We start from the raw sequence: 56417 nt of genomic DNA, 5'->3' as shown, positions 1-56417 counted from the left end.
CCGGGACATGACACGCGTCGTCTCATGCAACACGACCAGCATCGTCAGGGTGCTCGGTGCCCTGCAGGATGCGCGCCTGCTGGCCAAGGCCCGCGGGGTCCTCATCCGCCGCGCCACCGACCCCTGGGAATCACATCTTGGCGGGATCATGAACACCATGGTCCCGGAACCGAAAATACCGTCCCACCAGGGCCCGGACGCCCGGACCGTCCTGCCCGATCTCGACGTCGTCACCATCGCGGCCAAGGGCGCCCACACCCAGACCCACAACCATTACTGGACGCTCCAGCTCACCCGTGCCGCCAGCCGGGAGGAGGTCCTCGCAGCACTGCGGGCCGCACCGCGGATAGCCTTCATACGGATGGCGGACGGGCTCGTCGCGCTGAACTCGACCATCGAACTAATGAAGGATCTCGGCCGGCCCCGCGGGGACATGTGGGAAGTCGCAGTCTGGGAGGAACTGGTCACCGTGGACGGAGATGAGGCCTACCTGACCTACCAGGTCTACAACGAGGCCATCGTCGTTCCGGAAACCATCGACGCCATCCGCGCACTGGCCGGGTCAGCCCCGGACGCGATGACATCGATGAAGATGACCGACTCGACGCTGGGCATGAGGCAGGACTTCCTCGCCGACCACCTGCCTGCCCGTCCGGGAGACCAGCCATGAACCACGACCACCAGCATACGGGCGGCAGCCACCCAGAGCAGCAGCCTCCCGTGCCGCCCGTTCAGGACCCCAAGGACCTGTATCTGCGTGGCGGGCTGACCGTCCTGATCATCATCGCCGTGATCTACCTGCTGACCAGCCACTGGCTGCACGTGCTGGACGCACTGCCCTACGTGTTCGTGGTGGGGATGCTGGGCATGCATCTGTTCGGTCACGGCGGCCACGGCGGCCACGGCGGCCACGATGGAACTGCCGAAAGGCGTGCGGGCAATGGCAACTGACTACGGTTACAACCTGTGGTTCCTGGTGATTCTGAACTCCGCCATTTTTATTGTTTTCGCGTTCAGCTTCGTCAAGCCAAAAACGAAACTCGACTGGCGGGCCTTTGGCGGGTTCGCCGCGTTCATCGTCGCGTTGTTCACGGAGATGTACGGCTTCCCGCTGACCATTTATTTCGTCTCCGGCTGGCTGGGGAGCCAGTTCCCGAATCTCAACCTCCTGACCCACAATTCCGGGCACCTGTGGCAGGACCTGATGGGCTGGCAGGGAGATCCACATCTGAACCCCCTGCACCTGCTGAGCAACGTACTCATAGCTGCCGGTTTCATCCTGCTGTACCAGGCATGGCGCGTTTTGTATGCGGCACAGACGGAACACCGGTTGGCGGTCACCGGTATTTATGCCCGGCTCCGCCACCCGCAGTATGTGGGGTTCCTGACGATCATGTTTGGATTCCTGTTGCAGTGGCCCACCCTTCTGACCCTGATCATGTTCCCGATCCTGGTAGTTGTTTACCATGGGCTCGCCCGTCGGGAGGAAAGGGATATGGCCGCCGAATTCGGAGAGGACTACCTCGCCTATGCCCGCAACGTTCCAGGCTTCATCCCCCGGTTGGGCAAGAACAAACGCGTACCGCGCGTTCACGGCCCTGACCGCCCTCAGTAGCCATGCTTCAGTCCGCGGGGCGCCGCCGGCCAGGCACTCCATGCAGCCATCATCCATGTTGGGAGCCATCCATGCGAACGAAACCCGGCTCTGGAAGATCCGGCCAACACGAAACGAGAAATTCAGTGTCGCGGCCGCTCAGAAGAACATGCGCGGCTGTCCTGCTGTCCTGTCTGTTCCTCGCCGGAGGAGTTGTCTCAGCGCCACTGGCATCCGCCCATGAGGGAGATCCTTCGTCAGAGGGGTATCTATTGGTTCAACAGGCGCTGGGGCACCTCGTCCACGATCCGGGCAATGTTGGTCCGGCCCTGGAGAAAATCGACGCGGCCCTCGCCGCGCCGGACCAGGACGGGGTATCCGTGGCTGAACTCCAACAGGCCAGGACTGCCCTCCAGGCCGGAAATTCAGCCCAGGGACGTGCCTTGCTGCAGGAGTCCATCACGATGGCCCTCAGCACGTTGAAGCCCGCGACCGGCGGCGAGACCTGGACAACAGTCGTCCTTGACCCGCTCCCGCCCCGCGGAGGGCTAACGGGAGCGGACTGGGTGTCCTTGACAGTATCCGTGCTGGCTATTCTCACGGGACTCGTGCTGGCCTATGTGTTCCGTCCACACAAAAATCTGCGGGAGTTGCGATTGCTGCTGGCCTGGAAGCACAGAGGCCAGAATCTACCCTCGAAACATGAGCGGTCACGCCGAAAGGAACGGTGAATCTGACATGGACGATGAATCGGCAACCATCGGCAGTCAAACCTCGGCAAAGGCTCCGCACCGCGGCCGTTTCCGGCGCCTAATGGATGTGGTTGATGAGCGGTTGGGCATCGGGGCCCTGGGATACGCCGTCCCGGAACACGCAAACTCCTTGGCCTGGAGCCTGGGGGGTGTCACGGCAGTCGCCTTCGGAATTCTGGTGGTGAGCGGCATTCTGCTGGTCCAGTTCTACAGCCCCACCCCGGAAACGGCGAACCAGTCGGTCCGCGGCATCGTCACGGACGTTTGGGGCGGAAGCGTTCTGCGTGGCGTGCACTTTTGGGCCTCGCAGGCTATGTATGTAACCGCCGCCCTGCATCTGATCAGGGTTTTCGTTACCGGCTCATTCAAACGCCCGCGTGAAGGAAACTGGCTTATCGGCGTGGCACTGTTCGCTCTGATCACCCTCGCCCTGTTCACAGGAACAGTCCTGAAGTGGGATCAGGAAGGCTTTGAGGCGCTGGGGCACAATGTGGAGATCGGGGATCTGCTCGGCGGAGCCGGGTTCTGGTTTTCCGCCGAGTTCGCGACTCAAGTGTCAATTCTCGTGCGAATCTACGGCGCGCATGTGGTGATCCTTCCCGGAACCATCCTCGTACTCATGACTCTGCACGGGCTCCTGGTAAAACGCCACAGAATCTCTCCCCATCCATCGCTGCCGGCCGATGTCTCAGGGGAACAGGGTGCGGCTGCGGAACCAACCGAACCCTTCACCCATCACCTGCGCCGCATCGGCGCGTTCGGTCTGGTGCTTGCCGGCGTGCTTGGCATCCTGGCGGTGGTCCTTCCACCCCCGGTCGGTGCGACGCCGGTGGCCAGCATCGAAGTGACCCGGCCCCCATGGAATTTTTGGTGGCTATACACCTTGGAAGACTGGTTTGGTCTGCCTGCCATCCTTTTTGCTGAGGTCGCGTTTTTCATCATCCTGGCCGCTGTTCCTTTTGCGGACCGAAGCCGGAACCGGCTGTGGCGACGGCGCCCCGTTTCGATCGCCGCCGGCCTTGTGCTGTTGCTGAGCATCGTGACGCTCACACTTCTGATTTTTGTCCTGCCGGTCAAAGAACATCTGGGGACGTGACTATGCGCACGACATCAACATTTCCTCCCCGGGCACGACGGGCATTTTGGATGCTCCTCGCGGCCGCAGTGGTGGCTGCCGGTTCCCTGGCGGGCGCCCTCGCCGCGGCCCCTGCACCTGTCACCGGCATATCGACCGCCGCCAGCGGAATCATCCTGGCCGTTTCGCTGAGCCTGGCTGTGCGTATTCTCACCTTCCAGGACCGGGCACGCAGGACACCGGACCAGCCACCCGGGAGGCCTTCTCCCGGCGCCATTCAGGACGACTCATGAAGGCCGGCTGTGATTGCCGTCGGACAGACCGGGCACGACGTCTTGCCCCGCAAATTGCCCGGGTCACCCCGCCAGCTGCGCCCAGGCGCCAGGGCGTGCGCAACAAGCTGTCAAACCGCACCGGTCCGGGCTGGAGGCTGAAGTTTCGGCGTCGCCGGCCCTTGCCCTTGGGACTAGCCCTAAAGGAGGATTTCTGATGGTTGAACAGCGCTTGGCCTATCTGGTGTGCAGGCCGCCCGACGACGGGAAAACGGTAGTGGAGGTAGCCAGCTCCGTCATCGCGGCTCCGGATCGGGACGGCATGGCCTTCAGCGATGCCCTGGAGACGGATATGCCCGTGAGCGTAGGGCTGGCCCGCTCACGGCACGCGGCAGAGCCGGAAAGTGAGGGCACGAATCCGCCGGTGCGTGCCCATTCCCTCATAAACAAGAAGATAGTTAAGCCGTTAGCTGTGCGGGCGGAAAGACACTCCGGTATGCCGCCGACGGAGGAGTCGCTGTGCGTGTACCTCCGGCAGTAGTCAGTGCCAGAGAGGTCGGAGGCCTCCGTCGGCCCAAGCCGATGCGGATGCTGTGGATCACCTTTGCCTGGGGCTCGTGCTTTTTGGCGATCAGCATCGGTCTGAAGGACGCCCCGCTGCTGTGGTTCGCCGCGTTGCGAGCCCTCATAGCCGGAGGGGTGCTTCTCACGGTTGCGGGATTCCGTCGCGAACCGACGCCGCGGGGGGCACGGACCTGGACCCTGATAACGGTGATGGGAATCGTCAATGTCACACTGGCATTCGGTGCCATGTTCGGCGGTCTGGCCGGTCTCTCGACAGGAGCCGCCTCCGTCCTGGCCAATGCACAGCCCTTGCTCATAGTGTTTCCGGCCTGGTGGATATACAAGGAGCGCCTGTCCCCCCGAACGCTGGCAGCGATGGGGACAGGCTTCGCAGGGCTATTGGCAGTCGCCCTGCCCAGCGGCACTGGCACCGGTGCGTGGCTGTCAATCACCGCAGCTCTCGCGGTCACCGCGGGAACTCTGATTTCGAGGCAGATAAAGGCCGATGTTCTGCAGGTGATTGCATGGCATTTCCTGATCGGGGGCGCAATTCTTGCCATCATCGCCGGGCTTACCGAGGGGGGGCCGACGATCAACTGGGGTGTGCGCTTCATCGGCATTCTTCTGTATGTCTCCCTCGTGGGGACTGCTGCGGCCTTTCTTGGCTGGTTCACAGAAGTCCGGCACTGCCGCCTGGACGCCGTCACGGCATGGACTTTCCTGGTTCCGGTGTTCGGCATCCTGTTGTCCATGGTTGTCTTAGGCGAACGCCAGAGCAGTTGGAGCTTGGCCGGGATGGGTCTGGTTCTGGTGTCCATGGTCGTCCTTGTGCTGCCACGAAGACAGCCCAACCCTGCAAAGACCTGAAAACTCCCGTGGACCGTAGACCGCGGCCACGCAGCATGGAATGGCAACGCGTGCAGGACCGTGAGGCCCACCGCTCCACTTCGAGGCCTCCCACATCACGAAGAAATCAGAACAGACAATGACAACGAACGTACGAGTACACCGCTACCAGGAAATCAGCGAGGTTCTGGCCCGGCACGGGCTGGGCTTCCTCGTGGGTATCACCGGACTCGAGCGGTGGGTCCCCTTCCACCAAGGGCTCATGGGCCATGAACGCAGGGCCGAGCCCTACACGAATCCGGACCACTTGCGCTTGGCCCTCGAAGAGCTGGGACCGACGTTCATCAAGCTCGGCCAGCTCCTCTCCACCCGGCCTGACCTCTTGCCGCCCCAATACCAGACGGAGTTGGCTAAACTCCAGGACGGCGCCCCGCCTGTGCCAGGCGCAACGATCCGTCAGCTAATCCGCGAAGAGCTCGGGTCCGAGCCGGACGAGGTGTTTGCCGACTTCACCCTCGACCCCCTGGCGAGTGCCTCCATCGGCCAGGCCCATGCAGCGACTCTCCACGACGGAACACCCGTCGTTGTAAAAGTCCGCCGTCCCGACGTCATCCCCACGATCGAGGCAGACCTGGATATTCTGCAGAACCTCGCCGTCCAGATCAGCCACCGCTGGGAGGCAGCGGCCGGCTATAACCTCCCCGGCATCGCCGCGGAGTTTGCACAGACTCTGAGGGCAGAACTCGACTATCTTCAGGAAGGGCGGAACGCGGAGCGATTCGCCGAGAACTTTGCCTCCGATCCCGGCGTTCACATTCCCCGCGTCTTCTGGGAGACGACCACATCCCGGGTGCTGACGTTGGAGCGGATTGTGGGGATGAAAGTCAATGATCTCAAGGCCCTGGACCGTGCAGGGATCGACCGAGCCGCGCTGGCCAACCGGTCCGCAGGCATAGCAATCAAAATGGTCTTCGACGACGGGTTCTTTCATGCCGATCCGCATCCGGGGAACCTGTTCATCGAATCCGACGGCCGCATAGGTCTCATCGACTTCGGCATGGTTGGCGAGGTGATCGACAAGCTGCGCGGCCAACTCGGCGTCCTGCTGACTGCATTGGCCCGCAGCGACCCGGTCCGTGTCGGCTCCGCTTTGCTGGACCTTTCCGTAACCCGCCAGGCTGTTGACCGCAGCCGGCTGCGCGCCGACGTCACCCGATTTATTGCCCTCTACGAAGGCCGCCAACTAAATCAGATCGAAATCGGGCCGCTGATCACCCAAGGGGTCGCGTTAATGCGGACCTACCACCTCCAGATGCCTCAGGAGCTGGCGAAGCTCCTGAAGATGCTGATCATGGCAGAAGGCATCGGAGTCGAATTGGATCCCGGCTTTAACCTGGGCGTGATCCTTGCTCCCTACGCGAGGAAGCTGATGTTCGCCCGCTTTGCACCGCGGGCTTTGGCCACTCGCATGGCCGAAGCCGGTGCTGACGCAGCGGAACTAGCCGCGGACCTGCCGGAATTACTCCGTCGAGTCGTGGATAGCCTCGACACGGGATTGGAAGTCCATCTACGGGCCACGGAACTCGAACCCCTGGTCGGGCGCGTGGAACGCATCGGCAACCGTCTGGTCGCAGGCATGATCGCGGCGGCGTTAATCGGAGGTGTCGGGGCTCTGACGACGGGAGACAAGGAACGTTGGGGCAGCTGGGAGAAACCATTCATGCGCGCAGGACTGGGCGCGGGCAGTGCGCTTGGCGCTTATCTGGTCTGGACTTCACGGCGCACCGGGGGATCACCTCGATGAGCAACCACGATTCCTCACACCGGCCCGGATCGTGTCGAGATGAAACCGCCACAGCGAAGGAGGCATCATGAATGATGCCGACCGCAAAGCGGAAGCGATGGACGTCGGAAGGCCCACCGTTGCCCCGGACGGCGATACCGGAACGTTCGACGTCCGCGGGGATACCGGGTCTGCGTCCATGGCGGAATGTGCCTCATGCGTTGCCCGACCATCACCACTCCCACAGCGGGTGGCGTCGATCCAAGCGGCCATCGCCGCCGAGAGAGAACCACTCGTCGCTCTCACTCATCTACTGCAGCTGTGTCGGGACGAGCACCCCGTACTGCAGGAACGGATGCAGGATGCCGGCTGCCGCGCACGGGCGGAGCAGGTCGCAGCAGGCGTCGGGAACGTGCTGCCCGCCACATCGACCGGAGATGCGCTAGGTCCCAAGGAGGCCAGCGCATTGGCGGCGGCGCTGACCGCGGACGGTGACCTTCCCGCCGTCGCGGTGGCGCGGCTACTGGCCGAACTCTTGGACGAAAGGTACAGCCACAGCTTCCGCGAGTCCTTTCGCCTCCGGAGCCCGTACCAGCCGGGTGTGGGTGATCCTATCCCGCTGGACAGTCCGGACCTCCGGCATGTGACGGCCTTGTCCGCGACCTCCCCGCCGTGGCGGCTGGCCAACCGCCTCGACGAGACGCGCCACGTACGGCTCGCCGGGGAATGGGCCACACAATTCCAAGTCATCTTTGATTACAGCTTTGCCCGCGAGCTCGCTGGGATTATAGATCGGGACACCGCCGTGGCAACCTGCCATCCCAACCGCACCCTGGCAGAGTTCCACTTTCCGGCTGACGCCAGCGGGCGGACATTCCCTGTCCGCCCGAAAAATGAAGACAATCAGCGTCAGGAAATAGACCGGTTGATCAGTGCAGCCGTCGCAAACGGCGCGAACATTGTTGTTCTCCCCGAGCTCTGCGTCACCGAGTCCCTCGCCGCCCGCCTGCAGAGCTGGACCTGCCGGACCGGCGGCCCCATGATGCTCGTCGCCGGAAGCTACCATCACGCCGACGACCACGACGGGTCGCCGCGGCGGCGTAATACAGCCGTCGCCTATCTCCGCGGCATTCAATCCCCGTTGACCCAGGACAAGCATTCCCCGGCCGACCGGCCAGTCAAGGAGGACATTCAGCCCCAAGGCTGGCCCGAGCTGCGGATCCACGTCAGTGACGACGGATGGCATCTGGTGCTGGCGATCTGCCGGGACCTGCTCAATCCCCACGCCGTGCACGCCTTGACCGAGTCAGGTGCCAACCTCCTGCTGGTACCGGCAATGAGCGAGACCCTCGTTGCCTTTGGCGGCCCCGTGGCGAACCTCGTAGGATCCGGGCAGGCCTTCGTCGCGGTAGCGAACAACCCCGCTGATTTCTCAGAGCCGACTGACCGGACGGTCCACCGTCCCGCCCGTGCATTGTTCGGACATCCGGGGTTTGGGCAGCTGACCCGGCTGGTGCAGCCAGCCAACTCCGCTCCCGGGGTGGGGCTGCTGCGTGTACAAACCGGACAACTTCAATGGCTGGACTCGGACGCCGGCCGGACCAAGCCGAACTGCGGAACCTCCGCGCGGCCCCCCTGGGCCGACACATTGGCCCGGCTGACCGGACCTGACCGTCCAGAATCGAACCGGCAGCCGACTCGGGTCACACTGACGGAGGCGGCGGCGCTTGTACTGCTCACGGATGGCCCACACGGCCCCTTCGTGCTCCTTACAGAACGCGCACCCGATCTGACCAACTACCCCGGGCAGCTGGTTTTCCCCGGCGGGGCTGCTGAATCCAGCGACGGTGGGCCGGCCGATACAGCATTGCGCGAGGCCTCTGAGGAAACCGGTTTGGACCGGGGCAGCGTGCACATTTTGGGCACCCTCCCCGCCATCGCCCTTCCCGAGGGCGGCTACATGCTGACGCCCGTAATCGCATGGTCTGCAGGGCCCGTCTTCGCCGGCACGGCCAACATAGCCGAGGTCAGCGGTGTCACCTCAATTCCGTTGCATCGGCGGACAGATTCCGGGCAACAGCGGCCGGATCCTGCACCGGAGGAGGAAGCCCCTGCAGAACGCCAGACCGCGATGCTGGGAACCGGCACGAGCGCGATACTTGACATGCTCAGAGGCATGCTTTGGGGTTGATGAACACAGGGTCAACGAAGCCAGGACCGGGCCGACGAAGCACTCGCCGATAATCGCCGGTCCTGCTTGGGGCCGCGGAAGAGAACCGCGGCTGCCATGACGGGCAACCCTCACATCGCCCGTCGCCAGCAGGCCGACTAGCGACGTAACATCGTCATAGGCTGCAGCCGTCATCAGGCACCGTGCCGCTGAAACCGATACGGGGGCTGATGGCCGCAAGGCAGAACATCAACAGACGGTGGAGCTCATGGACGGCGAGGACAGATTCAGGATCGCGGTCGGGGTGGACGGCTCAGCGGAATCACGGTTCGCCTTGGAATGGGCCGTCACGGAGGCCCGTCTCCGCCACGGACAGGTGCGGGCCTTGACCGCCTGGGAGTACCCGCCCGAGACAGCCGGCATGGAAGCGGTGATCTGGGATCCTCACGTTTTCGGGCCGGCTGCCCGGAGGATGCAAGCCGAAACTGTGAAGGGGGTGGACACCGAAGGCGTCAATGTCACCGGTGACGTCGTCCAAGGACCCACGGTCACCGTCCTTGTAGATGCTTCCAAGGACGCCGACCTTCTGGTCGTGGGTTCCCGCGGCCTCGGAGGATTCACCGGGCTGCTGCTCGGGTCCGTGTCCACACAGGTAGTCCACCATGCCGCCTGCGCCGTGCTTGTCGTCAGGACCAAGCCCGGAGTCCCCGACGTTGGATAACTTCGCCGGACGCCGGACGCACTTACAGGTGAACGTCCCGACTGATTATGGCAGTTTGAGAGGGGACCGGTTTTGCAGTCTGAGGTGGGCCCACTTCGCGGCTCGCCGGTTGATGAATCGCAGTTTCAATTGAGACCACCCCACGGTTGATTCCATCAGAGTTTTTCCCGACAGTGGCAGGCAGTGATGGAGTCGAGAGTGGAGCTATTCGCGAGGATCCGCCGGGATGCCAGGGTCAAGGGCTCATCGATCCGCTGCCTCGCCCGGGAGCACCGGGTCTCCCGGAGAACGGGTTTTTGATCGCCTGGTTGATGAGCACCGGGCGGTGATCTCCTACTCGACCGTCCGCCAGTACGTGAAGGCCCGCCGGTCCGCTATCGCCGTGGAGGCAGGGAATGCCCCGGTGGAGGTGTTCGTGCCTCAGGAACACGCGCCGGGTGCTGAGGCTGAGATGGATTTCGGTGACGTGTGGGTGGCCCTGGCAGGGGTGAGGACCCGGTGTTACATGTTCGCGTTCCGGCTCTCGAACTCGGGGAAATCCGTTCACCGTGTGTACCCGACCTGCGCGCAGGAAGCCTTCCTGGAAGGCCATATCGAGGCGTTCACCGTTCTGGGTGGCGTCCCGAGCAGGCATATCCGCTATGACAACCTGACCTCGGCCGTCACGAAAGTGGTGTACGGGGCCGGCCGGCATCGTGTGGAAAACGAGCGCTGGGTGCGCTTCAAATCCCACTATGGTTTCGATGCTTTCTACTGCGAACCGGGCATCAAGGGCGCCCACGAGAAGGGCGGGATCGAAGGTGAAGTCGGGCGGTTCCGGAGGAACTTCCTCACTCCGGTCCCGGCGGTGGCGACGCTGGCGGAACTGAACGACAGATTGAGGGTGTGGGATGACCCGGAGGACCGTCGCAGGATCTCTCAGCGGCTCCGGACCGTCGGGCAGGACTTCGCCGCCGAACAGCCACTGCTGGCGCCGTTGCCGGCAGAGGGTTTCGATCCCGGCCTGGTTCTGACCCCGCGGGTGGACCGTTCCTCGCTCATGATCCACGAAGTATTCCGTTCCGGCCGGTGCGACTGGACAAGCGTGGCGCCGAGCTCCTCTTCCAGGTCCTCACCGAACGGGAAGAAAAAGCATCCGTGGCCATCGGCACCAACGAATCCTTCTCCGGCTGGACCAAGACTTTCACCGACCCACGCCTTTGCGCCGCCATCGTCGACAGACTCACCTTCAAAGGCACCATCATCGAAACCGGAACCGACTCCTGCCGTCTCGCCCACACCGTCCACCGAGCCACATAGCCCGCGCAACCCGAGACACGGTGTCTCGAGCGGTCGGTTTAGCCACCGCAGACTACTCCCCAACAGCCGGTCCGGCGCGATTCCATACGGTGGGCGCCTCCCGAGCTCCAACCTGACTTCATCAGATCACAGTGATGTCACAAATACATACTCATCGCTCATTTTGTTTATTCCGGGCAGATACTTCTGGTATGCCGGACCCGGCATTCATGGAACAAGGGGGATCCAGATGCTGTTGCGCCGCCTCACGCGTATTTCAGCTTTCTTCGCACTTCTCTTCAACACCCAACCGCCCTGCCCGCCCAGGCGGACAGCTGGTCCGGCTATAAATGGGGCTCCTCAACCGTTGCCGTCTATATTGATGGCGGCCAAAGCGGGCAAAATTCCAGCGGCTGGTCAGCGGCCACTTCCAACCGGTCCAGCGCGACCGATATCAACTTCCATGTCACGACGGGAACCGCCAACATTCGTCTGCGCCAGACACGGATCACCAATGTCACGTGGGACGGTATTACCTACCGTTCTACCGCCCGAAGCCTGTACCACCAATGAATGCGTACCCAACTTCGTACTACACCGACGGGTACACCTACACAACAACCCGCGGCGTTGCTGCCCATGAGCTGGGGACCCCCTTGGGATAAAGCACGTGGGCGCTTGCTACCTGATGAACTCGGCAACACCCAATCGTTGCGGAATTTACTATCAAACAAGTGACGAAATCGCCGGCGTCAACGCCATTTACTGAAAGCGGGACCACCGTGAAGAAACTTCCATTTCTCCCATCAATGGCTGCGGTCTTTGCCGGAGCTCTGCTCCTGACTGGCTGCGCCTCGCCGCAGGCACAAGCGCCAGCCAAGACCACGTCCATAAGCGCAAGCTGGGCCAAGGCATACCCGGCACTGAAGGACCTCACCCAGAGCGCTGACGCAATTGTCGTGGGGACAGTTGAGAAGTCCGCACCGGCAGCACCTGTTGATGGCATCCCCTTCACGGACGCTACGGTGACTGCTAAATCGTGGCTTAAGGGAACCAAGCCGGCAGCGACCATAACGGTGCAGCAAACCGGCGGGGCTCTGAAGGACTCAGTTGTCGTTTTGGAAGGCGACGCGATCATGCAGCCAGGGGAGGAATTCATGCTTTTCCTCCAGAAGAACGACGACGGCACCTACGTGGCACTTTCAGGGCCGACGGGCCGTCTGCCGGTCTCAGGCACGTCAGTCAAGAAGATGCCGGATACCACCCTCACCGAAGCAATTCCGGAGACACTTCCCGAGCTGATCGCCGCCGTTACACGGCTTCTCTGAGAAACAACCATCCAACCCGACAAGGGGGCCGCCGATTCATTCGAGGCACCCCGGGGCCGGGGTAGTTTTCAATTCTGGGAAGAGCAGGGATGGCCACACCATCCCTACTCTTCCCTTCCCGGCGAAATGTTGCGATCTCCGACGCCGTAGACGGGCCCCAATGAGACTGCAAATTAGGTCCATCGTGGGCTCGATTCAGATTGACATTTTCAGTTCAATCCTGGCGCCTCAGCGCCGTGCGCTTGGCCGTGAACTCCTGCTCGTCGATTTCCCCGCGGGCGAAGCGCTCACTGAGAATACGCTCGGCGTCGTGGTGCGGCGGCCGCGGCGCGATCGGTCCGTCACCCGGATGGGGACGCCGAAGCAGGAGAATAACGACGGCTACCACGCCACCCCAGAAAATCAGCATCAACACGGCCATGGCGACCCACGCGCCGATACCCCAGCCATTCCCGTACCAGCCATCCATCATGATCAGACCTCCACTTGTGAAAATACGTCCAGGCCGCCCCCCAAACAGGGCCCAACGGCCCGGAGGGTGTCTGCAATCTGTATCCGGGGGCCGGCGGCGGCCAGCCATGCTCAGATGCGCACGCGGACACAAAAGTAAGGCAGCGGCGCCTGTTTCGCGTCCCATGAGCCGCCGGTCCGGAGGCCGGCCGGGTCTCAGTCGGCTTGGAGCTCTTTCAGTGCGGCCCGGAGCCGGTCGTCGGCTTCGCCGGCGACCAGGGCGACGGCCGGGGCGTCGCTGAGCTGCACCATTGTCTGCGGGTCGATCGTTTGGATGATGGTCGCGTCGGCGTCGCGGCCGCGCCGGATGACGACGTTGCAGGGGAGGAGCAGCCCCATGTCCGGTTCCGCGGTGAGAGCGCGCTGGGCCAGGGCGGGATTGCAGACGCCCAGGATGAGGTAGTCGCCCAGGGCCTGTCCGCTCTCCTCCCCGAGCTTGGCCTCAAAGGTCGAGCGGACATCGATTTCAGAGAGGACCCCGAAGCCCTGGCCCAGGAGCACCTCCCTGGTCCGAAGCACCGCTTCCTCATACGGCAGGGCGACGGTGATGGTGTGTGCGTAGCTCATAGATAGTCTCCTTCATTGGGTTTTACTGTGAGTTAAAGACGCCGACTCGCGGTGTCAGCGGGATTCGATGAGGCCCATCATGCCGCTGTCCTCGTGGTCGAGGATATGGCAGTGGTAGACGGTCTTGCCGGTGAAATCATCGAACGCGATCCGGACGCGCACGCTGCTGCGGGCCGGGACGTTGACCACATCCTGCCACTCGGGGTCGGCTATGGGACCGCTGGCCGTTTCGATGATCTGCATGGGCCATACGTGCAGATGGAAAGGGTGGTCCATTGGGCTCGTGTTAGTCAGCAACCACTCCTCGAGGGCCCGGGCCGGGACGGTGGTGTCAATCCGGGCCGGGTCGAACGGTTTGCCGTTAAAGGTGAAGCTCATTCCCGACCCCATGCCCATGCCCATGCCCATGGCGAAGGTCAGTTCCCGCCGTGCCGTGACCGCAGCGGACCGCAGGTCCCGGGGTGCAGGCTGGGCCGCGAGCGGCTCCGCGGACAGGGCTGGTTCGCCGCTGACCGAGTAAGTGGCCAGGACGGTCCCGTTGGTGTCGGCCTGGCCCTGTTGGTCTCCGGTACTGGAGCCCATCATGGATCCTGCGGTTCCCCTGTCCACCGCCAGGGTACGCAGCACCGCCGAGCCGGGGGCCGCGGTGACGAGGAGGTCGGCCCGGTTGCCTGGAGCCAGCAACACCTCCTCAACGTCCCGGGGGTTCTGATAGCGGCCGGAATCGAGTCCAAGCAGCTGCAGGCGCTGGCCGTCCAGGCGCAGTTTCAGGTACCGGGCGGTGCAGGCGTTGATGATCCTCCACCGCTCGCGTTCTGCCGGTTTGGCCGACAGGTGCGGGTTTAATTGGCCGTTGACCAGAACCAGGCGGCCTTCCCGGCCCATCATTTTCTCCATCGCCGACACGGCAGCGACGCTTCCGTCGCTGTTCAGCGAGATGTCCGAGATGACCATGACCCGGTCCCGTGAGACCGGGACAGGGTGCGGGTCCTCGACGATGATGGCACCGTACAGTCCGCCGAAGACCTGGTCGGCGACCATGCCATGGTGGTGGGGGTGGTACCAGTACACGCCCGGAGGGTGGTCCGCGGGAAGCCGGTATTCGTAGTCGAAGGACGTCCCGGGATCAACGGAGAGGAGCACGTTATCGCTGTTGCCCTGCGGGGAGACGTGCAGGCCGTGGACATGCACGTTGGTCGGATCCCGCAGGCCGTTCTCCAAGGTCACGTTCACCCGGTCACCGGGCCTCAGGAACAGAGTCGGGCCGGGCACCGACCCGTTGTAGGTCAACACGGTGGCATTCGTGCCGGCGATCCTTGCCTGGCCCTGTGACGCTCTCAAGCGCACCTGCAGCGTCCCGTTGCTGCTGCGGAGGACCTCGGGTTCACTGAGGTCCTGGCCGCCGGACGGCTGGTACCCGGCTCCGGAGCCCCACAACAGGCCTGCCGCGCCAGTCAGCGCGGCTGCGGTTCCGGCGCCCCCCAGAATGAGGGCAGTGCGTCGGCGGACAGGCCGCATCAGCTCTCGCCCTTGAGGACTTTGAGGCGTTCCTGGTATTCCTCCGCGGTCAGCTCACCCCTGGCGAAGCGTTCATCCAAGATCTCCCGGGGTGCGCCTCCACGGCCCGCAAGCCCGGTGCCTCCGGCGTCCGGGGAGCCCGCGGATCCGCCGCGGCGCCCGCCGGCCGAAAAGAACCATATCCCCAGACCGGCAAGCAGCAGGACCCCGACGATCAGCAGCAGCCAGAACATCCACGACCAGCCCATACCTGATCCATATCCACCCATCATTACAGTCTCCTTATCCCGCGAAACCGGTACTGACCGGCCAGCGGTGATCATCTTTAAGACTACACCATAATACCCATGGGGGTATATGGCAGGGCGTGGCCGGGCGTTGGATTCGCTGGCGGCTTCAAGCCGGGAATTGGGTCCTCGTCCGTCAGTGGCACTGCACCCGGTCACGATACGACCGACGCTTAGCCGGAGGATGCCCGCTAATGGCATACCACGGTTCGCACAACGAACCTGGCGGCCACCGCCGACGCCGGGGTGGAATGCTACTGCGGCCGCGTTAGGGTGGGAGCATGGGAGTCGAACCGGCCGTAATGAAGCGAATGTCGAGAATGCGTCCTCAGGCTCCGGTCAGCGTGCCCAGGGAGGTGGAGGGCGAACCGGATCTGGTAGCGGTGGACACAAAATGGGGTGAGCTGCAGCCACTGCAGTGCGCACCCGGGTGGTCACCCTCGGCGAGCTCGAACTCCTGGAGCAGGTCAGCGGCGGCGCCCTCTTGATCGACTGCCGCGTACCTGACTCCAGGGCTGGGGTTACGATTCCAGGCGCGGTGAACATCCCGCACGACCGGATTATTGGATTCAGGGATGAATTCGAGGTTTCGAGGCTGAGCATTTTCTTCTGTAACGGCCCGCAATGCCCGCAGTCACCCACGGCCATCCGGGCGCTGCTGGAAACCGGGTATCCGGCATCCGGACTGGCCTACTACCGGGGAGGACTGCACGACTGGGTCACCTTGGCCATGCCCACGGAACAGATCGCCTGACCCCCGTGCTCTTCCATGCCCCGGGGTCGGGTGCGAAGCCCCCGGGCCATACCTCACCCGCCGCGCTCCATTCGGGTCGCCGACAAACAAGCCTGCCGCCCTGACGATGATCGGCGGCGTCGATGACGCCCTGGACAAACAGGCCACCGCAGTCGAATAGAACCCGTGGTTTGCTTAAGCGGCCGGGGAGCGCGTCCGTGGCCCGCGCCTGGAACATGGGACAGTGCCTGAGCTACTGCGGACTTGGCGATCGGGGGAATTGATGACGTTGACGGACCGAAAATGGTCCACGATGTGGCGGATCAGAAGCTGCCGCTTCCGCTGCCGCCGGAGTCGCCGTCCCGGACTGCGTCGCCGCCGTGCAGGATCGAATCGATCAGAATCCCGCCCAGTACGGCCCCGCCGAGGCGCCCGCCGCACTCTCGGCTCCCGAGCATGCCCCCGCCGTAGCCGCGGTTGTCCAGACCGCCGAAACCTTGCACATCGGAGTGGGCGAGCTCTGCCGCTCGGGATGCCAGAGCTCCGGCCTGCTGTGCGTGGGTCAGGGAAGATCCAGGGTTCGTCTGCTGGAGGGAGAGCGCGGTATCCGGGTGCGTTGCGCTTCGGCCAGGCGCATCCTGGCTCCGGCTCCCACACCGCCGCGCCGTGCGGCAATGCAGTCCGCGGCGACCGAGATCCGGGCCTGTGCGTGCATGATGGCCTGCTGGAGAGCCTCCCCGGCCCGCCGCGCCTGATCCTGCTGGTTCCGCACCCCTGAGAGGGCCCGATCCAGTCCCTGGCGTGCCGCTTCCATGCGCTGCAACGCGGCGATCGGGTCGATCCTGCCTGACTGCAGCTGCTGTTGCACCTGGTTCAGGACCCCCTCGACGCCCGCGACGGGGCCCGCGAGGTCGGTGTGCTGCCCGGCCGCCATGGTGGCCTTGGCCTGGGCGAGGTCCTGGGCGGCATCCTCCACCGCGCGGTCGAGATTAGTCCGGGCAGAGTCAAGGTCGTGCTGGGGTTGGACGGCCGTGACGGCCCGGCGAATGCCGCGGAGCCTGGACAAACGCCTTCACTGAAAACATGCCAAACACACCCCTAGGGGGTATATCTGACAAGCAGGGCCGGCCGTGATGTTCCCCTTAGGCGATGCGCCGACGTGGGGCGCCGGGTGAAATCACAGCGACGGTTTCGGTACCGGTCCGCGCTCCGCATGGCATCTCAGCGATGAATGCCCGCTAGTTTCCGCCGCCCATTCCCGGCATTGCGTGGTCCATGGTCTGCGCGTCGAACCACGCATGCAGGGCGGTGACGAGGGTGGCATCGCTGGAAGTGAAGGTGATCTTTGCACCCATGGGTAGCTGCTCGTAGTTGCTCTGCATCCGGGACGCGCCTGCTTGTAGTTCCTGCAGGCCGTGCATGGCGGTACCGTGGATGTTCGCTGGATCGCTGTAGTTTCCCTGCGCGAACTGGTCGGCTTCCTTGCTTAGATGCTGCTGGATCAGGGTGATGTTGTGCTGGTCGCGGGCGCTGTTGGCGACGATCTGTTCGACCCCTCCGGTCGTGGTTTTCGTGAAGGTGTGTGTGGTGGCGTTCAAGTCGAACGGCATGACCTGGGCGGCGTGGGCAACCATCGTCTGCGCCTCTCCGTTGGCGGCCTGATGCCCGGTGGCCATGGCGTAGCCGATGCCGCCGGTCGCCAGGATCAACGCGGCGGCGCCCGCGAGCCACCAGCGGCGCCGCTGCTTGCGAGGTGGGCGGCTGGCATCAGTGCTGGTCATGTTGTTCATCTGCGGCTTTCACGAGGAGGGTCAGGGCGTCTACTACGGTCTGGCGGCGGCCGGCCGGGATGGCCTCCAGCAGGCTGGAGAAGCGTGCAGCGCGGGCGGTGGCCAGCTCACCAGCGGCGTGGCGTCCAGCGTCGGTCACTTCCAGCCACACAAGGCGTCCGTCGCCATCCCGCTTGCGGCGCTGCACCCAGCCGCGGGCTGTTAACTGGTCGACCAGGCGGCTGACCGTACTCTTGGTCAGCCGTAGCCGCCCCGCGAGCTCGACCTGAGTGAGTGGACCGTCACGGTCCAACTCGGTCACCGTATGGGCCTCGGAAACAGATAAGGCCTGACCGCAGGGGGTTTGGTCCGGTTGATACAACCCGAACGCGCGCACGAAAGCAATGATCCGCGCCTGCAGCACGACCGCGTCCGACTCGCTATCTTCTTGCATGGTTGCATCCTACAACCAACTCGTTCGATGATTCAACCATTTATCCGGAGTGGCCACCGAATCAATCAGCCACCACTTACCGGACGGAAGACCGCCTTGAAAGCGCGGCCAAAGCTTTGTCTAACAGCACGGTCCCGGCGCAGGAGACTTCTGACACTCAGTGCAGAACTTCCCGGACGGAGTTGGCAGCCAGTTCTGGCCATGCCTAGTCGGTGTGCTGGGGATAGATATCGACGGAACCGTCGGCGTTCTGCGGGCTTTGAGGAGTTAATTGACGAGCCGGGTGGCGACGGACGGTGTATCTGATCCGGTAGCCTTTCTCGGCCGCAGCGGTGCCGAAGCCTATGAGCAGATGGGTTTTTGCCGGTTCTGGAGTCGCCGACGGGAGCGCAGTGCTGCATCAACCTGGACGGGCTGGGCGTGAGGTGCCGGCGATGGAGTAACGTCGTATGGCCGGGAGCTTTCCGGCAGTTCAGGACTAACCCCGGGACGGAGGCGGCGTGATCGATCACCAGGACCCCGAGGCGGCGTCCCGTCCGGAGGCCGCGGGGCGTGCCAAGGGCGCCCCGCTGTGGAAAAGCGTCAGTTCCGAGCTCCTTGAAGACGTCCTCGCCGGGAAGTTCGCGACGCAATTTCCCGGCGAGCTGGAACTGGCGCGGCGGTATGGCGTCAGCCGGGGCACGATCCGGGCGGCTTTGAAGCCATTGCGCGATGCCGGACACATCACCGCCCATCCAGGAAAGAAGCCGACGGTGGTCGCCGGCAGGAGCACGGCCTTCGGCCCGATCTACAGCGTGCTGGCGTCAATCCGGGAGTCCGGGATGGAGCACAGCAGCGTGGTGTTGGATCAGCACCTTGTCGTGGTCCCGGCCGTGGCGGCCAAGCCTGCCGACGGACGCGGAGCTTTTCCACCTCTCCCGCGTTCGTCTCGCCGACGGCGAACCGATCGGGCTGGACGAGGTCTGGCTTCCGGCGTCGACGGCAAAGAAGCTCCTCGACGCGGACTTCCGTGATGCCTCGTTGTACGGCGAACTCGACCGGCGCTGCGGCGTCGTGCTGGATGGAGGTACCGAGCAATTAACTGCGGTGCCCGCCAGCCCGGCGCAGGCTGTCCTGCTCGGTTGTGCCTGGGCGCCCCCCTGCTGCTGATCGAGCGTACCGGCTGCCATCGGGCCCGCGACGTCGAAATCCGGCACAGCTACGTTCTGGGCGACCGGGTGACAATCGCGACCGCGTTTGGCTGTAAGGCCACCCCCCAAAGTAGGGCGGGACGGTCAGTGTCCGCTGCGGGCGGCTGAACCTGCGGCCGCGGACCGCACCGGGGGGACCGGGCAGCGGTCCTCGGAGGTGGCACGCTTGAGGAACGCCCACAGCAGCAGCGCGATGGACAGGCCGGCGAGCAGAGGCTGAACGGGCTCGAAGTACTGCATGGCGCCGGAGGTGCCCAAGGCCAGCAGGACCAGTTTGTTGCACACGGGGCAGCCCACGGCGAAGAACGACACAATGGTTCCGGCGGCGCCGAAGCGGCCCTTGGTGTCCGCCTCCTCGCTGCCGCCTGCCACCTCGGGTTCGCGGGAGATGTAGGTGGCCAGCAGGAGCCCGGTGAGGACGGCTGTGAGCCCGAGGGCGGGGTAGGACCACCAGGTGGGCGGGACTTCCCGGCTGAAGAAGGGCGTGTCGATCAGGTCTGTGGGGACGGCCACTGCGAGGTAGGTGAGGACGGCGGCGGCGGATGCCGCCAGCCAGCGCCGCCCGGGCCACTGGGCCAGCGCGGATATCAGGGTGTTACTGCGCGTCATCGGGCGTCCTGTCTTTTGCGGGCTCGGCGTGCCGGTTTTTGAAATAGAGTCCCACACCGACGGCGAGGGCAAGGGTCGCGGCTCCGGCGACCATGAGGTTCGGAATGCCGGCGGCAGCACCCGTCACGAGGGATTCCGTTGTGAATTGTTCCTGGACGGTGAGGACGCCGCCCAGTCCCGCGGTGCCGTCGCTGACCAGCAGGAGCACCCCGATACCGATGGAAATTACGCCGGAGATGATCATCAGCCAGGAGTTGGACCAGGTTCCGAGCCTGAGGGGACGCGGCCTCAGCCAGCGCCGTCCGGAGATACCCAGCTTGTCCCACACGAGAGCCAGAATAAACAGGGGCGCGGCCATGCCGAGGGCGTAGACCGACAGCAGCATGCCGCCATAGACAGCGTTGCTGCCCACGGCGGCGACCGTCAGGATGGAACCCAGGATGGGTCCGGTGCACACTCCCGCGACACCGTAGACCGTCCCCAAGGCAAAGACGGACAACCGCGTGGTTCCGGCCTGGGCAGTCGGGGCGACGGCGGACGGGAGCCCGATGCCGCTGATCTGGACCACGCCCAAGATGATCACTATGGCCGCTCAGACACCGACCAGCACGGTCCTGTGCTCGGTGACCAGGGATCCAAGTACCCCGGCAAAGACGCCCAGCGGCACGAGCCTGGACAGAAGGCCGGCGTAGAACAGGACTGTGCGTGCGACAAGCCGTGTCTTTGTTGCGAAGGCGTAGGCGAAGAATGCCGGCAGCAGCAGGGCAGAGCATGGGCTGAGCAGGGTGAGGACGCCGCCTAGGAAGGCCCCGGCATAACCGATGTCCATCAGCGGTTCCGGGCCGATTTCAGGGCATCGTCGATGGCCCTCTCAAAGGTGGCCAGCGGCTGCGCCCCCACGATCGGGGTGTCATTGACCAGGAAGATAGGTGTGCCGGTTGCACCCAGCCCGGCTGCCTCCTGCGCATCCTTCGCCACCGCGTTTTTCAGCTCGGCCGAATCCAGATCCGCTTCGAACTTCTTCAGGTCAGGGACACCGGCGGTACCGGCGAGCTGGATCAGCCGCTCCCGCGGCAGCGCGGCGTGACCGCGTTCCGGAGCGATGGTGTAGACCGCCTCGTTGAACGCCCGGACGATCCACGACGCCGCGGTAAAGAAAGCTTCCGCGGCCGGGGTCCAGGTCACCGGCGACGTGGTCGAAGGCCACCCTGCAGACGTGCTGGTCAAGGCCGTCGCCGACGCCGGTCTTCTGGTGGTCGGATCGCGTGGACACGGAGGTTTCGCCGGCATGTTGCTGGGCTCGGTCTCAAGCCACGCCGTGCACCTCGCCAACTGTCCGGTCCTGGTCGTGCGTACGGGCGCCGGTCCGGTTCAAGGGTAAGAAGGAGTGGCCGGCCCAGAGGGGCTCTCTACCGCGGAGGCGACCCGGCTTCTTGAGAGAGGCGAACTGGTGAGAAATGGACTCAACCCGCCGGGTGGTGGTCGGTGCTGCGCATGCGGACTGCGACCAGGATCCCCGACGCTCCGGTAAGAGCTGCGACGACCAAGACGGCTGTCGGGATGCCGTAGGCGTCGGCGAGGATGCCGGCGAGCAGTGCGCCGACGGCGAAGCCGCCGTCGCGGCACAGGCGGTAGATGCCGACCGAGCGGGCACGCCATCCAGGGTGGGCGACGTCGCCGATCGCCGCGAGGAGGGTCGGGTAGACCATTGCTGTGCCGAGTCCGAGGAAGGCGGCGGCGCGGTGAGCCAGATGCCGAAGTCGTGGCCGAGGGCGATCATCGCAAGGGCGGCTCCCTGCAGGAGCATGCCGCCGACGATCATCCGTTTCCGGCCGTACTTGTCAGACATGGCTCCGGTGACGAGCTGCGCGGCTCCCCACACGGCGGGGTAGACGGCGGCGAGGATACCGATTTTTTCGATGCTGAGTCCGGCGGCGGCGAAAAGGACGGGAAAGAGGCCCCAGGCAAGGCCATCGTTGAGGTTGTTGACCATGCCGGCCTGGCTGACCGAGGATAGCGACTTGTCCCGGAAGCTGGTGAGGGTGAAGATTTCCCGGTTGCTTAATTCGCTGTGGGCGCCGGCGTGGGCGGTGGTGTGGTTGGCTGCCTCCAGCCGGGCGTGGCCACGGGTTTCCTTGACGGCGAACACCGAGAGTCCCAGGCCCAGGGCGATGTAGGCGGCGCCGAGCAGGAAGGGCCCGGGGCGGAGCCCGTAGTTGGCAGCGATGTCGCCGGTGGCCAGAGCGGTGGCGGCGACGCCGAGGTAGCCTGCGGCCATGTTCAGGCCCATGGCCAGGCCGCGGCGGGACGGGCCGACCAGGTCCATTTTCATGACAACGGTGGTGGACCAGGTCAGGCCCTGGCTGATGCCCAGAATCACGTTGGCAGCGACAATCCAGCCCCAGGAGGGTCCGAAGATCAACAGCAGCGGTACGGGCAGGGCGATGAGCCACCCGGTGATCAGGACGGGTTTGCGGCCGTACCGGTCCGAGAGTGTCCCGGCGAAGTAGTTGGTGCCGGCCTTGGCCAGCCCGAAGGCCAGGATGTAGGTCAGCGCGGAGGTGTAGAGGTCCAGGTGGAAGACCTGACCGACCAGCAGCGGCAGCACGGTGCGTTCCTGGCCGAGGGTGCCGCCGACCAGCGCGTTGACGGTAACCAGGAGCATGAACTGGGCCAGGTTCTGCCGCAGCCCCAGCGAGAGACCGGTATGTCGTGGGTTTTCCCGCCCGACTGCACGGTCCCGGGGCGTTGGGGCATTAGCGGGCGTCATCTGTGTACTCTTCTTCTCCGGGACAAACGTGTGGCGGCGGCCCGGTGTTCCGGGCCGCCGCCAATGCTGTCAATCAATTACTTCAGGTGCTGCAAGGATCAGTGGCTGGAAACGGACTCCCGCGACTGCTCCCAGGCGGCCCAGGCGGCGTAGCTGCCGTCGAGTTCGACGACGTCGTAGCCGGCGCGGCGCAGGGCGCTGGCCGCGACGGAGTTCCGGACGCCGCTTTGGCAGTAGGACACGATGGTGCCCTCGGCGGGGAGTTCGTCCAGGTGCCACATGACGCGGCCGCCGCTGAGCTGGTAGGAGCCGGGGATGTGCCCGGCGGAGTGCTCGGTGCGGTTGCGGACGTCCAGGACCATCGCGGCGTCGAAGCCGTCGAGTTCCTCGGGCTGGATCAGCTTCGGCACGGAGACCGGCAGGCCTTCGAGGCCGGTGACGTAGCCGGCGACCTTGTCGATGCCGACGCGGACCAGGTGGTCCCACATTTCCTGCGCGGCGGCCTGGTCCGGGGCCAGGAGCACCAGCGGGTTGGTGTCGGTTTCCGGGTTCACGACCCAGGCGCCGAAGCTGGCGGTGGATTTGCCGGCCGGGACGTTCACGGAGCCGGTGACGGTACCTTCGTGGACCTCGTTGTTCGGGCGGGTGTCCACGAAGATGACCTTGTCCGCGGCGAGGTCGGCGGCGACGTCGGCGGTGGCGAGTTCGGCCAGGGGTGCGCGTTCGCCCATCACGGCCGGGCCTTCCCGGTTTTCACGCTTCATCCGGGCGAAGTAGGCGTGCGCGTCGGGCTGGCCGTCGAGGAGTTCGTCGATGAAGCCCTGCTCGTCGTTCGCGGCCAGGTACGGGCCCCACCAGGCGTAGAGGCGTTCGTAGCCGACCGTGGAGGACGGGATCGCGCCCAGGGCCTTGCCGCAGGCGCTGCCGGCGCCGTGGCCGGGGTGGACCTGGACGTGGTCCGGGAGGGTGAGGAACTTATCCCGGAGGCTGGCGAAGAGCTGCTTGGCACCTTCGAAGCGGGTGTCGACGCCGCCGGCGGCTTCGTCCAGCAGGTCCGGGCGGCCGAGGTCGCCGGAGAACACGAAGTCACCCGAAAGCAGGTAGCCGGGCTGGTCCGCGAAGGCACCGTCGGTGATCAGGAACGAGAGGTGCTCCGGGGTGTGGCCGGGGGTATGGAGGGCCTTGACCGTGATGTTGCCCAGGGTGATCTCGTCGTTGTCGTTCAGGCGCTCGGCCTCGAAGCCGTACTGCCAGTCCGCTCCGCCCTCGCCGGAAACGTAGGCGGTGGCGCCGGTAGCGGCCGCCAGTTCCCGGGTGCCGGAGAGGAAGTCGGCGTGGATGTGGGTCTCGGTCACCGCGACGATGGTCATCCCGTTGGCTGCCGCCAGGTTCTTGTACACGGCGATATCACGACGGGGATCGACCACCAGGGCCTGGCCCTTTGCCTGGCAGCCAATGAAGTAGCTGGCCTGGGCGAGGTCTTCGTCATAGATGCGCTCGATAAGCATGGGACTCTCTTTCGTTGGCGTCCAGGAGGAGGTTCCTCCGTTGGTCTACACACAACGATAATACCCCCGGGGGTATGTTGCAAGCTCTGCGCTGAGACTAAAAGCACGGCTGGTCAGCACTCGCCGTTATACCCTCCGGGGTATAGGTTTGGCAATAAATCCAACGACCGGCTTGGAGCCTGATATGGAACTTGATTCGAAGGAACTTACCCCCGTCGTCAACCGGCTCAAGCGGGCCCAGGGGCAACTCGCCGCCGTCACCCGCATGCTGGAAGAGGGCAGGGACTGCAAAGACATCGTCACCCAGCTCGCCGCCGTGTCCAAGGCGCTCGACCGGGCGGGCTTCGCCATCATCTCCAGCGGCCTCGAACAGTGCCTGGTCCGCGGGGACTCCAGCATGGATACCAAGGACCTGGAAAAACTCTTCCTGTCCCTCGCATAGCCAGCCAACAGTTACGTGTCGCCCCCGCCGCAGCGTCAGGTCAGTGACACCTTCGGAATGATTCATAGCGCCCTGCATGAAAGTCGCTAACGGCACCAGTCGCTGGGGGAGAAATCATGAAGTCATACGGGTCAAACGCAGAGGCGGAGTTCTAGTATGACTTTTAGGATGTGGCTCCGGGCAACTAATTTTTCGGGGGCCGGAGCCACACCCTCACGCCGCCAGGGGATCGTCGTACCGTCCACCGGCTGGCCCGCCTCTCCTGCAGCACCGACTGCCGCCGATGGGTGTGCCACTCCCAGGCAGGGGTTGACAGTCAGATCCTTCGGGGACGGCGAGCAGCCCAGCGGTTGGCCCAGTGCACTTCCACCGACAGCGTTACAGTGAGAAAAACAGCCTGCCGCCCGGCAGAACAGCCCCTTTTGAAGGAGGACCCATGACATCCACCAGCCCCGCCAAGATCGCATTCATGATCCTGACCGATTCCCCAGACCGCGGACTTCCCGGGCTTCTCATGGCGAGCCGCCTGAAAATGAAGCGCGGCGCGGACGTCCGCGTCCTCTTTTTCGGACCCGGCGTGCGGCTGGCCGGCAGCGGAGCGGCCGACCAGCACCTCGCGGATCTCATTGATTCCGGGGTCAAGCCGACGGCCTGCGCCGGCCTGGTGGAACAGTTCGGCCTGGCCGACGAATTCGCATCCCGCCCCGTCGAGCTCATCGCCGCCGGGGCCGAGGTCGAAGCCTTCGCCCGGCAAGGCTTCACCGTACCCAGCTTCTAGGCCTCCGCCCCTGCGGCTAAATCGGTTGACAGGTGGGGAGAAGCCCCGAAGTCCTGGCCCTCCTCTATGGATGTGGTCCGCTTCAGGGAGGCGGTCAGGCGCTCGGCGTCGGGCGCCCCCTCTGGCACTTCCGGGCGAACGCGTCAAAGTCGGCAGTGAAGACCGGCGGGCCGCCAGGTCGGCCAAGGCTCTTGGCATCCGGTGTGGTGCGGGAAACTGCGGGGGATGGCCGAGATACCCCTGGGGGTATATCGTGGTGAGTGTCACAGGTGTTCTGGCGGGAACTAGACTCACAGGTGTTCAGGTGTGTCGACGCCGATGTCGACACAGTGGCGCACAACCTGACCTCGGTATTGTCAAGACAATAAATCAGTGGAAGGAACCCACCGTGCCTGTCATCGCTATCATCGGAGCTGGACCGGGACTTGGAGCGGCAGTTGCGCGAAGGTTTGGGCGCGAAGGCTTCTCGATAGCCCTGATCTCGAGGAACCAGTCGAAGCTTGACGTCATGGCCGCGGAGCTCGTGGCCAGCGGCCTGACCGCGCGTGGTTACGCCGCGGACGTGCTAGTACCCGCGGCGCTTGAGGACGCCCTCGCACGTGCCGCGGCAGAGCTGGGGCCCATCACCACGTTGCAGTACAGCCCGCTCCCGGCGCGTGAATACCTGAAGCCGGTGCTCGACATGACTCCTGAGCTGGCGCTGGAAGCATTGCGGTTCTCGGCTCTCGGGCTCATTCACGCGGTGCGTACGGTGCTGCCAGCGATGCGTCAGGCAGGAGGCGGCAGTGTGATCCTGATCAACGGCGGAACCTCGGTGAAGGCACGCGCTGACTTCGCAGGCACATCGGTCGCATTCCCGGCCGAGAGCGCCTACGGTGAGATGCTCCACGACGCACTCGAGGTTGGGGGCATCCGTGTCGTGCAACTCGTGATCCCCGGGGGCATCCCTAAGCTTCAGCTTGTCAATGGCATCGACGACGTCGCCGATCGCATTTGGGGCCTCCATGCCGTTGCGGGTCCGTTCCGCACTATGCTCATCCCGCTCGAGGAGGGCGGGGAGTAGGGTCGCTATCGGCGTTGGCCATGTCGCCTCGAGCCAGGAAGTAGAACCTGCCGTTGCTGAGAGCAGGCCCCGGATCATTGCCGCCCTCGCCGGCCGCCCGTCGTTACGTCGTCGACTGCATGGCACCCGAAACGGGCACCCCGCCGTTTACCACTTACAAAACACGGTTCGGTTCCGAAGGCCTGCCTTTCCTATCGGGGCGAAATCGCACGCGAGACACAACCGCCCGGCCGGACGGCCGTCTAACTAGCTCGGCTGGGGAACCGAATCGGGGGAGAAAGGATGGTGTGCACAATGTGCACACCATCGGCTTCGGATCGGGTCGTACTGGTGCCGGACTGGGCCGGATGGCGGATGTTTTCGGGGGAGTGGCGGATTTGCAGGGTCTGGAACCCGGTTCGAGTCCCACCTCGGGCACAGTGTTTCCCTGTTCAGGGGCTTGTGGGCCTCTGAGTGTGGACAAAATGTGAACTTATGGGCCCCTCTGTCGGGGCCCATTTGTTTTTGTGGCCGTTGCTGTGTCGCGGCCCTCTCTGCACTGTGACAGCGGTGTTGCTGTACCCCTTCAAGGCCGGGGGCGGTTGGAACTGCATGACTTGCTGTCACCCGGGACCAAACCTTCATGTTCGTCCCTGTCGTCAGCGGAAACTCCTGGGAGAGCTTCGTTAAAGCGCCGATAGGGAGCCGATGCTCTCGCTCTCATGGGCGACCGGGATCGGGCCTTCCGTCCTAAGCACGGCAATGCGGGGCGGACGACGTCAATCCAGTCCAGGAACTCGGAGACGGCGCCAATGCGTGCGGTCCGCCCGTGGATGGCACGCTGATCATGATCTGAACGAAGTCACCGATCAGACGTACTCAGGTGTCTCACAACTAGTGGTTGATACGCCAAGACCACCGATTGGTTGCGAGACATAGTTATGAGAATGGCCGAGATCGAGATGACGTCCGACCGCTCCTTCGTGCGGGAGCTCACGACGAAGCCCTGACGGTCATTCGCACTGACTGGGTGCGTCCATGGCACGATCGTGCGTTTGACCCCCGCCGATTGTGAAAACCGCTCCTGGACTCGCATATTCGATGTGCCCCGCATACTCCGTCTGAGCGCGCCGAGTCGCCTCATACGGGCTGAGAAAACGACCGACGTGCGTGACAATTAGGCGACCGGCGTTCGCGGCCGTAGCTGTTCTCCCCGCGTCCTCGGGGGTGTGGTGCACCTGTAGTTGATCTCGGGGTGGTGCGGTACTTTCTGACTCGCATAATAAGGCGTCGCAGTCCATAGCAAGCTCCGCAAGGTTTGCACATGGCGCTGTATCTCCAGAAAAAACGAGGGTTGCAGCGGATGTTGCGATCCGAACACCGAATGCTGGAATACCATGCGCTACGGCTCGGGTAGTTAGCCTAAGGTGCCCCACTTGGGCTACGTGTCCATCGTGCAACTCGTGCACTTTGAATGCGGAGGCTATGGGCGCGCGCGTCGTTCCATTGGTGAGATAGTCACCTAGTCGCTCTGCAATTCCGGGAGGGCCATACAGGGGCAGTGGTGCCGCCCGACGTATGTTTGCGAAAACAAGGGCGTAAAAGGCAGTTAGCAGATCTGCGCTGTGATCGGCATGCAGGTGGGATATCCAAATGGCATCGAGATCAGTCAGGTTAGCGTGATTCTGAAGCGGCCCCAGCGTGCCCGTCCCCGCATCCACCCAGATTTTCGTGGATTCTGAACTGACGAGATAGCCCGAGCAAGGATTTTCACGGCTAGGAAACGGAGTTGAACTCCCAAGAACGGTGAGCTCAATCTGTTGGGTCGACATCCGCACATAATATAGGTAGCCCGAGAACGGACAATCAATCACACCAAAGCCAACAACGGGACGGGGGCGAAGGAACCTAATAGGGCCCGTCCGAATGCATGGCCTGGTAGTTGAGTTCGAAGTCGCCGACGAGGGGGTGGTGGAAGTGTTTCATTCCGGTGCGGTGGTGTTTCCGCGCATTCCCGGTGAGTGCCAGGGACGGAATGCAGTTCGAGTTCCTCCTCGGGCACATGTTTCCCTTGTCAGGGATTTGTGAGTCTCTGAGTGTGCGCAAACTGTTCACTGGTGCCCCTTCGGGGCCCATATTTGTTGGTGCTGCAAGACCGGAAACGATGCCAGCCTGATTAATTCGATTCTCGTGATAGTGACCTCCAGACACAGTAAATCTTCCATCCAGGGTCGAAATTGCCCCACCGCGTGGAGAGAGAGTTCGTCTCCATATCGCCCCGATCCAATTAGTCCCGACATAGTGGCGGTTGTTGTGGATGTTGAAGTCGCCTGGCACTGCTGATTTCTCCGGAAGAATCAGCTCTCCGGCCCTATTCGACCCCTTCGCCGGGAAGGCCGCGCACGTTCCTCCCGTTTGGGTCGATCCGTTCCCGCTCGACAGCGATTTCCCTAAAGCTTTTTACGATGCTGTGTCCCTCCCCGTGCCCTAGTCGCGTGACTTCCAGGACTCTTCCGGCCATTGTGATTTTTAAGGTCTCGCCGGAGCTTCGTTTGCCGAGGATGATCGACTCGATCGAGTTCTGCACCAAGGCGGTCACCCCCGCTGATGATTCCCTCCTTTCCGGCACGAACATCAGCCGCGTGCCCGTGAGGACTACGAAGCCGGGCTCGTCGTGGAGATGCCCTTTCCCCAGCGCTCGGACAACATCGTGTGGATCCAAGAGATCAACAATCCGCCGGACTGCTTGCTTGCCGCTGAAACTGAGTCCTGCCCCGGCCGCCGCGTCCGTGAGGCCGTGGGTATACATGGCGCCCTCCGGTAGATTTTCCTCGGCCTCGAGCAGCAGGTCGTCGAGCTCATTTCCGCCGTCGTCAGATGTCCATACGACGTCGGTGCGCCCGCCGGTGGCTGACATTGCGCCGGTCAACCGCGCAGGTCTCCGCCGCCGGCGGATGGAGCGGGGCACCTGGATTCGTAGCTCCGCCCCTTCCGAGCTCTCCACCCTGTAGCCCGCCTTCTCAGCGGCGCGATGAATTAGCTGGCGCGCTTCGTCGGCGTCCGACATGAGGGTCCAGAGAACACTTCCGGCAACCGGGAAAGCGGATTGCTGAGTGGTCAGCGCTGGGCACGAACGTTCGAGTTGTTTTTCGAACTCTTGGGCATCCATCGGTTTGCCCAAGAGGAACCCTTGGGCGCGGTCGCAGCCAATCTTCGTTAAGGCGGATAGCTGATCTGATGTCTCGACTCCTTCGGCGACCACCAGCAGGCCGAGACCATGGGCCAGCCCGACGATCCCGGCGATAAATGCATCGGATCCGTCTTCACCGAGCCGCGTGGTGAAAGACCGGTCGATCTTGACCTCTGTGACCGGCAGCCTGTGCAACTGGGCGAGGGAGGAATAGCCGGTTCCGAAATCGTCTATGGATATACCGACACCAAGGTCGCGAAGCTCGCGGAGGTTGCGATCGTTCACGGAGGAGTCGGTCATGGCCTGGGACTCGGTGACTTCCAAGGTGAGAGCGGCGGCAGGTAATTTCGAGCGGCTCAAGGTCTCCCGTACCAGCGCCGGGAAGGTCGCGTCGCCGAGCTGGGCTGACGACACGTTGACAGCAACCTCCATGGAGTGACCCGCCGCCCGCCAGCCAGCGCCGGCAAGGCAGGCCACGGAGAGGACATGGGCGCCGACCTCAGCGATGAGGTTGCTGTCTTCCGCTAGGGGAATGAACTCTCCCGGCGCCAGCAGGCCAAGTTCGGGATGTTCCCAACGGACAAGTGCTTCGGCGCCGACTACGGACTTCGTTGCCATGTCGAATTGGGGCTGGAATTGGACGCGCAACTCGCCGCGGGCGGCGGCCCCGCGCAGGTCAGCCTCGAGCCGCAGGTAGTCCGTGCGCTGGTTTCGCTGCGGGGTGTGGCCCCGGGCCCGGGCTTTTGCCCGGTACATCTCGAAATCCGCTTTCGCTACGAGACGCCGGCCCGCTTCTGCATGCGAGCTCGCCTGATCGCCGGGGCTTGCCCCGCCGACGGTGGATCCAATCGAAATGTCGACGAACACCTTCCTGCCGCCGATCTCGACGGGTTTCGCCAAGCTCGAACGGATCATGGCAGCCACCTGGTCGACCCTAGAAGGTGCGTCGAGATCGGGCAGGAGGACCACAAACTCGTCACCGCTGTAGCGGGCGACAGTATCCGCATCGCGGACGGCCCCTTGCAGCAGGGCGGCGATGTGGCGGAGCACGCTGTCACCTGCGCCGTGGCCAAGTCCGTCGTTGATTCTTTTGAACCGATTGACGTCGCAGAAGAGAAGGCCGACCTGGTTTCCATCCCGGGCGGCCCGCGCAAGGCAGGCTTCCAGCCTGTCCTCCAACAAGGCCCTGTTGGGCAGGCCGGTGAGCGGATCATGCAGAGCCTGCCGGCGGGCATCTTCAAGGAGTCGGATTCTCTCCAGAGCCACGGCGGCCAAGGCGGCCAGGCCGCTGAGGCGATCGGTAAGAGCGCCGTTCAGGGTGGCCGGGGCTGCCCCTGTCCAGTGCGCCAGTACGATACCCGCGAACTGGTCCCCGGTTAGGATCGGCACAGCAGCCAGGGCTGAGATATCGAACTCGTCAAGCATGCCACGGGCCCAGTCCGACCCGCGCCTGTCCACCAGCAGCGGAGCGCGGCTAGCGAGCAGATGGGTAAGTTCGGGGCTGTCTTGGGCGGCGACGATGTAGGAAGCGAGGCGTTCTGCCGACCCACCGTGCCATCCGCTCATCCCTGCGATCCGGAGGCGTTCGGCTTCGGGATCCCAAAGGGCGATCGCGGACCGGTCGGCGCCGGAGAGGGTCGGTACAGCGTCGGCAATCGAGCCGGCCAGCGAGAGTACCGTGGAGTGCTGGGCCAGCGAACCGGAGACGTTGAGCAGCAGATGAGCCGTTTCTCCGTGTTCCCGGGCCTCGGCGACGACGCCCGCAATATCGAGGCTGACGGCGGCATGCTGTGCATAGGATGCCAGGGCCTCGGCGTCGTCGGGAAAGAATTCCTGCCCGGTATGCGCCACGGCGGCCAGAATGCCGTAAAAATGTCTCGCGGACTCCACTGGAGCGCTCATCACGGGTAGTCCGTCCAAAATCGACGAGTCCGGCGACAGGGCAGTTCCGTTCTCATCCAGCGCCGCCGCTAGTACATCCCCAAGGCCGCGGGTCCGAACATGGCGCCCCCCGCCGGGTGTGCGCACGGCCAGAAGGTGGCCAGGGGCGTGTACTGCGCTGTCCGTGCGGTTCAGAATCCGGTCCAGGATTTCTTCCAATGAGTCCATGCTCGCCAAGTCCGCCGCAGCGCCCTCCAACGTGCGCAGCCTGTGCTCGGCCACTGAGCGGGGGTCGGTTACCCTTTTATTCGCGGCGGGTTTGCGCAGCAGACCGCAAAGACGCTGAAGCGGTGGTACGGTCCACATGACCTCGTAGCGGCACTCTGAGGCGCCTGTGACCTGGCATGCGTTGCCGTGGGCCACACGCGCGCGAGGAAGCCCGAAGAGGACGGGGACTTGGGCGAGGAAACTTATCTGGGCGTCGCAGTCGACCCTGTTGGGCTTGTAGGGAGGCAGGACCTTCCAGCTGAGTGAGGCTGATCCCTCTTCGGCTCTGTGACACGTGAGCAGGGTCGCGGAGTCAAAGCGCGTGGAGAACGGGGAGACGCCGCGGAACGTGGCGGCAGGCGAGCCTTGTTCCCGGCCCAGCCGGCGCCACGGCTCCATTGCGTCGTCTTGCAACGACACGGCACCTAGGCGGAGTCCGATCCGCGGATTCGCGAGCTCGTCGGCGGCAGCATCGAAAAGCCGCAGCTTGTCCGAGTAGGAAATCCTTCCATCCGCACTTAGGAGCTGGTCCCGCCGGTGGCTCAACCCTGCCCGTAGCAGTACCCGGTCCACGCCGTCGGGGCCAGCGTCGTCCGTAACAACCCGCAGCAAAACGCGGGTGATCGCCGTTGACGTGCCGGGTGCTGCTTTGTCAGTCCCGGCCATCAAATGCCCCGGTTACTAAGGCTGGGCTTCTGTGGCTGCGCCACGCAGGGCTGGACGCATGGCAAATCGGGAGTCGGGAACATGCCGGGGACCTTTGCTGTTCGGTAGCCCGGCTGACCTCGTGGGCCCCGTGGCTTTGCGTCCCCGGCTCGCACCGGGTTTGCCTTTATCGAGGAGCGGATGCTCAATCGAGCGACATCCTAGCAAATCGATTTACGAACCCTGGCGAGAGTTAGGGGTTGGCGGAAACCGCCGTAGCAGAGTTCGTAAGGAGAACTGGGGTGCGGACAGTGTCCACACTGCGGGGTCCTGACGAGGCTGAGTGCGCACAAATCTTCTCTGATGGGCCCCGGCGGCCCCATCTTTTGTTGGGGGTGTAAGTGTGCGCCGGGGCCCGCTTACCTACTGTGTCTGTGAGATTTCGGTGCCGGCGCGTAGCGCCCGGGGCGGTTCCGAATGGACCACTTGCCGTGGGGCTTCCAGCCAATTATTGATGCCTTTAGCCGTTCATGGGTCCCACGGCATGAACGCTTTCCGAACCCGGACCGGTGAGCTTAACGGTGCACCGGACAACAAGCCGGTCCGGGGCGTTTTCGACGTCAACCAGCGTTTCTCCGGCTTGTAGGACCGCATAGGTTTCTTCGCCGGCCTCCACCTTGAATCCCCGCCTATCGGCGTCTTGGATTGCGTTTTCCAGAGCCTCTCGGCGGAGCTCATCCAGGTATCCGGGTTCATCTGTGCGGGCGGCGTCGCCAAAGGCCAATCCGAAAAGCGTCCCGGGTTTTTCCATGAAGCTGAGTTTACGCACAAAGGCGGGACGTTTTAACTGGTACCGCGGGACCGGACCCCACCGGTACCGTGGCGTCGTTCTGATCGAGCATGAGGCCGACAGGAGCAGCAGCAAGAGACTTGATCCGCAGCGGAGTCGCCGGTTTCCGATGGCTAGCGCGGTCCCGCCGGGATGTAAAGGGCGAGGGTGCCTACGACGCCTCCGTTCTCCAGTAGCGCGTGGGCCTGCCCGGCCTCCAGCATGGGGAGCCGGCCTGCGATCACCGGACTGATCCGCCGGGACTCGAGCATCTCGTAGAGAGTCGCCCAGGCATCCATTAGTGGCCGGCGGTCCAGCCGCCACGATGTCGTCCCATAGAGGCGGATCTTCGTACCGCGGGGAACCAGGTTGTTCCCGATCGCCCGGCCAAGCAGGCGCAGTGTCGCGGTGGGGCTGCCGGGATTGGCGTACTCAACGAGGACGCCCCCGGGTCGCAGCACGGCCAGGCCGTGGTCGACCCATTCGCCGCCAATTCCGTCTAGCACCGCGTCGACCCCTTTAGGCTCCAGCCGACGCAAGTTACCGACCACATCCTCGTCCCTGCCGTCGAGGGGCACCACCGCGTTGGCGGTGAGCCAGGAGCGTTTCGCGGCAGTGTCGACCCCGTAAATTCTTAAGTCCAGCAGGTGTCCGAGCTGCACTAGGGCTGTGCCGATCCCACCGGCGGCTCCCGTGACGAGGATCGTCTGCCCTCGCCGGAGCCGGGCTGCTCGTGACAGGACCTGGTGCGCCACCAGGTAGTTCAGCGCCACGGCCACCGCCTCGCCCGCGTCCAGGCCGGCGGAAATCCGCATCATGGGGTAGCGGTGTACAAAGACGTACTCGGCGTACCCGCCCCTCTCGGTCAGTGCTACCACCCGGTCCCCGACAGCGACTGCGGCGACGCCCGGCCCGACGGCGTCCACCACGCCGACGACAGCGTAGCCGGGCACGAACGGGAACCTCGGCGGATACGTCGACAGCCCGCGGCGGGCCTGCACGTCTACGGTGCTTACGCTGCAGGCCTCGACCCGGACCCTGACCTCACCGCGACGTGGCGCCCTCAGCTGGCGACGTGCGATCGCCAGCACTTCCGGGCCGCCTGGGCGGGTCGCGACCACGGCGCTGTACTCAACAGGCGTCGCCTGTTGGAGGGTTTCCGGGGCGGCACCACGGGCGGCGAGGTCTGCCAGTTGCCGGGCCGCCGAAGGCCCGACGATCGGGCGCCCGTGGCCGCTCGCAAGCACGTGGGGCCGCAGTTCGGCGAGCACAGCGATCGAGGTCTCCGCCGCAGCCCGGTCCCAAGTCGTAATCCACGGCGGGCCGCTGACGCTCGGCGCACGGGCCAGCAGGCCCCGCACAGTGTTGAGGTCCACCGTCAGCACCGCATCGCCGCTGAGCAGCACGCCGTCAGCCTCCCGGAAGAGAGCGATGTGGCCAGGGGTGTGCCCCGGGGTGGGAATGCAACGCCACCCGGGCAGTCCGGGCATCCCTTGGGCCGGATCGAAGGGGTGCGCGACGTCGGTTAGGTCCGCCGCCTGGATCGTCCCCGGCGGCAGCAGCCTTAGCAGAGGACCCAGCACCCACCGGTCCAGGGGATTGGCGTACTCCTCCAGGAGCTTCCCCGGGGCCTGTGGCAGCTCGGCAGGATGCACGTAGACCGGCACCGCCCACCGGCGGGCCAACTCCGGAGCCGATCCGGAGTGGTCGGGGTGGACGTGCGTCAACACAATCGATGCCGGCCGGGTGCCCGGACCGAACAGCAGCTCCGCCGCCGCAAAGATCGGCTGCCCGGCGTGTGGCCACCCTGCATCCACGAGAACCCACTCGGGGCCGGAGCGCACGAGGTACACGTGAGAGGCGAGCCGGCCCCGACCGGTGCGCAGCTGGTATACGCCGTCGGCGACAATGATAGGCTGCGGCATCCTCGTGTTCATCCCTGACCGTCTTCCCCTCGTCGGCGGTCCACCGCCACGCGGGTCGCGGGCCCGGGGCCGCGCAGCAGCAACACGGCCGCCAGGACCACCCAGACTGCCGGCGGGAGGTTGGCGACAACCACCGGGCCCCACCCGGCAGCGTTGTAGAACCCGGCGGGGTCCAAGGGACCGCCGTACATTGACGGCACGGCCGCTGCGCACAGCAGGACCCCGAGGTAGGCGATCCGCCGGGTCCAGCGCGGGAGGACACCGGTGGCGGCGGTCGACCAGCCGGCGGCACCGAGGAAGAGCCCGGTAATGGCGAAAGCGATTGAGCTGTTGTAGATCAGCATGTAGCCCATGGTGAGGGCACGGTTCACTGACGGGTCCGGCTCCGGAGCCATGGCATCCAGTGCCAGGCCGCCCTCCAATCCGTTGGCCACCAGGGTCACTCCGACCCACACGGCCATGGAAGCGACCACGAGCGACCCCGCCCACCGGTATCGCCGGTCAGCCCGTCGGATGAGATCGCCCAGCCCTGCAGCGAATATGATCGCCGCCACGTACAGGCCCAAATCGAGCAGGATCCGGGTGAAGATGACGTTGCGGATCCGCCATACCTCCGCCGCGCCGGCGGCGCCGTCGTATATTCGCACCGAAGGGTCCTGCACCAGATACAGCGGAAACTGGGCCGCCCAGAACACCACCATCCCAATGGCGGCCCAGCCGGTGAGCCGCCGCAGCGCGTCATCTTCCACGACTAAGATCCTTCCCTGGTACTTAGGACGTGGGCGGCGCCGTCCCCTGCGGCAAGGGTTCCCTCTCCGGCACGGAGTCCGGCTGAGCGAACGGCAGCGAGGAGGGCGCTTAAGGCCGCCGTCACCGATCTTTTCCTAGAGCCGGCGTAGTTGCCGGCGGGTCCTTACGCTGTAGCCGGCGGTGGCCCAGCCACACTGCAGCGACCATGAGGCCCAGGACGTCGGCGAATCCCAGGATCGCCTCCCACGGCAACTCGATGTCACCGCCGCTGAGGTTGTTAAAGAATGAACCCAGCGGCGTGAGCAACGGCCACAGCACAAGGACGTTGCGCACCAAAGCGAACGCGACCGCGTAGAGCACCCCAAGCCCAAACAGAAAGATCATCCCATCACCGCCCATCCCGTAACCGACGTGGTAAACCGCGTACAGGCCAGCCGCGATTGCTATGCCGGGAGCTTGGCCGAAACTCGCGCTCAGGCGCATCTGGACGAAGCCACGGAAAAACACGGTCTCGAAAGCACCTACCGTCAAAGACATAACGAGCAACGGAACCCAGCCAACAGGTGCAGGCAGCCGGTAGCCGAGAAGCGTGATGGCAAACTGGATAAGGGACAGGATGAGTCCAAGCACTGTCGCCTGCTTCCAGTTGCCCAGTCCCAGGCCCAGATCGGACAGCGGACGCCCCCGCCTAACCGTGTAGAAAACCGGCCCTGCGACCCCCAGGACCAAGCCTGCACCAAAGCAGAGGAAAAGGCCGAGAACGTTGGCGGTCGTGAAGACGGTGAAGGCTACGCGGAACAGCGCCACGACGGCAATGTACAGTGCTGCCACCACCGTCAGATCCAATCTGTCAACGCGCCCGCGCCGCCAGCCCACCGGACCGGTCAGAGCAGCCAAAAGAAGCGCCGAGGCGGGGACCGCTATTCCAAACACCGTCAGGTCAAGGAAGGCCAACGACAACGTTGCCGCCACGAGCCAGGAAAGCCACGTCCACGCGCGCCAGCCTTCAATTCCCAGGATCTTCATCGGGTCCGCCCTTTCGCCCTGACGACAGCGTGGTCCTCATGGGTCCTTGCTGATAGAGCATTTGGGCCGGGATACGTATACCGTCACCGCGCAGCCGATGATTCGGATGTCGCACAAGTGCAGGTCCCCGGCGGATGCTCCATGTAGGCCGGTTTGCTGCGGGACGATACGGCCGCGCGGGTCTGCGGGAATGGTCGCGGTGCGAGCCGTCACCGTTCATCGTGTGACGGCTATTCTGGATGCATGGATGCCATGTCCCTGTCAGCCGTCACGTTGAGCGGCCACTTCGCCCGGGAATTTCCGGAGATGGCCATTGCTTGGCGGGCAGAGGACATCGCTGACCCTCACTTACTGGTGCTCAACGACCCGCTGGCAATCGAATTGGGCCTGGACGTTGACTTCTTACGAAGTGCCGAAGGGATGGGCCTGCTGACCGGGCATCGGCTCCCCGTTGATGCCACTCCGGTCGCGCAGGCTTACGCGGGCCACCAGTTTGGCTGGTACGCCCCTCGGCTCGGCGACGGGCGCGCCCTCTTGCTCGGTGAGATCACGCACGCCGACGGCATGCCGCGGGACATGCACCTCAAGGGTTCCGGACGTACACCGTTCGCCCGCGGGGGAGACGGTCTGGCCGTCGTCGGACCGATGCTGCGCGAATACCTCGTCAGTGAAGCCATGCACGCGTTAGGCGTTCCCACCACACGGTCCCTCGCCGTGGTGGCAACGGGGCGTCCCGTGCAGCGTGACACTGTGTTGCCGGGAGCCGTGCTCACCCGCGTCGCTATGAGTCATGCACGCGTGGGCAGTTTCCAGTACGCCGCGGCCACGGGGGACGCCGGCCTCGTTCGCCGCCTCGCCGACTATGCGATCTCCCGGCACTATCCGGCGGCGGCGCAAGCCGAAAACCCCTACCTCGCCCTCTTCCACGCGGTGGTTGCTGCACAGACGTCGCTGGTGGCCCGCTGGATGCTGGTGGGATTCGTTCACGGGGTGATGAACACGGACAACATGACGATCCCAGGCGAGACCATCGATTACGGCCCGTGTGCTTTCATGGACGCTTTCGACCCCGCCGCCGTCTACAGTTCGATCGACGAAAGCGGGCGCTACGCCTATCGGAACCAGCCAGTGGTGGCGGAATGGAACCTCGCCCGTCTCGCCGAGTCGCTGCTGCCCCTGCTGCATGAGGACCAGGAGACAGCCATCCAGCTTGCGGTGGAATCACTGGACGATTTCCGCCGGCAGTACAGTGCTGCCTGGGCGGCGGGCATGAACAGGAAGCTTGGATTCCGTCCGGGGCTCGGGGATGAGGTGACGTCGCCCCTCGTCGAGGAGCTGTTGACCCTCCTGCAGCAGGGACGCGTGGACTACACCTCGTTCTTCCGCAGCCTCGGCAATGCGGCCCGCGGCCGCCCTGAGCCAGCCCGGCAGCTCATTCCGGATGGGACGGCGTTTGATGACTGGGCCGCGCGCTGGCGTGCCTTGAACCCGGACGCCGCCATGATGGACCGGGTTAATCCGGCGTACATTCCCCGCAACCACCTGGTGGAGGAAGCCTTGGCCGCTGCCACCGGCGGCGACCTGGGGCCGCTGTCCCGGCTTCTCGATGCGGTCACCGACCCGTACAAGGAGCGCCCCGGGCGAGCGATACGCACTTGGCGCGCCGGCTGACTTCGGCGCGTACCGCACGTTCTGCGGAACCTGAGCAGTTGCCCCGCTCAACCAGACTGAAATGAACCTGTTGGCAGGTGATTCGGATGGGCCCGCCGTACCGTATCGACACGCACCAGCACATCGTTCCGCCGGGGTATGCGCGGTGGATGCGTGACAAGGGCATAGACCCCGGTGGGCTTGGTCTGCCGTCGTGGTCCGAGCGCTCCGCGTTGAAGTTCATGGACAGGCACGACGTGCAGACCGGCATCCTGTCCCTGTCCACGCCCGGCGTCTACTTCGGGGATGCGATGGAAGCTCGGTTGAGGGCGCGGGAGGTCAACGAGTTCTGCGCGGAGGTGGTGGCCGCCCGGCCGGATCGCTTCGGGTTCTTTGCCACGCTTACGCTGCCGGACGTGGAAGGGGCCCTTGCGGAGGTCCGGTATGCCCTGGACACCCTCCTCGCGGACGGGGTCGTGTTGCTGGCCAACAATGACGGCCGCTACCTGGGAGATCCGGGTTTTGAACCCCTGCTGGAGTTCCTGCACCACCGCCGGGCCGTCGTGTTCGTCCACCCCGGTGACCTCCCGGCGCCTGCCGTGCCCGGCGTACCCTCTTTTGCCGCCGATTTCCTGCTCGACACCACCCGCACCGCTATCAGCCTGGTCCTGTCCGGTGCGATGGAGAAGTTCTCGGGCGTCAAGTTCATCCTGGCCCACGCGGGCGGATTCGTGCCCTTCATCGCCTACAGGATCCTGCTGACGATGCTCCTCGACAAGGACCACGCCCTCAGTGCGCTGGCGGCCCTGGGAGATAAGAAGCTATCCATCTTGCGACGCTTTTACTACGACGTCGCCCTGTCTGCCAGCCCGGCGGCGTTGCCCAGCCTGCTCGAGGTAGCTGACCCGGGCCGCATCACGTACGGCACTGACTTCCCGTTCGCTCCGTCCGCGGCCATCGATTTCCTGAACATGCAGTATGAGCAGTATCCGCTGGATCCCGTACTGCGCGCGGCCATAGACCGCGGCAACGCGGAGGCGCTGTTTCCTCGTCTCCGCCTTGACCGGAATTAGCTGTTGTTTGGCTAAAGCCGGAGAATGGTCGGACCGCCTCGGAGTGGGAGCGTCGCTGCGCGAGACCCTTCGTCAGCATGTTCAGTGGCGAGGCCGAACTTCATCACGTCGACAACGACCGCTACGGCCCGCACGAATGGACCTCGGTCCGCGATGTCCTGGCAACGCACGTGAAGGAGTCCACGGGGGCTTAGGCTCCCTTCCCCGGGGTGTAGTAGTTGTGCACTTCGCAAAAGGTCAGCTTCGGAGGCCCGCGATGCCGGCTTTCACGCTGAGGGGCATGATCTTTTCTTGCGCGAAGGCATCGAACTGCTCCCGGCTCTTCCAGACATCCGTAACTTGCAGACCCCTGTCCGTCATTGTGGCCCAGTGGGAAATAGATCCGTCGGGACCCGGTCCGCCCGGCGTAAGCCCCATCAGCTTGTTGATCTCGTCGTACTGCTCGATTGTCGTTCCGTCGAACTCCATCGGCTGCCCTCGACCTTTGACCAGGTGGGGCTCATGGCCCCGGCGCTGCAGGTGCTCCTCCGCGTGGTCCAGGTCTTTTCCGCCGGCACCGAATCTGCCGGCGCCTTCCCTGAACTACAGCCCCGGACGAAGCTTGAACGTTTTCGTCCGCCGGCGTCTGCGCCGGATGGTTTGATTAGTCGGTGCTCCGTCTTAAACGCCTTGTGGTTTTCAGCCTGTTCGCGCTCTGCGTCATCACCGCATTCTCCTTCTGGGTTATCCAGCAGCCCGGCGCGGACGCCCGCGTGGCCCTGTCTGCTCCTCCCCGGGCGGGCGCGAAACTCGAAGCCGCAGGCATCACCACGGCCGTAAACGTCACCCGCAACCCTGACGCACAGTGGCTCGCCCGGGCCGCGGCGCAGACCGGGATACCTGCCCGTGCGCTCCGGGCCTACGTTTCGGCTGCCGCCACGACCAGCGCTTCCATCCCGGACTGCGGGATCAGCTGGAATACGGTGGCGGCCATCGGCTTCGTCGAATCGGCGCACGGGACGTACGGCGGCGGCAGCCTCGACGCAGCGGGGCACTCGAGCGGGCCGATCGTGGGCCCAAGCCTTAACGGCGCCGGTTTCGCCGCGATCCCGGACACCGACGGCGGAACCCTGGACGGCGACGCACACTGGGACCACGCCGTCGGGCCCATGCAGTTCATTCCCTCCACCTGGCGGCTGGTAGCTCGGGACGGAAACCGGGACGGAACAGCGGACCCCTTCAATATCGATGACGCTGCCCTCAGCGCGGCGGATTATCTCTGCGGCCACGGCCGGGATCTCACCACCTCGCAGGGGTGGACCGACGCTATCTACGCCTACAACCAGTCCGATCCCTACATTCGCCGGGTGCGCACCCAAGCCACTGCCTACGCCGCCAAGGCGGCCGCCGCCGGGTGAACCTGCGCCTGGCGGCAGGCATTTTCTGGCCCGGTGTCTTGAGCTCCTGGGACGCTCACCCTAGAGTAAGTCCGACCCACGAGCACCCCAGGAGCTGACATGTCCCTCGTCCGCGTGCACAACTTCTCCATCTCCCTTGACGGCTACGGCACCGGCGAGGGCCAGCGGCTCGACGCGCCGTTCGGCCACGCCGGCACCCGGCTGATGGAGTGGGCGTTCGAAACGCGCACCTTCCGCGCGATGGGCCTTCACGGGGAAACGGAAGGTTCCTTCGGCGTCGATGAGGCCTTCGCCGGGACCTGGGGGCCGGGAGTCGGAGTGGAGATCATGGGACGCAACAAGTTCGGTCCGCAGCGCGGTCCCTGGCAGGACGAGGAATGGAAGGGCTGGTGGGGGGAGAACCCTGTCTTCCACACGCCCGTCGTTGTCCTGACCCACCACCCCCGGCCGGTACTCGAGATGGAAGGCGGGACAACCTTCCATTTCGTCGATGCCAGCCCGGCGGATGCGCTCAAGCAGGCCCGCGAGCTGGCCGGCGACCTGGACGTCCGGATCGGCGGGGGAGTGAGCACCGTGCGGCAGTTCCTTGAGGCCGACCTGATCGATCACATGCACCTTGTCCTCGTGCCCATTGTCCTGGGCCGGGGCGAGCGGCTCTGGGACGGTCTCGAAGAGCTGGAACAACGCTTCGACATCGAAGCGACCCCTTCTCCCTCCGGAATTACCCACCTGGTCTTCACCCGCCGCACGGCCCGGTAGACGGAGCCGACGGCGGCGCCCGCCGGTTTGGCATCCCGGGACTAATTCCGCACCAGGCGCGGTTGTACCCTCGGAACCGGACCGGTTTCAGGTGCTGCGCGCCGCGGACGACGACGGGAACGAGATTAAGTGACGAATTCAGCCGAGGGAGTCGGCTTCCGCTCGAAACGGGGACCAATCCTCATTGCCCTGATGCTTTCGACGGGGCTGGTGGCGATCGATTCGACCATCGTCGCGACCGCCGTGCCGTCGATCGTGCAGGACATCGGCGGGTTCGCATCCTTTCCGTGGCTCTTCTCCGCCTACCTGCTCGCGCAGGCCGTGTCCGTGCCCGTCTACGCCAAGCTCTCCGACGTCGTCGGCCGTAAACCGATCATCCTGATCGGCATCGGGTTGTTCCTTCTAGGTTCGATCCTCTGCGGAGTGGCATGGAGCATGCCGGCCCTCATCGCGTTCCGGGTGTTGCAGGGCCTGGGTGCCGGTGCAGTCCAGCCCGTGGCGATCACGATCGCCGGCGATATCTATACGCTGACCGAGCGCGCGAAGGTGCAAGGCTACCTCGCGAGCGTGTGGGCGGTGTCCTCCGTGGTTGGCCCGACTCTCGGCGGCGTGTTTTCGGCCCTGGGCTTCTGGCGCGGGATCTTCTTCGTGAACATCCCGCTGTGCCTCCTGGCGGGGTGGATGCTGCTCCGGACGTTCCACGAGAATGTCGAGCGCACCAAGCACCGGGTCGATTACCTGGGGGCGGGCCTGCTGACTGTCGCGCTGACCCTGATTATTCTTGGGGCCCTCGAGGGCGGCCAGGCATGGGGCTGGACCTCCGCCATCAGCATTGCGGTGTTCGTCAGCGGAGCGCTCCTGTTCGCCGCGTTCATCCTGGTCGAGCGGAGGGCTGCCGAGCCGGTCCTGCCGCCGTGGGTGGTCTCCCGGCGGCTGCTGGCGACGACGGCGCTGATCTCCTTCGGCGTGGGCGCGGTCATGCTGGGCCTCACCTCGTACGTTCCCACGTTCCTTGAAGGAGCCCTCTCAACCTCGCCGATCCTGGCCGGGCTCGCACTGGCAGCATTGACGATCGGCTGGCCGATCAGCGCCTCCCAATCGGGCCGGTTCTATCTCCGGCTGGGGTTCCGGAAGACGGCGCTGATCGGCATCACGATCACGGTCATCGGTACGGCAGTGCTTGCCCTCACCGCCGCCACACCCAACGTCCTCCTGGTCGCGGCGAGTTGCTTCATCGTGGGGCTCGGACTCGGGCTGGTGGCCACCCCCAGCCTCATCGCCGCCCAGTCCAGCGTCGACTGGAATGAGCGCGGAGTAGTCACCGGCACCAATCTTTTCGCCCGGTCGATCGGCAGTTCCATCGGTGTGGCGGTGTTCGGCGCCGTCGCCAACGCGATCTACGCAGGCGCTCCGGGCGGCCACACAGATCCGCACACCGTCGTCTCGGCGTCCGGGGCTGTTTTCCTGGCCGTGCTGGCCGGGGCCATCCTCACCGTCGTCGCCGTGATCGCGATGCCCGCCACGGACACCAAGAGCACCGCACCGGCGACCACCGGGCCTGCGGCGGCCGCCGAAGCCAGTAAGGCATCTGCACAGGATTAGGCACTTCTGGTTGGCCCGGTCCCGGTGAGCCGGGAGGACCAACCCGCCGGTTCAGCGCGGGGGTCGGATCCTCACCACCCGGACGTGCCCGGGCCACCCTTGAACGGACCCACGATGTTCCTGGTGATCCAGCCGCCGTAAAAGTCGCCTTCCTGGGAGGTCACCCGCTCGCCGTCGACCTCGCAGGAGTCCATGTGGCCCGGGTAGAGGGCCACCCGGGTACTGAGCGCCTCAAATCCGCGGCTGGGTTCCGGGTAGGTCCACCCGCCGCGGGGCACCACCACTCCGCCGGCGACGACGTCGAAGTAGTGCGCTTCGCCCTTGAACTCGCAGAAGGTGGTTCCTTCCACCGGGACCAGGGCGCCGGCGGGGAAGGAGTCCAGCGGCACGTAGTACACCGGGGGGTGGCTCGTCTCCAGCACGCGCACGGCATCGGTGGTGTCGGCAATCACTTGGCCGCCGAGCCGCACAGTCACCCGTTCGGACCGCGGCTCCACCCTGGGCGGCCGCGGGTAGTCCCACACGGATTCCTGGCCGGCTGCGGGTTTGATGGGTTGGGGACGACGGCCGAAGCCGGAAAAACCGTGAGCGGGAGTCATGTTCCCATCGTGCCACCTTCCGCCCGAACGCCACCGTGAATCCAGCGCAGGAAACGCCCGACGACGCTATCCGCGCCAGGCTGGGGGAGACTGGCTAGTAGGCCGCCGCGCACCACCGATGAAGAAGAGGAAGACCATGACGCTCAAGGATCAACTGAAAAACGACGTTGTCGCCCACATGAAGGCCGGCAATAAGACCGCACTCACGACCGTCCGGAATGTGCTGGGCGAAATCAGCACCCGCGAAAAGTCAGGCAAGACCCCGGTCGAGCTCGATGACGCCCAGGTGACGTCGCTGCTGCAGAAGGAAGCCGCCAAGCGCCGTGACACCGCCCGCATCTACACCGAAGCCGGCGAACCCGACCGCGCCGCTGCCGAGTCCGCGGAGGCGGAAATCATCGAGGCGTACCTGCCTAAGGCACTGACCCGTGCGGAGGTCGAAGCGATCGTCGATGAGGCAATCGCCGCGCTGAAGGCCGACGGCCAGGAGCTCTCCATGCGCTCCATCGGCGCCGTAATGAAGCCAGTCACCGCCAAGGTCGCCGGCCGTTTTGACGGCAAGACCGTCAGCGAGATTGTCCGGGCGCGCCTGGCCTAAGCGGCCTGCGGAAGCAGCGGCAACCGCGGATCCCACTCCGCTGTACTTAGAGGCCGCGGCGCCCCGTCCAGAGCCCGTGCAGCAGCGGAACCACCGACGCGATCATCAGCACGCTGCCGAGCACTGCGTCGTCCGCCCGGACGACGGAACCGGCAATGAGCAGGGCGCCGAAAACCAGGGCCGATGCCGTTCGCTGCGCCGTGCGGTCCAGCCGTGCCAGCTGCCGTTCCAGACGCGGGTTAGCCACCGACAGCGAGCCGTCCTCGATCCGGGTGAGCAGCCGGTCCAGGCGCTTCGGCAGACCCAGCGCCAGCCCGGCGGCGTCGAGCGCCTGCTGGGCCACGTCCTGGACGATGTTGCCACGCTCGTCGCGTAGCAGTTGCGCGGCATAGGGTTCCACCGCGTCCCACAGATTGAACCGGGCATCGAGCGAGCTGGACACCCCCGAGGTCAGTGACATCGCCCGGATGATGAGGAGGAAGTTCTCCGGCAACTGGAAGGGCAGCGAGCGGACCAGGTCGCCGAACTCCACCGCAAAATCAAGGAATTCCCGAGGGTCCACCTCACGGAGCTCGGCGAAGCCCATCCCGCCGAACCGGGCAAAGAGGTGTGTCATGGCCCGCTCAAGCTCGGCCGTGTCGGCCGACGGCAGCAGCACCCCCACGTCCCTGACCGCGCTTACCAGGCCTTTGCCGTCACGCGATGCGGCCGCGATGAGAAGTTTCCGCAAGCCGCTGCGGGTCGTGGGAGGGACCTCGCCCATCATGCCGAAATCGATGAACGTCAGCTTCCAGGGACGCCCTGCGGAAGAATCAATAGCGGGAGTGACAAAGATGTTCCCGGGGTGCGGATCGGCATGGAAAAAGCCGCTGGTGAACATCTGCTCGAACATGACCGACGCGAACACCGGGGCAACCTGCGCGGGATCGATGCCTGCCGCCAGCAGTGCCTCCGAATCCGTGATCTTGATCGCCGTAACGTCTTCGAGGGTCAGTACCCGGCGGGTGCTCCACTCCCAGGCGACGCGTGGCACAGCCACCCGGTCGTCGTCGGCGAAGTCGGCTGCGAAGCGCTCTGCGTTCGCTGCCTCATGCAGGTAGTCGATCTCCTCAAGGCTGATCTGCGCGAACTCCTCCACCAGGGCGGGCATGTCCGCCCGGTCAGCAACCAAGCGCACCCGGCTGAGCCAGCCGCCCACCTTGCGCAGCGCCGCCAGGTCGACGTCGACGATCGCGTCGATGCCCGGCCGCTGTACCTTCAACACCACGCTGCGCATCCCGGCCTCGGCGGCGTTGACGGGAAGGAGCTGCGCGCGGTGGGCCTGCCCGAGCGACGCGGCGGCGATCGGCGTCTGATCGACGGAGGCGAAAACCTGGTCCAGCGGCATGCCCAGTTCCGTCTCGGCAAGTGCCCGGATGGCGGCGAACGGGACCGGAGGCACCTCGTCCTGCAGCCCCTCGAGCTCCTTGGTGATCTCGGGCGGAAGCACGTCCAGCCTGGAGGACAGGAACTGGCCCACCTTGATCATGAGGCCGCCCAGCTCCACCGCGAGCACGTGGAAGCGCTGCGCGAAGCGCCGCATCCGCTTCGTCCGGGTGCGCCCGGCAATGCCGCCCAGCCCGATGCGGGGGAGGAACAGCTCGAACCACCAGGTCACCGCGAGATGCCACGCAGCGAAGCGCAGGATGCGGCGGTAGCGGGCGCGGGTGTCCCCGGCGCCGGGTACCGGAGCTGTCCGGTCCCGACGAACCGACGCCACCCGCGTCAATCCTGGGCGAGGATCGAATACAGCCGGCGACGTGCCTCGTCGAGCACCGTAACGGCCTGCTTCACCTGCTCCGGCGAGCCCGTGCGACCCACCTGCGCCGCGGCCTGCGCCAGTTCGACGCCGGCCTTCGGCAGTGCCGCGAACCCGGGGCCGGTTGCCTGGCCTGTGGACTCCCACGGTGCCGAGGTGTCGGCACCCGCTACAACCTCCCGGCCCGCCTCGGTCAGCGAGTAGATCTTGCGGCCGTTGGACTCCTCGGCCCGGATCAGCCCCTCATCGGCCAGGAGCTGCAACGTGGGGTAAACGGAACCGGCGCTCGGCTTCCAGCTGCCGCTGCTGCGCTCCTCGATTTCACGGATGATCTGGTAGCCGTGCATCGGCCGTTCCGCAAGCAGGGCAAGCACCGCGGACCGCACCTCGCCGCGTCCCGCGCGGCTGCCGGCGCGCTTCTCAAATCTTGACCGCAGCTCTTCAACCGCCTGCCACATGCCGTCAATGTTGGCGGTGCCGAAGCCGCCGGCCGGGTATGAATTACGCATGCTGGTCTCCTTAATGGATCGCTAACGATACTTAACGATACATTCCGATATACGCGAAACCAATGGCCGGATGGACGGAGCGTGGGAGACGTGCGCCTGTTTCATGCCGCCCAGAAACAGGCGGGGCCCATGCCTGTCACGACATGGACCCCTCCGTCCTTGCGGACGGTGTTCAGCGGATCGGTGCCGGACCGTCAGTCCGCCTGCGGCGTCAGGCCGGCAGCCTTAACCGCCGTCGTGGCGGCGGTCTCGTCATTGTCCGAACTGTCGCCGGTGATCCCGACGGCACCCATGACGGTGCCGTCGTGGTCCCGTACCAGTACGCCGCCGGGAACCGGGATGAGCCGGCCGCCCAAGGCAGCGGTCGCTGCTGAGATGAAATACGCCTGCTGCTCGGCGCGTTCCATGATGGCGCGCGAGCCCATGCCGAGGGCCAGCGCGCCGTAGGCCTTGCCCTGGGCGATCTCAAAGCGGTTGTTTGAGGCCCCGTCCTCGCGTGCGGCGGCGATGACGTGGCCGCCGGCGTCGAGAACGACGACGGTGAGAGGTTTGAACTCACGCTGCCGGCCCGCGGCGAGGGCTTCGTCGATGATGGTCCGGGCGGACTCAAGGGTCAGGTTCATGAGGCGTTCCTTGCCAGATCGTCGGTGTGTTTGTGCGCGGCCCGGCGGCGGTGCAGGACGGGCTCGGTGTAGCCGGAGGGCTGGGTGGCGCCCTCGAGGACTAGTTCGCGGGCGGCGAGGAACGCCTCGCCGTCGAATGCGGGGGACATCGGCGTGTAACCGGGGTCCGAGGAGTTCTGGTCGTCGACGACGGCGGCCATCCGCCGCAGTGATGCCTCCACTTCCTCCCGGGTCACGACGCCGTGCAGAACCCAGTTAGCGACGTGCTGGGAGCTGATGCGGCAGGTGGCACGGTCCTCCATCAGGGCTGTGCCGTGGATGTCGGGCACCTTGGAGCATCCGACGCCGTCGTTCACCCAGCGCACCACGTAGCCCAGCGTGCTCTGGATGTTGTTATCCAACTCGTTGCGCCGGTCTTCTTCGGACCAGTCCGCGGGGTCGCCCACCGGGATGGTGAGCAGCTGCCGCAGGGTGGAGCGGCGCTTTCCGGCGAGCTCGGCCTGCCGGGCATCGACGTCTACCTGGTGGTAGTGGATGGCGTGGAGGGTGGCGGCCGTCGGCGAGGGGACCCAGGCGCAGTCAGCGCCGGCGAGTGGGTGGTTGCCTTTCTGGGCCAGCATGTCCGCCATGTTGTCCGGAGCAGCCCACATGCCCTTGCCGATTTGGGCGCGCCCGCTGAAGCCGCATTCGAGCCCGATGTCGACGTTGGCATCCTCGTACGCCTTGATCCAGCTCGAGTTCCGCATGTCGGCTTTGCGGACCATGGGGCCGGCCTGCATGGAGGTGTGGATTTCGTCGCCAGTGCGGTCCAGGAAGCCGGTGTTGATGAAAGCGACCCGTTCCCGGGCCTCCCGGATGCAGGCCTTCAGGTTTGCCGAGGTCCGGCGTTCCTCGTCCATGATCCCGATTTTCAGCGTGAGCGGATCCAGGCCCAGCACCGCCTCGACGCCGGCCAGCAGCGCGCAGGCGACCGCGACTTCGGCGGGTCCGTGCATCTTGGGCTTGACCACATAGACCGACCCGGTCCGCGAGTTGTGGCCGGCATGCGGCCCGCGCAGGTCGTGGACTGAGCCCAGTCCGGTGAACAAGGCATCGAGGATCTCCTCAGGCACCGGGGCGCCGGAGGCATCGAGCACGGCATCGCTGGTCATCAGGTGGCCCACCTGGCGAATGAGCAGCAGCGAACGGCCGGGCAGCGTCAGCTCCGAGCCATCCGGTGCGGTGTAGACGCGGTCGGGGTTGAGCCGGCGGGTGTGGGTGCGTCCGCCCTTCGTCACGTCAGCGGTCAGGGTGCCCTGCATCAGCTGCAGCCAGTTCCGGTAGCCCTCAACCTTGTCCCCGCCATCGACGGCGGCGACCGAATCCTCGAGGTCCATGATCGTCGTCAGGGCGGATTCGAGGACAATGTCCTTGACCCCGGCCTGATCGCCGGAGCCGATGGAATGGTTGCGGTCGATCTGGATTTCCACGTGCAGGCCGTGGTGCACGAGCAGCACGGATTCCGGCTGTTCGGCTTCTCCGCGGAAACCGGCGAACTGGGCCGGGTCTGCCAGCCCGGTTTCACCGTCCGGTGTTTCGGCGACGAGCGTGCCGTCCGCGATCCTGTACGCGGTGACGGCGGTGTGGGACCCGCCGGCCAGGGGAGTGTGCTCGTCCAGGAAGCGGCGGCCGAACGCCACGACGGCGGCACCGCGGACCGGGTTGTAGCCGTCCGTCTGCCCGCGCCCCTCGGCGTCGTCGATAGCGTCGGTGCCGTACAGCGCGTCGTACAGCGAGCCCCACCGGGCGTTGGCCGCGTTGGCGGCGAAGCGCGCATTCAGCAGCGGGACCACCAGTTGCGGCCCGGACACGGTGGCGATCTCGGTATCGACGCGGTCCGTACTGATCGTAAACTCGCCGGGTTCCTCGACCAGGTAACCGATCGACCGGAGGAACTCCTCGTATGCCGCCGGGTCCAGGGGCGTCGTACCCTGGGAGCGGTGGTAGTCGTCAATGTGCTGCTGCATCAGCTCGCGGACGTCCAACAGTTCCCGCACGCGCGGCGAGAAGTCAGCCACCAGGGCGGCAGCGCCGGCCCAGAACTGCTCGGCCTCGAGTCCGGTACCCGGCAACGCCTCGTCCCGGACGAAGGCGTAGAGCTCCTCCGCGACGTGGAGTCCGTTCGTCTCCAGATGATTCGGCATCCCGGTCACGCTCCGTTCAATTTCGTATTGCGGAATAAAAATATCGATCTATAAAAGCTAGCCACCCTTGCCCTGGCTGTCAACGGCGTTCCATGACCGGCCCCGGCCCTGCACGACCCGCCCGGCCGCTGTTGACTGTGATCTGGATCGCACATATGGTCTATCCACTGAACAAGAGATTAATTTCACCATGCGGAATTTCGCGCCGCTAAAATCTCGCCGCGGGCTCTTGGCCCACCAATGCTCGACAAAACAAAGGAGTTTTTGTGAGTCCAAGGCTTGAGCCTTTCCAGCAGATTATCGATCCGATCGCCGGGTCCCTGGCCCTCTCGGCGGTGGTTGCCGCGCTCCCGCTGCTGCTTCTTTTCATTCTGCTCGGCGTCTTCCGGGTCAAGGCACCCAAGGCAGCCATTGCCAGCCTGCTGCTCTCGATCGTCCTGGCCATCGTGGGCTGGCGGATGCCGTTCGTCCAGGTCCTCAGCGCCACCGCGCAAGGCGCCTTCTACGCCGTCTTCCCGATCCTCTGGATCCTCATCAACGCCTTGTGGGTCTACAAACTCACGGTCGCGACACCGTGGTTCGAGGTCCTGGGCCGGACCATCAGGTCCATCTCCAACGACCTGCGCATCCTGGCTATCCTGGTCGCGTTCTGCTTCGGCGCGCTGCTCGAGGCGCTGGCGGGCTTCGGCGCACCGGTGGCGATCTCCGGCGCCATGCTGATGGCTGCCGGAATGAAGCCCCTGAAATCAGCCATCGTTGCACTGCTGGCCAACACCGCCCCGGTCGCTTTCGGAGCGATGGCCGCTCCGATCATTGCCCTGAACGGCGTGACCAACATCCCGCTGCATGACCTCAGCTCCATGGCGGGGCGACAGACCCCCTTCGTGGCCGTCCTGATCCCGCTCATCCTCGTTTTCATCGTTGACGGCAAGCGCGGCCTGCGGCAGACCTGGCCGGTGGCTTTGGTCTCCGGCATCGTCTTTGGCGTGGCGCAGTTCCTGGCCTCCAACTTCCTCGTCGTCGAACTCACCGATGTCATTGCCGCCATCGCAACGGTCGCGGCGGTCCTGCTCATGCTCAGGTTCTGGCAGCCGGCGGAAATTGTCGGGATGCACGACGTCGGGGGAAGCGACGCTGCCGAAGCGGAACTGGTCAACGCTGGCGCTCCGGCCCGCACCGGCTACGGAACGTCCTCCGGCCTGGGCGGTGTCAGCCGTAACGGTGCCCCGGTGGATACCGGAGTGCCGGCAGGCCCCGCCGGCGCCGCGGTCAGGCCGCCCAACCGCGACGTATGGATGGCTGTTGCACCGTATCTGATCATCATGGCCGTCTTCTCGATTGCCCAGCTCCCGGGCGTGAAAAATTGGCTCACCGCCGTCGGCTCCGTCACCTTCGAATGGCCCGGGATAGATGCCGTGGATCCTGCCGGACACCAGGTTGCCGCGCACAAATTCAAGCTTGACCACCTCAAAGCCACCGGCACGCTGCTCCTGATCTCGGGAATCATCACCATGGCGCTGTACAAGCTCAAGCCCCTCTCGGGAGTGCGGATCTACCGCGACACCCTTTTCCAGCTCCGCTGGACCATCGTGTCGGTCACGTCCGTCCTGGCGCTGGCGTTCGTTATGAACGTCTCCGGGCAGACGAACTCACTGGGCATCGCCCTGGCCTCCGCAGGAGGATTCTTCGCCTTCCTGTCGCCGTTGCTCGGCTGGATCGGCGTGGCGCTCACCGGCTCGGACACCTCGTCCAACTCGCTCTTCGGGCAGCTGCAGGTCACCGCCGCGCAGCAGACCGGGCTTTCGCCGACGCTGATGGCGGCTTCGAACTCCTCGGCGGGTGTGTTGGGCAAGATGCTCTCCCTGCAAAACCTGGCGGTGGCGTCCGCCGCCGTCGGCCTCGACGGGGCGGAAAGTGTCCTGTTCCGCAAGCTGCTGGGCTGGAGCCTGGGGCTGCTGGCCTTCATCACCGTCCTGATCGTCCTGCAGTCCACACCATTCCTGGGCTGGATGGTCCCCTAGGCAACGGCCGGGGCCCGGTACCACAGGGCTCCGGCGCCGACATGTCCGGCACGGCCGGACGGAAAACGTTCAAGACACCGATAGAGAGCAGACCTTGTGAGCACTACCGCTAACCAGATCAACACACAGGCCGGGGCGGCGCTCGTCGCCGCGGCCCGGCACGGTTCCTCCGACGTAACCGACCGCATGAACGTCAATACCGACCGGTCCGGATACACGCCCGCGACGCTGCCGGACGGCGTCGTCTACGCCACCAGTGTCGACGACGTCGTCGAGACCATGGTCCGTGCGACGGCGGGGCGCATCCCCATCGTGGCCAGGGGCGCCGGAACCGGCCTGGCTGCCGGTTCGGCAGCCCAGGCCGGCGAGATCGTCCTCGACCTGTCGGGCATGAACCGGGTGCTGCGCGTCGACCCGCTCGAGCAGCTCATCGTCGTCGAACCCGGCGTGCTCAATGCCGAAGTCAACGCCGCCGCCGGAGAGCACGGCCTCTTTTACGCCCCGGATCCTGCCAGTACCGCCATCTGCTCCATCGGCGGAAACATTGCCACCAACGCCGGCGGCATGCGGTGCGCCAAATACGGCGTCACCCGCGAGTCCGTGCTGGCGCTGAAGGTGGTCCTGCCGGACGGCCGGGTCCTGGTGACCGGCCGCGAAACCATCAAGGGCGTCACCGGGTACGACTTGAACGCCCTCTTCATCGGCTCGGAGGGGACGCTGGGCGTGGTGGTTGAAGCGACGCTGCGCCTCCGGCCGCTTCCGGTCTCGACCGCGACGGTGGCGGCGTTCTTCCCGGACATTGTCACCGCCGCCCAGGCCGCCTCCGCCATCATCGCCTCCCGCATCACGCCGTCCGTGCTGGAGCTCATGGACGGACCCACCCTGGCCGCCGTCGATGCCGCCCTGGGCACCGACTACCGGAGCCGCGGCGGGGCTTTCCTGCTCGCCCAGACGGACGGGTACGGAGCCTTCCTGGAACAGGACGTGCTGATTCAGGCAATCGAACCCCTCGCCACGTCCTATGAGAAGGCCACGGACCCCGAGCGCACCGCCGAACTGCTGCGGGCGCGCCGCGAGGCGATCCCGTCGCTGGAACTGCTGGGCAACGTCTGCATCGGCGATGTCGGTGTGCCGCGCGGACGCCTCGCCGAAATGGTGACCGGCATTGAGGAAATCTCACGCCGCACCGGTGTCCGCATCTTCACGGTCGCGCACGCCGCCGACGGCAACCTGCATCCCATGATCGTGCTGGATGAAGGCCAGCCGTCGACTGAAGGACCGGCGAAAGCCGCGCTTGGCCAGATGTTCGAACTGGCCCGCAGCCTGGGCGGCACCCTCACCGGCGAACACGGTGTCGGAATCCTCAAGCGGGACTGGCTGGTCGACGAACTCGGCAGCGAGTCCCTGGAACTGCAGCACGCGATCAAGGGTGTGTTCGATCCGCTCGGAATCCTCAACCCAGGCAAGGGCATCTAGCCGACGACGCTGCTGCCCGGGACCTTGCACCGCGGCGCCCATTCGGCGCCGCGGTGCGCTCCGGAAACCGCAGGGCAGCGGTGCTGTATGTTGGGAAGCCAGAGAATATTTCACGATGCGGATATTAGTTGTCGGCAGGGATTTCAGGAGATCGTGCCATGGCAGAACGAGCCCCGGGAGGCGTCCAGTCAGTCGAGCGGGTCTTCGAGCTGCTGGAACTGATTGCCGACGCCGGGGGCGAGGTCATGCTCAGCGAGCTGTCGTCGTCCACCTCCCTGCCGCTTCCCACCATCCACCGGCTCCTCCGGACCATGGTCACGCTGGGCTATGTGCGGCAGTTGCCGAACCGGCGGTACTCGCTGGGGCCCCGGCTGATCCGCCTGGGCGAAAGCGCCACGAAGCAGCTCGGAGTCCTGGCCCGGCCCCAGCTCAAATCGCTGGTGGACCGGCTGGGGGAGACCTCGAATGTTGCCGTGCTGGACGGGGACATGATCATCTACGTCGCCCAGGTGCCGTCCCGGCATTCGATGCGCATGTTCACCGAAGTGGGGCGGCGCGCACACCTGCATTCCACCGGCGTCGGCAAGGCGATCCTGGCCCAGCTGGACGACTCAGCGGTGCGCGGGATTGTCTCCCGCACCGGAATGCCGACGCCGACCAGCAAGAGCATCGGGGATATCGACACGCTCCTCAAGGATCTGGACATGATCCGCGAGCGGGGCTACTCGATCGATGAAGAGGAACAGGAGATCGGCGTCCGGTGCTTCGCCACCGCCGTGGCCAACGCGCCCACGCCGATGGCAATCTCTGTCTCCGGCCCCGTCTCCCGCGTCGACCAGGCTTTCGCTGACCGCGCAGTTCCCCTCCTGCAGGAGGCCGCCCGGGCCATATCGGAGGAGCTGAACCTCGCCTAGCCCGGCCTGGTCATCCAGGCCGGATCACGATCGAGAGGACGACGGAATGGACACGAAACGCACGGTGGCGGTGCTGGGCACCGGCATCATGGGGGCCGCGATGGCCCGCAATCTGCTCCGGGCCGGACATGAAGTCCACGTCTGGAACCGCGACCAGGCCAAGACCGTCGCGCTTGCCGACGCGGGTGCGCAGGTGGCTTCGTCCCCGGCCCAGGCGGTCGCGGGTGCGGATGTGGTGCTGACCATGCTTTTTGATGCTGCCGCTGTGACCGAGGTAGTCCGGCAGGCAGCCACGGGTATCCGGCCGGGCACCGCGTGGGTGCAGTCCACGACCGTCGGTGTGCACGACGCAGCGGCCCTCGCGGGCCTGGCCGGCGAGGTCGGCCTGGACCTGGTCGAAGCGCCCGTGTCCGGGACCCGCGAGCCCGCCGAAGCCGGCCAGCTGCTGGTGATCGCGGCGGGACCGGAAGCCGTCCGCGAGCGAGTGGCGCCGGTTCTGGACGCCATCGGCGCGCGCACGATCTGGACCGGGGAAGACCCGGCTGGGGGCTCGGCCACCCGGCTCAAACTTGTGGTGAACAGCTGGGTCATTGCCGCCTCAAACGCTGCCGGGGAGATCCTCGCCCTGGCCGAAGCCCTCGGGGTGGACCCCCGCCAGTTCTTTGACCTGATCGACGGCGGCGGCCTCGACCTGCCGTTCCTGCGGACCAAGGCGGGCCTGATCCTAGATGACCGGCTGGAACCGGCGTCCTTCGCGGTCGACACCTCGCTGAAAGATGCCCGCCTGATCCTCGACGCCGCCCGCGGACTCGGTCTTCGCCTTGACGGCGCCGAGGCCTCTGCCGCGCGTCTGGAGCGGGTCGCCGCGCAAGGCCGTGCCAAGCAGGACATGGCCGCCGCGTACTTCGCCAGCACTGAGCAGGACCCTGGTTCGCACGACGATTCTGGCCGGGGCGCCATGCCCCGAGGGGAGGTAACCCGATGACCCGGACGCACAAGATTGCCGTCATTGCCGGAGACGGCATTGGGCAGGAGGTTGTCCCGGAGGGCATCCGGGCCCTGAAAGCGGCGGCAGAGGCCTTCGACTTTAAGGTGCAGACCACGGACTTCGACTTTGCCAACGCCGACTACTACCTCAAGCACGGCACGATGCTGCCGGACAACTGGTTCGATCAGCTCAGCGGCTTCGACGCCATCTTCTTCGGCGCTGTCGGCGCCCCGGAAACGGTCCCGGACCATATATCGCTGTGGGGGAGCCTGCTCCAGTTCCGGCGCCATTTTGATCAGTACGTCAACCTGCGGCCGGTGAAGCTGCTGGCCGGCGTCAAGAGCCCCCTGGCGGACCGGGTTCCCGGGGACATCGACTTCTACGTGGTCCGGGAGAACACCGAGGGTGAATACTCCAGCATCGGGGGCCGGATGTTCGAGGGGACCGACAGGGAAACAGTCATCCAGGAAACTGTCATGACCAGGACGGGAGTGGACCGCATCCTGAAATATGCGTTCACCCTCGCCGACAGCCGGGCCAAGAAGCACCTGACCTCGGCCACCAAAAGCAACGGGATCTCGATCACCATGCCGTACTGGGACGAGCGGGTCGAACTAATGGCGCAGAACTTCACGGACGTCAGGACCGACAGCTACCACATCGACATCCTGACGGCGAACTTCGTCCTGCATCCCGAACGGTTCGACGTCGTCGTCGCCAGCAACCTCTTCGGCGACGTCCTCTCCGACCTGGGACCCGCCTGTACGGGCACCATCGGCATCGCACCCAGCGGCAACATCAACCCCGAACGCCGGTTCCCCAGCCTCTTCGAACCGGTCCACGGATCAGCCCCCGACATCGCCGGCCAGGGCATCGCCAATCCCGTGGGCCAGATCTGGAGCGCAGCGATGATGCTGCAGCACCTGGGCGAAGATGCCGCCGCTGCCACAGTAGTGCGGGCCTTCGAGAACGTCCTGGCCAGGGGAGGGGAATCCCTCACCCCCGACCTGGGCGGCAGCGGCAGCACCGAACTGCTGGGCCGGGCCATCGCGGACGAAATCCGCGCCGTAGCCGGCAGCTGACAGCCGGGCCATTGACACCCGGGCCCCACGGTGCCAGCCACGCCCGCGGGCCGGCGGTCAGTCCGTGAGGCG

53 protein-coding genes, 6 pseudogenes and 1 riboswitch (2 of these 60 running past the window's edge) are annotated in these 56417 nt (G+C 65.2%); of the genes and pseudogenes, 31 read left to right on the top strand and 28 right to left on the bottom strand.

All coding sequences use genetic code 11. The features are described 5' to 3' along the window. The 12 genes and pseudogenes from ABIN76_RS03480 to ABIN76_RS03425 all read left to right on the top strand — a co-directional run. Positions 1-670 carry the 3' portion of a type II glyceraldehyde-3-phosphate dehydrogenase gene (locus tag ABIN76_RS03480; RefSeq protein ID WP_346958315.1) on the top strand. It extends 395 nt beyond the left edge of the window, so 670 of the gene's 1065 nt are visible here — the last part of the coding sequence; the start codon falls outside the window, past its left edge; its stop codon occupies positions 668-670. Then, positions 667-951 (top strand): DUF2933 domain-containing protein, encoded by a 285-nt coding sequence (locus ABIN76_RS03475; RefSeq protein ID WP_346958314.1) that lies wholly within the window; start codon positions 667-669, stop codon positions 949-951. Before ABIN76_RS03480 ends, ABIN76_RS03475 begins: the two co-directional genes overlap by 4 nt. Next, the gene (locus ABIN76_RS03470) at positions 941-1615 is read left to right on the top strand and encodes an isoprenylcysteine carboxylmethyltransferase family protein (RefSeq protein WP_346958313.1); all 675 of its coding nucleotides are present in this window, start codon (positions 941-943) and stop codon (positions 1613-1615) included. Before ABIN76_RS03475 ends, ABIN76_RS03470 begins: the two co-directional genes overlap by 11 nt. Before the next feature lie 251 nt (positions 1616-1866). Next, positions 1867-2325: a hypothetical protein gene (locus tag ABIN76_RS03465; protein WP_346958312.1), complete on the top strand. Its 459-nt coding sequence runs from the start codon at positions 1867-1869 to the stop codon at positions 2323-2325. Next, positions 2297-3442 (top strand): cytochrome b N-terminal domain-containing protein, encoded by a 1146-nt coding sequence (locus ABIN76_RS03460; RefSeq protein ID WP_346958311.1) that lies wholly within the window; start codon positions 2297-2299, stop codon positions 3440-3442. Before ABIN76_RS03465 ends, ABIN76_RS03460 begins: the two co-directional genes overlap by 29 nt. Before the next feature lie 468 nt (positions 3443-3910). Next, a complete protein-coding gene (locus ABIN76_RS03455; protein WP_346958310.1) occupies positions 3911-4234 on the top strand; it encodes a hypothetical protein in 324 nt (107 codons plus the stop codon). Between the two features lie 47 nt (positions 4235-4281). Further along, positions 4282-5124, top strand: coding sequence for a DMT family transporter (locus ABIN76_RS03450; protein ID WP_346958309.1), 843 nt, complete (start codon positions 4282-4284; stop codon positions 5122-5124). Positions 5125-5242: 118 nt separating this feature from the next. Beyond that, positions 5243-6907 carry an AarF/UbiB family protein gene (locus ABIN76_RS03445; protein ID WP_346958308.1) on the top strand — a complete coding sequence of 555 codons (1665 nt, stop codon included), beginning with the start codon at positions 5243-5245 and terminating at the stop codon, positions 6905-6907. Positions 6908-6974: 67 nt separating this feature from the next. Continuing rightward, entirely contained in the window at positions 6975-9077 is a 2103-nt protein-coding gene (locus tag ABIN76_RS03440; RefSeq protein WP_346958307.1) for an NUDIX domain-containing protein, read from the top strand. A gap of 247 nt (positions 9078-9324) precedes the next feature. Continuing rightward, a complete protein-coding gene (locus ABIN76_RS03435; protein ID WP_346958350.1) occupies positions 9325-9777 on the top strand; it encodes a universal stress protein in 453 nt (150 codons plus the stop codon). Positions 9778-9963: 186 nt separating this feature from the next. Next, positions 9964-11076 (top strand): annotated as a pseudogene (gene istA, locus ABIN76_RS03430) (IS21 family transposase). A 713-nt stretch (positions 11077-11789) separates the two neighbouring features. Continuing rightward, positions 11790-12383 carry a hypothetical protein gene (locus ABIN76_RS03425; RefSeq protein WP_346958306.1) on the top strand — a complete coding sequence of 198 codons (594 nt, stop codon included), beginning with the start codon at positions 11790-11792 and terminating at the stop codon, positions 12381-12383. Between the two features lie 214 nt (positions 12384-12597). On the opposite strand, the gene ABIN76_RS03420 is transcribed toward ABIN76_RS03425, so the two are convergent. The 4 genes from ABIN76_RS03420 to ABIN76_RS03405 form a co-directional block, all read right to left on the bottom strand. Beyond that, positions 12598-12855, bottom strand: a complete 258-nt coding sequence (locus ABIN76_RS03420) for an SHOCT domain-containing protein (RefSeq protein ID WP_346958305.1) — start codon at positions 12853-12855, stop codon at positions 12598-12600. Between the two features lie 194 nt (positions 12856-13049). Then, positions 13050-13460, bottom strand: coding sequence for a DUF302 domain-containing protein (locus ABIN76_RS03415; RefSeq protein WP_346958304.1), 411 nt, complete (start codon positions 13458-13460; stop codon positions 13050-13052). A gap of 54 nt (positions 13461-13514) precedes the next feature. Further along, positions 13515-14978: a multicopper oxidase family protein gene (locus ABIN76_RS03410; protein ID WP_346958303.1), complete on the bottom strand. Its 1464-nt coding sequence runs from the start codon at positions 14976-14978 to the stop codon at positions 13515-13517. Next, positions 14978-15250 carry an SHOCT domain-containing protein gene (locus ABIN76_RS03405; protein ID WP_346958302.1) on the bottom strand — a complete coding sequence of 91 codons (273 nt, stop codon included), beginning with the start codon at positions 15248-15250 and terminating at the stop codon, positions 14978-14980. The genes ABIN76_RS03410 and ABIN76_RS03405 overlap by 1 nt, the downstream gene beginning before the upstream one ends. A 433-nt stretch (positions 15251-15683) precedes the next feature. On the opposite strand from ABIN76_RS03405, the gene ABIN76_RS03400 reads away from it, so the two are divergent. Continuing rightward, positions 15684-16019: a rhodanese-like domain-containing protein gene (locus ABIN76_RS03400; protein WP_346958301.1), complete on the top strand. Its 336-nt coding sequence runs from the start codon at positions 15684-15686 to the stop codon at positions 16017-16019. 302 nt (positions 16020-16321) lie between these two features. On the opposite strand, the gene ABIN76_RS03395 is transcribed toward ABIN76_RS03400, so the two are convergent. From ABIN76_RS03395 to ABIN76_RS03375, 5 genes and pseudogenes are all read right to left on the bottom strand, one after another. Further along, the gene (locus tag ABIN76_RS03395; RefSeq protein WP_346958300.1) at positions 16322-16456 is read right to left on the bottom strand and encodes a hypothetical protein; all 135 of its coding nucleotides are present in this window, start codon (positions 16454-16456) and stop codon (positions 16322-16324) included. Between the two features lie 104 nt (positions 16457-16560). Next, positions 16561-16974, bottom strand: a complete 414-nt coding sequence (locus ABIN76_RS03390; RefSeq protein ID WP_346958299.1) for a hypothetical protein — start codon at positions 16972-16974, stop codon at positions 16561-16563. 262 nt (positions 16975-17236) lie between these two features. Further along, positions 17237-17779, bottom strand: a complete 543-nt coding sequence (locus tag ABIN76_RS03385) for a hypothetical protein (protein WP_346958298.1) — start codon at positions 17777-17779, stop codon at positions 17237-17239. Beyond that, positions 17766-18221, bottom strand: a complete 456-nt coding sequence (locus tag ABIN76_RS03380; protein WP_346958297.1) for a MarR family transcriptional regulator — start codon at positions 18219-18221, stop codon at positions 17766-17768. Before ABIN76_RS03380 ends, ABIN76_RS03385 begins: the two co-directional genes overlap by 14 nt. Positions 18222-18491: 270 nt before the next feature. Further along, positions 18492-18604 (bottom strand): annotated as a pseudogene (locus ABIN76_RS03375) (ATP-binding protein); the annotation flags it as partial. Positions 18605-18721: 117 nt separating this feature from the next. Between ABIN76_RS03375 and ABIN76_RS03370 the strand changes: the two are divergent. Next, positions 18722-18952 (top strand): annotated as a pseudogene (locus tag ABIN76_RS03370) (GntR family transcriptional regulator); the annotation flags it as partial. A 124-nt stretch (positions 18953-19076) separates the two neighbouring features. Then, positions 19077-19370, top strand: a complete 294-nt coding sequence (locus ABIN76_RS03365; RefSeq protein ID WP_346958296.1) for a UTRA domain-containing protein — start codon at positions 19077-19079, stop codon at positions 19368-19370. Between the two features lie 125 nt (positions 19371-19495). Here the strand turns inward: ABIN76_RS03365 and ABIN76_RS03360 are convergent, their stop codons facing one another. The 4 genes from ABIN76_RS03360 to ABIN76_RS03345 are packed head-to-tail and all read right to left on the bottom strand — an operon-like array spanning position 19496 to position 21247. Further along, positions 19496-20020 (bottom strand): hypothetical protein, encoded by a 525-nt coding sequence (locus ABIN76_RS03360; protein ID WP_346958295.1) that lies wholly within the window; start codon positions 20018-20020, stop codon positions 19496-19498. After that, on the bottom strand, positions 20007-20603 hold the full coding sequence (locus ABIN76_RS03355; protein ID WP_346958294.1) for a cytochrome c biogenesis protein CcdA: 597 nt from the start codon (positions 20601-20603) through the stop codon (positions 20007-20009). The genes ABIN76_RS03360 and ABIN76_RS03355 overlap by 14 nt, the downstream gene beginning before the upstream one ends. Positions 20604-20612: 9 nt before the next feature. Then, the gene (locus ABIN76_RS03350; protein ID WP_346958293.1) at positions 20613-20849 is read right to left on the bottom strand and encodes a hypothetical protein; all 237 of its coding nucleotides are present in this window, start codon (positions 20847-20849) and stop codon (positions 20613-20615) included. After that, positions 20849-21247: a DsbA family protein gene (locus ABIN76_RS03345; protein ID WP_346958292.1), complete on the bottom strand. Its 399-nt coding sequence runs from the start codon at positions 21245-21247 to the stop codon at positions 20849-20851. The genes ABIN76_RS03350 and ABIN76_RS03345 overlap by 1 nt, the downstream gene beginning before the upstream one ends. Between ABIN76_RS03345 and ABIN76_RS03340 the strand changes: the two genes are divergently transcribed. Continuing rightward, positions 21213-21401 carry a universal stress protein gene (locus ABIN76_RS03340; RefSeq protein ID WP_346958291.1) on the top strand — a complete coding sequence of 63 codons (189 nt, stop codon included), beginning with the start codon at positions 21213-21215 and terminating at the stop codon, positions 21399-21401. The genes ABIN76_RS03345 and ABIN76_RS03340 overlap by 35 nt on opposite strands. Positions 21402-21483: 82 nt before the next feature. On the opposite strand, the pseudogene ABIN76_RS03335 reads toward ABIN76_RS03340, so the two are convergent. Together ABIN76_RS03335 and ABIN76_RS03330 are read right to left on the bottom strand one after the other, a co-directional pair. Further along, a pseudogene (locus ABIN76_RS03335) lies at positions 21484-22685 on the bottom strand (MFS transporter). A gap of 203 nt (positions 22686-22888) precedes the next feature. Next, complete coding sequence (locus tag ABIN76_RS03330) at positions 22889-24298, bottom strand: MBL fold metallo-hydrolase (RefSeq protein WP_346958290.1); 1410 nt, start codon at positions 24296-24298, stop codon at positions 22889-22891. 184 nt (positions 24299-24482) lie between these two features. Between ABIN76_RS03330 and ABIN76_RS03325 the strand changes: the two genes are divergently transcribed. From ABIN76_RS03325 to ABIN76_RS03315, 3 genes are all read left to right on the top strand, one after another. Beyond that, positions 24483-24740, top strand: coding sequence for a metal-sensitive transcriptional regulator (locus ABIN76_RS03325; protein ID WP_346958289.1), 258 nt, complete (start codon positions 24483-24485; stop codon positions 24738-24740). Positions 24741-25176: 436 nt separating this feature from the next. Continuing rightward, positions 25177-25518, top strand: a complete 342-nt coding sequence (locus ABIN76_RS03320) for a hypothetical protein (RefSeq protein ID WP_346958288.1) — start codon at positions 25177-25179, stop codon at positions 25516-25518. 388 nt (positions 25519-25906) lie between these two features. Continuing rightward, a complete protein-coding gene (locus ABIN76_RS03315; RefSeq protein ID WP_346958287.1) occupies positions 25907-26581 on the top strand; it encodes an SDR family NAD(P)-dependent oxidoreductase in 675 nt (224 codons plus the stop codon). Between the two features lie 992 nt (positions 26582-27573). On the opposite strand, the gene ABIN76_RS03310 is transcribed toward ABIN76_RS03315, so the two are convergent. The 6 genes from ABIN76_RS03310 to ABIN76_RS03285 form a co-directional block, all read right to left on the bottom strand. Then, the gene (locus ABIN76_RS03310; RefSeq protein ID WP_346958286.1) at positions 27574-28392 is read right to left on the bottom strand and encodes an MBL fold metallo-hydrolase; all 819 of its coding nucleotides are present in this window, start codon (positions 28390-28392) and stop codon (positions 27574-27576) included. Positions 28393-28931: 539 nt separating this feature from the next. Continuing rightward, positions 28932-31850, bottom strand: a complete 2919-nt coding sequence (locus ABIN76_RS03305) for an EAL domain-containing protein (RefSeq protein WP_346958285.1) — start codon at positions 31848-31850, stop codon at positions 28932-28934. A gap of 814 nt (positions 31851-32664) precedes the next feature. Then, positions 32665-32739, bottom strand: a riboswitch (cyclic di-GMP riboswitch). Between the two features lie 324 nt (positions 32740-33063). Then, positions 33064-33354: a hypothetical protein gene (locus tag ABIN76_RS03300; RefSeq protein WP_346958284.1), complete on the bottom strand. Its 291-nt coding sequence runs from the start codon at positions 33352-33354 to the stop codon at positions 33064-33066. A 152-nt stretch (positions 33355-33506) separates the two neighbouring features. After that, positions 33507-35297, bottom strand: coding sequence for an MBL fold metallo-hydrolase (locus ABIN76_RS03295; RefSeq protein ID WP_346958283.1), 1791 nt, complete (start codon positions 35295-35297; stop codon positions 33507-33509). Between the two features lie 8 nt (positions 35298-35305). Further along, positions 35306-36046, bottom strand: coding sequence for a hypothetical protein (locus ABIN76_RS03290; protein WP_346958282.1), 741 nt, complete (start codon positions 36044-36046; stop codon positions 35306-35308). Between the two features lie 121 nt (positions 36047-36167). Continuing rightward, positions 36168-37073, bottom strand: coding sequence for a CPBP family intramembrane glutamic endopeptidase (locus tag ABIN76_RS03285; protein WP_346958281.1), 906 nt, complete (start codon positions 37071-37073; stop codon positions 36168-36170). 243 nt (positions 37074-37316) lie between these two features. On the opposite strand from ABIN76_RS03285, the pseudogene ABIN76_RS03280 reads away from it, so the two are divergent. From ABIN76_RS03280 to ABIN76_RS03270, 3 genes and pseudogenes are all read left to right on the top strand, one after another. Further along, a pseudogene (locus tag ABIN76_RS03280) lies at positions 37317-38778 on the top strand (protein adenylyltransferase SelO). A gap of 52 nt (positions 38779-38830) precedes the next feature. Beyond that, positions 38831-39796 carry an amidohydrolase family protein gene (locus ABIN76_RS03275; RefSeq protein ID WP_346958280.1) on the top strand — a complete coding sequence of 322 codons (966 nt, stop codon included), beginning with the start codon at positions 38831-38833 and terminating at the stop codon, positions 39794-39796. 68 nt (positions 39797-39864) lie between these two features. Beyond that, positions 39865-39990: pseudogene (locus ABIN76_RS03270) on the top strand (NmrA family protein); the annotation flags it as partial. 43 nt (positions 39991-40033) lie between these two features. Here ABIN76_RS03270 and ABIN76_RS03265 read toward each other — a convergent pair. Beyond that, entirely contained in the window at positions 40034-40264 is a 231-nt protein-coding gene (locus ABIN76_RS03265) for a hypothetical protein (RefSeq protein WP_346958279.1), read from the bottom strand. A gap of 182 nt (positions 40265-40446) precedes the next feature. On the opposite strand from ABIN76_RS03265, the gene ABIN76_RS03260 reads away from it, so the two are divergent. The 3 genes from ABIN76_RS03260 (at position 40447) to ABIN76_RS03250 (ending at position 43554) form a co-directional block, all read left to right on the top strand. Further along, a complete protein-coding gene (locus tag ABIN76_RS03260; protein ID WP_346958278.1) occupies positions 40447-41193 on the top strand; it encodes a lytic transglycosylase domain-containing protein in 747 nt (248 codons plus the stop codon). Positions 41194-41292: 99 nt separating this feature from the next. Beyond that, on the top strand, positions 41293-41952 hold the full coding sequence (locus ABIN76_RS03255) for a dihydrofolate reductase family protein (protein ID WP_346958277.1): 660 nt from the start codon (positions 41293-41295) through the stop codon (positions 41950-41952). 192 nt (positions 41953-42144) lie between these two features. Then, the gene (locus ABIN76_RS03250) at positions 42145-43554 is read left to right on the top strand and encodes an MFS transporter (RefSeq protein WP_346958349.1); all 1410 of its coding nucleotides are present in this window, start codon (positions 42145-42147) and stop codon (positions 43552-43554) included. Between the two features lie 71 nt (positions 43555-43625). Here the strand turns inward: ABIN76_RS03250 and ABIN76_RS03245 are convergent, their stop codons facing one another. Continuing rightward, positions 43626-44153 carry a DUF427 domain-containing protein gene (locus ABIN76_RS03245; RefSeq protein WP_346958276.1) on the bottom strand — a complete coding sequence of 176 codons (528 nt, stop codon included), beginning with the start codon at positions 44151-44153 and terminating at the stop codon, positions 43626-43628. 136 nt (positions 44154-44289) lie between these two features. Between ABIN76_RS03245 and ABIN76_RS03240 the strand changes: the two genes are divergently transcribed. After that, a complete protein-coding gene (locus ABIN76_RS03240) occupies positions 44290-44751 on the top strand; it encodes a GatB/YqeY domain-containing protein (protein WP_346958275.1) in 462 nt (153 codons plus the stop codon). Between the two features lie 46 nt (positions 44752-44797). Here the strand turns inward: ABIN76_RS03240 and ABIN76_RS03235 are convergent, their stop codons facing one another. From ABIN76_RS03235 to ABIN76_RS03220, 4 genes are all read right to left on the bottom strand, one after another. Further along, on the bottom strand, positions 44798-46510 hold the full coding sequence (locus ABIN76_RS03235) for an AarF/UbiB family protein (protein ID WP_346958274.1): 1713 nt from the start codon (positions 46508-46510) through the stop codon (positions 44798-44800). 5 nt (positions 46511-46515) lie between these two features. Then, a complete protein-coding gene (locus ABIN76_RS03230) occupies positions 46516-47058 on the bottom strand; it encodes a PadR family transcriptional regulator (protein ID WP_346958273.1) in 543 nt (180 codons plus the stop codon). A gap of 194 nt (positions 47059-47252) precedes the next feature. Continuing rightward, on the bottom strand, positions 47253-47681 hold the full coding sequence (locus ABIN76_RS03225) for a heme-binding protein (protein ID WP_346958272.1): 429 nt from the start codon (positions 47679-47681) through the stop codon (positions 47253-47255). Further along, complete coding sequence (locus ABIN76_RS03220) at positions 47678-49864, bottom strand: malate synthase G (RefSeq protein WP_346958271.1); 2187 nt, start codon at positions 49862-49864, stop codon at positions 47678-47680. The genes ABIN76_RS03225 and ABIN76_RS03220 overlap by 4 nt, the downstream gene beginning before the upstream one ends. Positions 49865-50130: 266 nt before the next feature. Here ABIN76_RS03220 and ABIN76_RS03215 point away from each other — a divergent pair, with 266 nt between their 5' ends. From ABIN76_RS03215 to ABIN76_RS03195, 5 genes are all read left to right on the top strand, one after another. Then, positions 50131-51885 (top strand): L-lactate permease, encoded by a 1755-nt coding sequence (locus tag ABIN76_RS03215; protein WP_346958270.1) that lies wholly within the window; start codon positions 50131-50133, stop codon positions 51883-51885. 96 nt (positions 51886-51981) lie between these two features. Continuing rightward, on the top strand, positions 51982-53361 hold the full coding sequence (locus ABIN76_RS03210) for an FAD-linked oxidase C-terminal domain-containing protein (RefSeq protein WP_346958269.1): 1380 nt from the start codon (positions 51982-51984) through the stop codon (positions 53359-53361). A gap of 158 nt (positions 53362-53519) precedes the next feature. Beyond that, entirely contained in the window at positions 53520-54275 is a 756-nt protein-coding gene (locus tag ABIN76_RS03205; protein WP_346958268.1) for an IclR family transcriptional regulator, read from the top strand. 46 nt (positions 54276-54321) lie between these two features. After that, positions 54322-55260, top strand: a complete 939-nt coding sequence (locus ABIN76_RS03200) for an NAD(P)-dependent oxidoreductase (RefSeq protein ID WP_346958267.1) — start codon at positions 54322-54324, stop codon at positions 55258-55260. Next, the gene (locus tag ABIN76_RS03195) at positions 55257-56345 is read left to right on the top strand and encodes a tartrate dehydrogenase (RefSeq protein ID WP_346958266.1); all 1089 of its coding nucleotides are present in this window, start codon (positions 55257-55259) and stop codon (positions 56343-56345) included. The genes ABIN76_RS03200 and ABIN76_RS03195 overlap by 4 nt, the downstream gene beginning before the upstream one ends. Positions 56346-56402: 57 nt before the next feature. Here ABIN76_RS03195 and ABIN76_RS03190 read toward each other — a convergent pair whose 3' ends face one another. Then, positions 56403-56417, bottom strand: the 3' end of a protein-coding gene (locus ABIN76_RS03190; RefSeq protein ID WP_346958265.1) for an isocitrate lyase/phosphoenolpyruvate mutase family protein. It continues 771 nt past the right edge of the window; 15 of the gene's 786 nt are visible here — the last part of the coding sequence; the start codon falls outside the window, past its right edge — the gene reads right to left on this strand; its stop codon occupies positions 56403-56405.

Source organism: uncultured Arthrobacter sp. (genome assembly GCF_964021775.1).
In the GTDB taxonomy this organism is placed as follows: Bacteria; Actinomycetota; Actinomycetes; order Actinomycetales; family Micrococcaceae; genus Arthrobacter.
Note: the sequence above shows the minus strand (reverse complement) of the source record. Positions and strands in the feature narration are given on the sequence as shown.

Coding starts and splice junctions, on each gene's coding strand:
- ABIN76_RS03205 (WP_346958268.1), top strand. CDS start 53,520: ATGGCAGAACGAGCCCCGGGAGGCGTCCAGTCAGTCGAGCGGGTCTTC.
- ABIN76_RS03310 (WP_346958286.1), bottom strand. CDS start 28,392: ATGTCGACCCAACAGATTGAGCTCACCGTTCTTGGGAGTTCAACTCCG.
- ABIN76_RS03295 (WP_346958283.1), bottom strand. CDS start 35,297: ATGCCGCAGCCTATCATTGTCGCCGACGGCGTATACCAGCTGCGCACC.
- ABIN76_RS03460 (WP_346958311.1), top strand. CDS start 2,297: ATGAGCGGTCACGCCGAAAGGAACGGTGAATCTGACATGGACGATGAA.
- ABIN76_RS03410 (WP_346958303.1), bottom strand. CDS start 14,978: ATGCGGCCTGTCCGCCGACGCACTGCCCTCATTCTGGGGGGCGCCGGA.
- ABIN76_RS03240 (WP_346958275.1), top strand. CDS start 44,290: ATGACGCTCAAGGATCAACTGAAAAACGACGTTGTCGCCCACATGAAG.
- ABIN76_RS03320 (WP_346958288.1), top strand. CDS start 25,177: ATGACATCCACCAGCCCCGCCAAGATCGCATTCATGATCCTGACCGAT.
- ABIN76_RS03455 (WP_346958310.1), top strand. CDS start 3,911: ATGGTTGAACAGCGCTTGGCCTATCTGGTGTGCAGGCCGCCCGACGAC.
- ABIN76_RS03470 (WP_346958313.1), top strand. CDS start 941: ATGGCAACTGACTACGGTTACAACCTGTGGTTCCTGGTGATTCTGAAC.
- ABIN76_RS03435 (WP_346958350.1), top strand. CDS start 9,325: ATGGACGGCGAGGACAGATTCAGGATCGCGGTCGGGGTGGACGGCTCA.
- ABIN76_RS03440 (WP_346958307.1), top strand. CDS start 6,975: ATGAATGATGCCGACCGCAAAGCGGAAGCGATGGACGTCGGAAGGCCC.
- ABIN76_RS03255 (WP_346958277.1), top strand. CDS start 41,293: ATGTCCCTCGTCCGCGTGCACAACTTCTCCATCTCCCTTGACGGCTAC.
- ABIN76_RS03250 (WP_346958349.1), top strand. CDS start 42,145: ATGCTTTCGACGGGGCTGGTGGCGATCGATTCGACCATCGTCGCGACC.
- ABIN76_RS03325 (WP_346958289.1), top strand. CDS start 24,483: ATGGAACTTGATTCGAAGGAACTTACCCCCGTCGTCAACCGGCTCAAG.
- ABIN76_RS03360 (WP_346958295.1), bottom strand. CDS start 20,020: ATGACGCGCAGTAACACCCTGATATCCGCGCTGGCCCAGTGGCCCGGG.
- ABIN76_RS03265 (WP_346958279.1), bottom strand. CDS start 40,264: ATGGAGTTCGACGGAACGACAATCGAGCAGTACGACGAGATCAACAAG.
- ABIN76_RS03380 (WP_346958297.1), bottom strand. CDS start 18,221: ATGCAAGAAGATAGCGAGTCGGACGCGGTCGTGCTGCAGGCGCGGATC.
- ABIN76_RS03420 (WP_346958305.1), bottom strand. CDS start 12,855: ATGATGGATGGCTGGTACGGGAATGGCTGGGGTATCGGCGCGTGGGTC.
- ABIN76_RS03195 (WP_346958266.1), top strand. CDS start 55,257: ATGACCCGGACGCACAAGATTGCCGTCATTGCCGGAGACGGCATTGGG.
- ABIN76_RS03275 (WP_346958280.1), top strand. CDS start 38,831: ATGGGCCCGCCGTACCGTATCGACACGCACCAGCACATCGTTCCGCCG.
- ABIN76_RS03415 (WP_346958304.1), bottom strand. CDS start 13,460: ATGAGCTACGCACACACCATCACCGTCGCCCTGCCGTATGAGGAAGCG.
- ABIN76_RS03395 (WP_346958300.1), bottom strand. CDS start 16,456: ATGCTCGGGAGCCGAGAGTGCGGCGGGCGCCTCGGCGGGGCCGTACTG.
- ABIN76_RS03450 (WP_346958309.1), top strand. CDS start 4,282: ATGCTGTGGATCACCTTTGCCTGGGGCTCGTGCTTTTTGGCGATCAGC.
- ABIN76_RS03220 (WP_346958271.1), bottom strand. CDS start 49,864: ATGCCGAATCATCTGGAGACGAACGGACTCCACGTCGCGGAGGAGCTC.
- ABIN76_RS03475 (WP_346958314.1), top strand. CDS start 667: ATGAACCACGACCACCAGCATACGGGCGGCAGCCACCCAGAGCAGCAG.
- ABIN76_RS03385 (WP_346958298.1), bottom strand. CDS start 17,779: ATGACCAGCACTGATGCCAGCCGCCCACCTCGCAAGCAGCGGCGCCGC.
- ABIN76_RS03245 (WP_346958276.1), bottom strand. CDS start 44,153: ATGACTCCCGCTCACGGTTTTTCCGGCTTCGGCCGTCGTCCCCAACCC.
- ABIN76_RS03285 (WP_346958281.1), bottom strand. CDS start 37,073: ATGAAGATCCTGGGAATTGAAGGCTGGCGCGCGTGGACGTGGCTTTCC.
- ABIN76_RS03230 (WP_346958273.1), bottom strand. CDS start 47,058: ATGCGTAATTCATACCCGGCCGGCGGCTTCGGCACCGCCAACATTGAC.
- ABIN76_RS03200 (WP_346958267.1), top strand. CDS start 54,322: ATGGACACGAAACGCACGGTGGCGGTGCTGGGCACCGGCATCATGGGG.
- ABIN76_RS03350 (WP_346958293.1), bottom strand. CDS start 20,849: ATGGACATCGGTTATGCCGGGGCCTTCCTAGGCGGCGTCCTCACCCTG.
- ABIN76_RS03225 (WP_346958272.1), bottom strand. CDS start 47,681: ATGAACCTGACCCTTGAGTCCGCCCGGACCATCATCGACGAAGCCCTC.
- ABIN76_RS03330 (WP_346958290.1), bottom strand. CDS start 24,298: ATGCTTATCGAGCGCATCTATGACGAAGACCTCGCCCAGGCCAGCTAC.
- ABIN76_RS03445 (WP_346958308.1), top strand. CDS start 5,243: ATGACAACGAACGTACGAGTACACCGCTACCAGGAAATCAGCGAGGTT.
- ABIN76_RS03405 (WP_346958302.1), bottom strand. CDS start 15,250: ATGATGGGTGGATATGGATCAGGTATGGGCTGGTCGTGGATGTTCTGG.
- ABIN76_RS03300 (WP_346958284.1), bottom strand. CDS start 33,354: ATGGAAAAACCCGGGACGCTTTTCGGATTGGCCTTTGGCGACGCCGCC.